Here is a 57,671-nt window from a genome sequence, read left to right as displayed (position 1 = left end):
AAATATCCTTGTTATACAGCTGCCAATAGGACTGGTTGGTGTAGGCAAAAAACAGGTGGCCATTATCGCCAAAGACATTATACCAAAGAGGAAATTTAAAGCTTATCTGGAACTTAGCTTCCATCTCATCCAGTGTGTAGTTGTTTTCGGCCGCATCTTGGGCGAAGGGCGCCATATTGGGATCGGGGTTATAGGTGGCGGGTAAAATGTAATTCACTTTATGTGGCGTGATCACAAAGGGACGTTCTGAGGTCGCAAGTTCGTCCTGAACGCGCCCTTTAACGAGGGATTCTTCCGCCTGTAGCCCAGTACAAGTTAACAGCCCAATTAATGCGATACCTTTATAAAATAGGGACATCCGCCCTCCTTGATGTGTCTATTTGCCTTACGCTTTCTCTTTATTTACCCAGCTTAACATTAGTTTGTGGATCTTTTGTTAGAAATCCTGCCTCTTGTATGACTTAGCTCGAGTTAGATTGCGTCCATTTTTATGTGTTAAAGAGACGCCTGAGTAGAATTTTTAGCAATAACATAGTGCTGTTATGTGAGATGACGCAAGTTTTGATTAGCGTTATATTCGCCTTTAATTCATGTTTTATCTAATTATTTCATATTGTTAAATGCTTTTCAGACTTATGGCGTTTTTGCCTCCCTCACTTATAGTTAATTGGTTTAATTCGAAGCTCTTTTGTTATTTCTTTTTGGTATAACAATTAATGATTTTATATTTATTAAGGAATATAACTAGGGCTATATTGCTACACATTGATCTCATATCGGGGAATGTGATGGAAATTTTATCTTTACCGGGCCAGAGGGCGAAGGGCAAAGTCTGGCTGGTTGGCGCGGGCCCCGGAGACGTTGAGCTATTAACCCTCAAGGCTTGGCGCATTCTAAAGTCCGCCGATGCAGTGTTATACGATGCGCTCGTCAGTCAAGATATCCTCGATCTTATTCCCAAAGATGCTGAAAAGATTGCCGTCGGTAAACGTGCGGGCAAGCATAGTGCGGCGCAAGATGAAATTAATCAGTTACTTGTGACTAAAGCCTATACTCGTAAAAACGTGGTACGCCTCAAGGGCGGCGATCCGTTTATTTTTGGCCGCGGTGGTGAAGAGTTACAAACCTTAGTTGAAGCAGGCGTCGAATTTGAAGTGGTTCCTGGCATTACCGCCGCCAGTGGCACTTCGGCCTATGCGGGCATTCCATTAACTCACAGGGATTATGCTCAAGGGGTGACCTTTATCACTGGCCATTGTCAGCTCGAAAGCCGCCCGATGGACTGGCAGGGTTACGCTAACCCAAACAATACCTTAGTTGTGTATATGGGGATTTTAAATGCAGGCATTATTCGTCAAGGATTAATCGATGCTGGCCGTAGCCCACAAACCCCAGTGGCGATTGTCTCTAAGGCGACCACTCAGTCGCAGCAACGCTTTATTGGTCAATTAGACTCACTCGAGCAGCTAGCGGCCGATCCGCAGTTACAGATGCCTGCTCTAATGATTATTGGTGAAGTGGTTGCGCTGGCGGACAGCTTAAATTGGTTCCAACCCAAGGGGGAAGGCGAGTCAGCATTCGATGCCGTTGAGGCCGCCAAGATTGTGGCAAAAATTTAGTTAAATCAGGTTTTTAGAATAGTTAAGTTAAATCCAGCTGCCTGTTGCAGCCCATTTTAGGTAAACGGAGAAGAGTATGGCCGGGCGTGAATTAAGCCACTTACAACAACTGGAAGCCGAAAGCATTCAGATCATTCGGGAAGTCGCAGCCGAATTCGATAATCCAGTCATGTTGTATTCCATCGGAAAAGATTCTTCGGTGATGTTACACCTTGCGCGTAAAGCCTTTTATCCCGGCAAGATCCCATTCCCTTTGCTGCACGTGGATACGGGCTGGAAATTCAAAGAGATGATTGCCTTTCGTGATGCGCAGGCCAAAAAGTTCGGCTTTGAATTATTAACTCACACTAACCCTGAGGGCGTAGCTCAAGGGATTAACCCCTTCGACCATGGCAGTGCGAAACACACTGACATCATGAAAACTCAGGGCTTAAAACAAGCCTTAAACCAATATGGTTTCGATGCCGCATTCGGTGGTGCGCGCCGCGATGAGGAAAAGTCCCGCGCGAAGGAGCGGGTGTATTCGTTCCGCGATCGTCACCACAGATGGGATCCCAAGAATCAGCGCCCCGAACTGTGGCGCACTTATAACGGCGCAGTGAATAAGGGCGAAAGTATTCGTGTCTTCCCTTTATCTAACTGGACCGAACTCGATATCTGGCAATATATCTACCAAGAAAACATTGAGTTAGTGCCACTGTATTTTGCAGCCGAGCGCCCTGTGGTTGAGCGTGGTGGTCAGTTGATCATGGCAGATGATGAGCGCATGAAACTCGAGGCTGGCGAAGAGATCAAGCATGAGGTGGTGCGTTTTAGAACCTTAGGTTGTTATCCATTGACGGCGGCGATGCATTCGCAGGCGGATAATCTCGAAAAAATCATCGAAGAAATGCTGTTAACTCGTTCGAGCGAACGCCAAGGGCGGTTGATTGACTCGGATCAGAGTGCATCGATGGAGCAGAAGAAGCGCCAAGGTTATTTCTAAACCGAGGCATTTCGAGCGTTGGTTCAGAGACGGATTAAACCGATTTCGTGAAAGTCCTTTTTAAGGCTTTTATATCAAGCAATGAAGTATCAGCCGACTTCACGAACAGTTGAGCAAGATAAGAGTGAGATAAAGATGGATAAAGCGGTCAATAAAACCAATCGTATGGCGGCAGAAATCAGCCAGCACGGGGTAAAAGAATATCTAGCACAGCAGCAACATAAAGGTTTGCTGCGCTTTTTAACCTGCGGCAGCGTAGACGATGGCAAGAGCACCTTAATTGGCCGTTTGCTGCATGACAGCGCGCAGATTTATGAAGATCAACTCGCCAGCTTAAAAAATGATAGCGCTAAGATGGGGACGACAGGCGAAGCCATTGACTTAGCCTTACTGGTGGATGGTTTGCAAGCCGAGCGTGAGCAGGGCATTACTATCGATGTAGCTTATCGTTATTTTTCAAGCGATAAGCGCAAGTTTATTATCGCAGACACCCCAGGCCATGAGCAGTACACCCGTAACATGGCGACCGGTGCCTCGACCTGTGACTTAGCGGTTATCTTAGTGGATGCGCGTTACGGCGTGCAGACCCAAACCAAGCGTCATGCTTTTATTGCCTCATTACTGGGCATTCGCCACTTTGTCGTTGCAGTCAATAAGATGGATTTGCTGGGGTTCGATGAACAAGTATTCAATCGTATCCGCAATGATTTCAGTGAGTTCGTAAAAGACTTTGGCGACTTAGATATCCACTTTGTGCCCTTATCAGCACTCAATGGCGATAACGTGGTAGAGCCGAGTCTGCATACGCCTTGGTATCAGGGTGGCACGCTGCTGGAGCTACTCGAAACCATTGATACCCAACGTGAACTCAGCGCCTTGCCTGTACGCTTCCCGGTGCAATATGTGTCGCGTCCAAATCTCGATTTTCGTGGTTTTGCCGGTACTTTAGCCTCTGGTGTTATCAAGGTGGGTGACGAAGTGGTTGCGCTGCCTTCGGGTAAGCGTAGCAAGGTGGAACGCATTGTGACCTTCGATGGTGATCTCGATGAAGCGACTGCAGGGCAAGCCGTGACTATCACCTTAGAAGATGAAATCGATATTTCCCGTGGTGACTTACTGGCACTGCCTGAGAGTGCCCCACAGGTTGCCAATCAAATCGTGGCTGACCTAGTGTGGATGGATGAAAAACCATTACAACTCGGCCAGTTATACGACATTAAAGTCGCGGGTAAAAAGACCCAAGCCTCTGTTACGGCCATAGACTATGTGGTTGATGTGAACACGCTTGCGCGCAGCAGCGCCGACACTTTAGCGCTCAATGCCATCGCCCGCGTGACCTTAGAGCTGACCGAAGATATCGTCTTCGATGCCTATTCTCTGGTACGTGATACTGGCGGCATGATCCTGATTGACCGTTTATCCAATGCTACTGTTGCGGCTGTGATGGTGGTATCGGGTCAGCATGTGAGTAAGCAAGTATCTTCACAATTTAGTGCCTTTGAAATCGAATTTAATGCGCTGGTGCGTAAGCACTTCCCGCATTGGCAAGCGATTGATATTTCAAAGCTTGGAGCTTAATACGTGAGTGACTTGTGGCTATTAGCTATTGTGTTGATGGGATTAGTGGCTGGCTTAATCGCCGGCCGCATTAATCCTGCCGTGTTGTTTTTATTTGCTTTTTTACTCTGTTACCTCCTAGGAATGGTATCACTCGACACGGCGCTCACTAGCTTTACCAACACAGGTTTAGTCACACTGGTGTTATTGGTGCTGGCGGCGACGGCGCTGGAGAAAACCTCACTGCTGGGTAAATTAAGCCAAGTGATTGGTAATAACTCCCTCGCGGTGACGATGGCAAAGCTGGGGTTTTCAACGGCGCTACTCTCATCCTTTACCAATAACACCGCCGTTGTCGCGTCTTTGATTGGGGTGGTGCGCCGTAATCAGGCCCATGCCCCCGCTAAGTTGTTATTACCACTTAACTATACAGCGATTCTGGGCGGCACGCTGACCCTTATCGGTACCTCCACCAACCTTATCGTTAACTCGTTTGTGGAGAATGCGGGTCTGCCCGCACTGGGATTCTTTGAGTTTACCCCGGTGGCGGCGCTGATTGTGCTCTTAGGCATAGTGCTGCTGATAGTGCTCGCCAATACCTTACCCGACAGACGGGAAGACACGACCGAAGAAACGCTGCCCTATCTGTTGGAAGCTCACGTGGCCAAAGGCTCGTCTTTAGTCGGTCGCAGCGTGGTGGATAACAAATTAAGGGCCCTGAAAAAGCTCTATTTAGTTGAGCTTGAGCGCAGTGGTATCTGTATTTGCCCTGTTCCACCCCAGTTAGTGTTACAGGCGGACGATGTGTTGCGTTTCAGTGGTGCGGTCGAGTCGGTGGAGCTGTTGCATCAATTCGATGGACTCGATTGGTTTGGTAAACACCAGGCTAAGGGACAAAACCTAGTCGAAGCCGTGTTAGCGCCTTCGTCGAGTCTGGTGGGCAGTACCTTAAAGGAATCACGCTTTCGCGAGCAGTTTGATGCGGCTGTAATGGCCATTCGCCGTGGTCATCATCCGTTAAAAGGTGGTTTGGGCGATATCGTATTACAACCGGGCGATGTGTTGCTGCTGACGCCAGGGGATGGTTTTAGCACTAATGCTAAGCTGAGTACTGAATTTGCCGCCGTCAGCGGGCTAGATTTAAATGTGCGCTTAGACAGTCGCCGTAGCCGTATTGTGCTTGCCGGGTTTGTGTTGACGATTGGCCTGAGTCTGGCGGGGATTTTACCCTTAGCCAAAGGTCTAGTGCTGTTATTACTCAGTTATTTTGCCATCGGCGCGGTGACCTTATCTGAACTTAAACGCCGTTTCCCGTTGGAATTAGTGGTGATTGTCGGAAGTGCCTTAGGGTTGGCAAACCTTATGATGAGCACAGGTCTTGCCGAAGGTTTAGCGCAAGGGCTTTTGGGCGCAATCAATGGTTATGGGGTGTTTGGCGCCTTTGTGGGGGTCTATTTAGTTACCTTGTTGCTAACTGAGCTTGTCACTAATAATGCCGCCGCAGCCTTAGCCTTTCCGATTGCCTATGCGGTGGCACTGAATTATGGCGTCGATCCTAGGCCATTTATTATGGCAGTGGTCTTTGGTGCCAGTGCAAGTTTTATTTCGCCCTACGGTTATCAAACCAACTTAATGGTGTTTAACGCGGGGAACTATCGTTTCAGTGACTTTTTACGCTTAGGGCTGCCCTTATCCCTGCTTTATTCCCTGATAGTGATTTTTATGGTGCCGGTTATCTTTCCGTTTTAATGATATTTATGCCTTGGGTCGTCTATGTATCTAAGGTTTGAGGAGTATTTATGAGCAATATTGTGTGGCACCAACATAGCGTTGACCAAGCAGACAGAGCCAAACTTAAAGGCCAAAATCCAGTGTTATTGTGGTTTACTGGACTGTCTGGCGCGGGTAAGTCGACCTTGGCGGGGGCGCTTGAGCGTGCACTGTTTGATGCGGGCTTTCACACTTATCTGCTTGATGGCGATAATGTGCGCCATGGTTTATGTAAGGATCTGGGCTTTAGTGTTGCCGATAGGGATGAAAACTTACGCCGTGTCGGCGAAGTGGCAAAGCTCATGGTGGATGCGGGCTTAGTCGTATTATCGGCCTTTATTTCGCCAACTCGTGAGGAGCGCGACAGCATACGTGCACGTTTTCCCGAAGGGCAATTTATTGAAGTGCATGTGTCGACGCCGCTCAGCATATGTGAACAGCGCGATCCTAAGGGCTTGTATGTTAAGGCTCGCCGCGGTGAAATCAGCAACTTTACCGGTATTTCATCACCCTATGAAGCGCCGCTCTCGGCGGAGTTGACGATTGACACTAGCAAAGGAGATTTAGCTTCCCAAGTTCGCGCCTTGATCGATTATTTAACTGCAATCGGTGTTATCAATTCCGATAAGGCTAAAGCGCTAGCCTAAGTTGATTTTATGGGACTCAGGGGCATTTGTCGGAATGGTTAATGTAAAACAAGTGCCTTTGCCCTGTTCACTCGTCACCTTGATATACCCGCCAAGTAACTGGGTAACCAGTTGATGTGCCAAATGTAATCCTAAGCCTGTCCCCCCTTTTCCGCGGCGAGTGGTAAAAAAGGGATCGAAGATCTGCTTTAAGGTCGCATCGTCCATGCCGCCGCCATTGTCTGTGACTGTGATGGCTACAAAGGCATCTTCGAGGCTATAGGCCGTAACATTGATTTGCCCACTACTAACATTATCAAACGCATGAGTCAGAGCATTCGAGACGAGATTTTCAAGAACTTGCCCAAGGGCGCCTGGGTAGCTGTTGAGTTCTATCTCGGGTGAAATATCGATATTGAGTTCATGAAACTGCTTCTTCATCCTTAACCATGAGGTATGCAGCATATCTTGCACTAAGCTGGTGAGTTTAAAGACGCGACGTTCTTCGCCTGTGCGATCAATCGCTAAGCGTTTAAAGCTTTTTACTAATGCGGCTGCGCGTTCTAGATTTGCTTGGACTATCTCGGCACCTTCATTAAAGTGCTCAAAGTAACTGTCGACATCTGAGCGTTTAAGGCCTGTCTCGAAGGCGGACTGCAATCGGCGAGACTCATTCTTCATGCTCGATAACGTCATCAAAGAAGCGCCAACAGGGGTGTTCAACTCATGGGCGACACCCGCCACCATCATTCCAAGGGAAGATAATTTGCCGGTTTCAATCAACTGTTGCTGAGTGTCGTGCAGATGTTGCAGCGATTGAGCTAGCGCTTTGTTGCTGCTTGCCAGCCGTCGCTGTTGCTCGGTTAAATCATCATGGAATTTATCCCGTTCACACATGGACTTTGCCGTGCGCCAGCAAACGGCGCTGCCTAATAACAACAGCAAAAAACCAATACTCAAAGATTCGATAGCGCACTGTTTAATGATGCTCGTCAATACGTTGTGAGAAATGTGAGTCACGAGTCGCCATTCCGGAAGGGCCGCATTACCTATGTCTTGCACATTTTCGTAGTTCCATAGTCCATTCGGGGTTGTAAAGGCCGCTGCGGTATTGTTGTGGATTTCTTGCCAGGCAGAGGGATTGAACTTGCTAAAGTTTAGCTCTTCCCGCCCATACATAAATCCCCATGCCATTTGGGGTTGTGGTGCCAAGAGCCAGTAACCGTCTGAGTTTAACATCGAAAGCTCAACCCCAGCTTTAGCGGTATTAGCGATAGCATCCAGCATGGCTTGCGCGAGAAAATTCAGGGCGATAAAACCCTGTCTCTCCCCAGAGGCTAAAAACACTGGGGTAGTGATGCGCAGCATAGGTTTGATTGGGGTCTCAATGACGTTGTTTTCGACATTTAAATCTAAGGGTGAGAAGTAAAAAGTATCGGGTTCAAGGGCTAGACTCGGCGCAACATAGTAGCGGCCTTGTTTCGATTGTAATTCTGCCGCAGGGACGATTTGCGCTTCATGGTTGATCAGATTAATTCGTACTTTTTCCATGGCGTCGTTATCAAGCCAGCGGACTTGGTCATACTGTAACGAGGCGTCGCTAAAGGCTTTGAAGAAGTTCTCGACAGCGCTGAGATCGGTATTTTGTCCCGAAGCGGTATCAATCAGGAGTTGGTATTTTGCGAGAAGCAGCGCGTCTCGTTTCAAACTGCCAAGATAGTAAGCTATGGTTTGATTGGCATCGGCAAGCACCGCATCGGCTTGTCGATATAAGGGCGTCATCGCATCTTCGTGACGCTTTTGATAGAGCACGAGACTCAGCAATGGCACTAATAACAGCCAAGGTAACATTAGCTTAAGCCAATATCGCCAAAATATCTTTTGGAGGGGCATCGCGGGTTTCAATCCCATTACAGCGTGCTTTTTTGATAATTGGCTAGCCATACCAATAACGCTTGGAGTGGCATAGGTTTAGCGTAAAAATACCCTTGAGCATCGTGACAGCCGCGATCTTTAAGCCAGCGAGCTTGCTCTCGGGTTTCTACACCTTCTGCAATCACATTCATCTTGAACCGTTCACCGAGCAGGATAATGCTGTCAACAATTGCGGCGGCACCATCGTCGGTGGTGACATTATCGATAAAGGATTTATCAATCTTTATCCTGTCAAAGGTCAACTTGCTAAGATAGGCAAGAGAAGAAAAGCCTGTTCCAAAGTCATCGATGGCGATCTTAATATTCATATTTCGAAGGGCTTTGAGCTGTTTGTTGATCACCTCAAAATTCTGCATGGCAGTAGACTCTGTGACTTCAATTTCAATCTGATCACTGGATATTTGCGCCGCTTGGATATGGGCATTGAGCTGATTCACAATTTGCTCTTGTTCAAACTGCATCGCGGAGAGGTTAACGCCGATACGCAGATTGGGATAACCCGCTTCGGTTAAGGCATGCATGGCTTGGCAAGATTGCATAAACAATTGTGTACCTAGTTGGGTAATCAATCCCGTTGCTTCGGCGATGGGAATAAAGCGCAGGGGCGGTACACTATCGCCATTTGGCAAGGTCCAACGCGCAAGTGCTTCGACGCCAACGACCTCACCAGTTTGTAACGAAACCTGTGGTTGCAGGGCGATGTGAATATTTCCTTGGGTTATCCCAAGTTGCAAGGCTTGCAGTAATTCAAAATGCGAAGCCACATCGTCGTTATTGGGCTGATAGGTCACATGTTGACGGATTCCTAAATGCTTGGCCTTTTTGAGCGCCATATTCATTTGAGTGATCGCGGCGACTGCATCCCCTTCTGCGAGTTCTAAAGGGAGAGTCACAGTGCTGATATTGACAGTAATACATGAGCTACCCTGTTGATAGGGGGCAACAAACAGCTGCTCAATCAGTGCTGCGGTCGCTAAAGGTTTAGGGCCTAAAATGGCAAACTTATCATCCTTTAATCGGCAGACGAGCACGCTGGCATCGAATTGGTCTCTTAGGCTATTTGCCACATGTTTGAGCATATTGTTGCCCTGCTCAGTTCCAAACACATGGTTAAAGTCTGAAAATTTATCTATGTCTATGAGTAATAGATTAAATTTATCTCGAACATCTTCCTTTAAAATACCATCGAGTGTGCGAATGAGTACGTTACGATTCGGGATTTTAAGCAAAGGATCTTCGAAGGCGATTTTATCCAACTGACTCATTAGGGAGACGCTGTGCAAACCGCCGCAAATGTTCATGCTAAAGACGCGGATAAGCTCGGTTTCGGTTGCATCTAAAAGTCGCCCTGTAGCGAGGTAAACCGCATAGTCATTCCCCGCAAGTTCTCCAGGGAAAAATAGGCAAGTGTATTGTGGCTCGATACGCGATTGTTTACTGCTTAGCGATAATTCTAACTGGATACGAATTTGTTGCTGTTCAAGTTGTTGTAAGGCTTTGCCATAGTAAGATTCAAACTCCCCTGTGGCTCCAATAATCTGATGCATATGGCCAAATTCATGCAGGTCATTGATGGCCTTGACGCACACTATTCCTCCCGAAGGTAAATTCAAAAGTATCGCCAGTTGTTGCAACATCTTGCTCGAGAGTTCTTTGATATTGCGTGAGGTATAGAGGGCACCGCTGGACTCGGCGATTAATTGCAGCCCGCGTTTTGCATTGGCAATGTTGCTGATCTGCTGATAGGAGCGCAGGTTAGTGGTCAATATGGTTTGCAGGCGGTCGGCGGAGAGCTCCGACTTAGTCCAATAATCGTTGATATCATAGTCACGCATCACATTGAAAACGGGTGCCATACCGGGCTGCCCTGTGAGCAGAATAATGCGAATTTTTTCGTTGCCGAGCACTTCTCGAATGCCACGAACTAACCTAAGCCCTGCATCCTCGGTCTCCATGACTACATCGACTAAGGCAATGGCAAAATCGTCCTCATTGGCGACGATTTGGCAGGCTTCGGCGTAACTAAATGCTTGGGTTAAATCTATTTTTGCACCAAGGATCGTGAGAGTGGACAAGGCAAAGGCGGTAGAACGTTGGAAGTTAATATCATCGTCTACAGTGAGTATTTTGACCGCTTTCGCAGCCTTTACTGTTGTGCTTGGTATGGGTTCATCTAAAAAGACAATTTCTTGCGATTGACTAACCATATTCTCTTTCCTTGAGATGTCGAAACATCCTTATCAACCCAGCCTAGATGTGAGCAATTTTTATACTCAAAGTATTTGCGACAGCTAGGCTTTATTCAAGAAAATATTTTTGTGGTCAGACATATAAGTCTTTTTAAGCCATTACTCGATTTTGAAATCCTTCGCGAATATCGCCTGCAGCGCCTTAAGGTATTCTTGGTCCTGTTTAGGTAACACAAGTTGCGCCAGCTCATCACCAATGGGTGTTAGTCGATAGTAACTAAAGAGTAAGTTGCCACTCTTAGGTGTGAGCTTCATTTGAATGCCGGGCATAGTGAGTTGGATGGGGGTTTTACTATTGAGTAAACCGGTTTCAAACTCACTGCTGTGGAGGATCCCCGCATCGACTAGGGTAAGAATGCTAGAGTAGGGCAGACCAAATTGGGATAAGCCCAAAGTAATACTGGTATTCTTACGAAAATATTGGCCGAGCCCGCCCGTGAGTCGATAGCCACTGATCAGTTTTTAGCGCTGCTCATTATTCACTTTGGCCGCCATACCTAGGGCCTTTTCGAGGATTTGTGCTTCTCTGTGGGTGAGTTGTTTGAGCAGCGCTAAGGTGCGCAGGCTAAAGTTACCCGGATTGATGATTTCACTGGAGAGGATGCGCGCCCACAGATCCTGCATTTTTCGGTTGTGGATTTGCTCTGCCATCAAGAAAAATTGATGACTCCAGTCAGGATCCAGATCGACGCCAGTGACATCCGATGGAGTGTAACTCAAAGCGAGGGCGAAAATGGTTTCGACATTGGACTGATATTGGCTGGCGAGTTTACGCTCTCTGTACTGAGCGCGTTCGGCAATTGAGGCGTTGGCGGGACGATATTCTTGCTCACTGGCTAGCCCAAGTTGGCGACCCAGTGACAGAGCCTTTTTACGGGCAGAGACCTCGGCAGCGGGAGTCGCTTCATCCGCAAGCATTAAAATATCTGAATCCTTCATACTTTAATCCTGTCTCACCTAGTTGTGTTGTTAGTATCGCGGGATTGAAAGTTAACTCCCGCGAAATGCTTCCAGCTTAGTCGATTGCAATCCTTAAGTCTCTGCAGGGATTGTTTTTATTGCGTAGCGTTTAGTTTTTTAACTGTCTAGGGTCGGTTTTTCTATGGGTTTAGCAGGCCAAGCCCAATACGTTTCATTACCGGGTGATGGATGGCGTGGAACATTGAGGGCTAACACCAAGGAACAGACCGCAAATCCGGCGCCAATATAGAAGACGAGTGCGGGATCGCTTAGCCACAATAGCCCTAGGAGTACGGGGATAATCACCGCCGCGATATGGTTAATGGTAAAGCTCACCGACATGGTTGCCGCAATATCTTTGCTGTCGGCAATCTTTTGAAAATAGGTCTTCATGGCAATCGCCATCGCAAACAGCAAATGGTCAATGACATAGAGCGCGGCAGCCATATGGGGTTGTTCGACAAGCGCATAACTGACAAACACAAAAAACAGTCCAATGTATTCCACTGTGAGGGCATTACGCTCGCCAATACGCCCGATAAAGCGGCCAATTGCAGGGGCGAATACTAGGTTAACCACATAGTTGATTAGGAACAGGGCGGTGATTTCACTGACACTGTAGCCGAATTTCTCGACCATCATAAAGCCGGCAAACACCATAAAAATCTGCCGGCGGGCGCCAGAGAAGAAAGTTAGCAGGTAATAGAGCCAATAGCGTTTTCGCAGGATCACCTTTTTATGTTGTACTTCATGGGTTTCAAACTGTGGGTAATACAGGCTCATACTGATCACCATCAGCAGGCCTAATACACCAATAATCAAATACATATGCCAATAATCTAGCTTTAGCCAAGTCATGACTATCCAAATACTGCCATAACCCACTAATGCCGCCGCTGAGCGCCATGCCAGCGCTTTACCCATAAATGCCGCAGTGTCTTGTTTATCGACCCATTGCAGGGTGAGGGATTGGTTAATGGTTTCAAAATAATGGAATCCAACCGACATCAGGACTGTGGTGAGGTATAAACCCAGCACCTGAGGGAAAAAGCCTGTAATTGCTACCCCAATGCATAACAAGGCTAGTGACAGCAGGGCGAACGCTTGTTCGCGCACTAACAGCAACACAAAAATGGCAGTAAAAGCCAAGAAACCGGGAATTTCCCTCAGGCTTTGCAGCATGCCGATTTCGGCGCCGGTGAATTGTGCTTTTTCAATCACAAAGTTATTGAGTAGGGCTTGCCAGACGGCGAAGACGAGCGACATAACAAAGGTCATCCACAGCAGTAGTGCTTTGGGATTGGCGGTTTGGGGTGTTTTCATGGGTGGATACTCAGGCGATAAGTGAACAAATGCTAATGCTTTTGCCTTTTATTCGCTAGCGATAAGAAATAACATCAATTGCTGATTTTGTAACATTTTGCTCCCAAGGTCGAAGATATTTATTTTTGTGAGCAAGCTAGAATTACCGTATATCCAGCGTACATTTGGCGCTAAGCCCGTGATCTATTTCATGTAAATAGGTGACTAAATCACCTAGTATGCAATATCGTAATAGGCAGTTTGCTTTTTGCGTGGTAAACCTAAACGGCCTCTATTTGACTCGTGCATCATAGAAGCGACTCTTCAGGTGTTTGATTATCGCAGTGGTTGAATGAGTCATAGGAGCTGAAAGTATTCGTTTGTTTAGGTCAACATAAAGCCGCCGTTCTTTGTTTTTCTTCTGGCCGCTTTTTCTTATTTTTGTTGAGATAATCGAGGCTTAAGTGAAAAAAATTCTGATCATCTTCTCTAGTGTTCATGGTCAAACTCGCAAAATTACCAACCAATTGGCGCAGCAACTCAAGGAGTTGGGTAACTCTGTGGTGATTGCGGATATTAAGGCTGTTCCTGCGATGGAATCCTTCGATAAGATCATTATTGGCGCCAGTATTCGTCATGGAAAACATAATCCTGCGTTGTACGAATTTATCCAAAAGCATCAAAAGATCCTCTCGCAAAAGGTGAGCGGCTTTTTCTCTGTGAGTCTCGTTGCCCGTAAACCCGAGAAAAACACCCCAGAAACCAATCCCTACATGCAGGCGTTTTTAAGCAAAACCACTTGGCGCCCAATGCTGTTACAAGTGTTTGGCGGCAATCTGAATTACCAAGGTTATAATGCGTTAGATAGAAATATTATCCGTTTTATCATGTGGTTAACTAAAGGTCCTACGGATCCTGTCACCAATGTGGAATACACCGATTGGCAAAAAGTGAATGAATTTGGCCTGCAGATCCACCAAGCCTGAGCGAGTCAGTCGCTAACAGCTTAGCTCTTAAGGGGAAACCCAATATGTCGGCAAAAGTAACCCAGATATTCGATTTTGTGTTGGCGCGTTTGCACCTTTGGATAGTGCTGTCTGCGAGCATACTCGTCTGCACCAGTCCATGGATTTTTATCGGTAGAAGCCTGCGCACCAATGCCAGCGCCTGGGATTATCTGCATGTTTACCTTGGGCTAATTGCTGCCGCATTGGGAATATTATTTGTACTGCGCAACAGTCTGCAAGGAAAATGGCATCAATACTTTGCTTGGCTGGTGGGGGATTGGGGGCAACTCACGCAGGACATTAAAGGACTGTTTAAGGGAAAATTGCCAGTCGCCGGTGGCAAAGGCTTGTTCAGTACGGTCGAAGGTATTGGCATGTTGCTGCTGGTCGCGACGGGCGTGACGGGCGCGATATGGTTTATCTATCAAGGCACCCCGCTGGCGATGACATGGCGTGGTTATCATCAAGTCTGTGCCGATTTTTTTATCGGTTTTTTAGTCGTTCATTTGGTACTTGCGGCAACACATATTATTGAATTTATTCGCCAATAGCGTTTTATCATGGCCAGTTCTTGTTAAGGATTTGGCCTCTTTCTGCGCCTTTATCGATAGGTTTTCTCACTCACGGATTTTCACCGTTCAGCGTACGTTCATCGACAAGCGGCACACTCAACCCTAGACTTATCTCTACATGCCTACTCAGCCCGTTTGAGCCGATTTTGTCACTCTGTGGCTTTATTGAGGTGTGCTCAAGGATTGAGGTATGACAATGTTGAGAATTTTTTGGAAAACTAATGAAGGTATCCTATGAATATTCAAAAAAGTGCTCTAGCGATAGCGTTGACGGGGTTGCTGTTTGGTTGCGGAGGCTCTGATTCTGACGAACCTGCCATTCAAATGGCGACCTTTAGCCTAGGTGTTTCAGACAATCCAGCCGATGCGAAATCGGTCACTATCGCATTTAGGCAAGTCGTGCTGAAGAACGATACGGGTAGCTATTCATTCAATGTTGCGCCAAATGGTGAACTCAAGTTTGTCGACTTATTGGAGTTTCAAGGCAGTGCGGTAGAGACGCTGGTAAGCGGCCAATCTATCCCCGTGGGTGAGTACCAAATGTGTCTCTATATGAAAAACAGTACAGTGGCGAATAGTGAAAGCTCCCACGTACAAACCTTTGATGACACTCTCTATGGCCTAACGACCAACAGCAATGGTTCATGCGGTGGTGTAGGTGCAGATGAAAGTGATACGGGCCGATTGTTTTTCAATAAAAAATTCACCATTGCGGCGGGTGTAAACAGCTTTGTCGCCGAGTTTGATTTAAGCCAAGGTCTACAGGATCCCCATGGCAACAAAGATTACTGGACGCTGAAACCGACTTCAGTGCAATTATTTAATCAGTCCGAAGTGGGCGCGATTAAAGGCACTGTGGGCGCGACCGTGATGGAAGGTTGTGAAGTCGCTGCGGGTGGCTCTGAATTTTCGCCAGCGGTTTATTTGTATCCTGCCAATACTACACTTGAGCAGATGAAGGATTTCAGAACCGAAGCCGACACGGCCACTGAAATTGCACCTATTGCTGCTGCTCGGGTGAATGATGTTACAGATACAAACGGCCAAGTCATCGGCCACGATTATGAATTTGGCTTTGTGGTCGCGGGGGATTACAACTTAGGTTATACCTGCTTAGCGCAAAATGATGATCCGGATGTCAGCAATAATCTCGATGATGTGGAAGCGCCTTTCTTTATTCACGCAGCAGAAACAGGGGTGACTGTTACGGCGAAAGGGGTTGCCGAGCGTAACTTCCCATAGTCGTTAATCTGGTAATCAACACACAATAAAAAACCAGCAAAAATGCTGGTTTTTTATTGGTTGCTCGTCAATCGAGTCTTAGCTCAAACGCTTTTGACGACCAAGGGCGATAGCTGCTGCAAAGGCTAAGAATAACCAGTTTAAGCTGCCGCCAGAACTCTTAGGTGCTTGGGCATCTTTTTCAACTGCTAGGTAGTTAATCAGGCCAATTAATTCATCCAAGGTTCTGATACTGCTTAAGTTAACCGCATATTTATCGTTAACGATAAAGGCTGGAACACTCTCTACGCGGTATTGGTTCTGCTGGGCACGCCATAGGGCCAGCTTTTCATCCGTGCTCTTACTGTCGGCCAGTTTGTCGTACTGGGCTGCATCGATACCAAACTTAGCGAAGACTTGTTTAATGTCGTCACGGCTGTTGATTTGTGGCTCATGCTTGTGGCCTGGCGCACTGTGGTCGTGGCCGTTAGCACCAGCTTCCCCTTGAATTGCGGTAAACATTGCATGGGTGATGGCGTCTTTATTATCTAACTCATGGATCACAGCCAGTGAGCGCATGACTTCAGTGCCAATGTCGCTGTTCATAAAGTCGACATGCTTAGTATCAAATGCGATGTCTTTGTTTAGATTAGCTTTGATATCGGGCAGATAGTTGGTTTCCATATTGAAGCAGTTATGGCAGTAGAAGGAGAAAAACTCGGTCAGTTTTGGCTCACTGCTCGGTGCTTTGTCTGAAATTTGAGTGTAGTGCGTGCCTTCAACATAGTTGGCGGCAAAGGTGCTAAATGGTGCAACGATTAAGGCGACAGCCAAGGCGATTGGTTTGATCATAGAACCCTCAAAGTCGGTTAGAGTGAATTCACCGCATCGATTGCATGTGCAGAGCCTACCTAAGTGGCTAAGGTGATTTCAGTCTAGAAGTTACGCTCGCGTTATACCAGCGTGTATATGGTTTTAGGTTAGTTTGGGATGCTTAATTATCGCTGAAATAGCCGGAAGATATTGGACTAAATCTGTGATCCCGCGGGAGTTTACGCCGAGAACTTTGCCAGAGTGCAAAGGGGATCACAGTTATAAAAGGGAAAACTTAAGCAATATCCCGCAATGATTGCCAAGCCTCACAGACTTCACGGAAACGCGCGGCATCGCCCTCTGGTCTATCTGGATGCCATTTAAGTGCTAATCGGCGCCATTGTTTGCGGATGTCCCTGGGTGTTGCGCTCTCGTCTAACTCAAATACCCTCAGCGCATGGCCCTTGTGCATCAAATTCACATTCAGACCAATATAGCTCTTATAACTGCTCCAGAAGGCCTCTAATAATTCGCGTACTACGTTTTCACTGGTGTCGTAGTTATTCCAATCAAGATAGTATTCCCTTAGAGAAGTATCCTCCATTATCAATAGGTTAACGTTAGATGGCACCAGACGGAAAATTTGGATCTCCATGGCTTTGACTTGCAGCCATTGCTTGGGCAGCAGAATCTCTTGCAGTTCGAACAGGGCGTTCATCAGTAAAAAATTACGCTTAAATAAATCATTACCTGGGTTTTCATCTAACGGATGGATTAGCCCGCGATTTTGCAGTTCGGTGGCGAGATGATGGATTTTCCAGCTTTGATTAGAGGCTTGTAACACGGATAACACGGGCCAGATTAACGGGTTATCGCCCTTAGTGGTCGAGAGCGTTGCCGATTGAGCTTCTGCACTGAGTGAAGGTTTAGCGAGTAGCATACTGACTGTCCCATCCTAAGTTGTTATCAAGCGAGTGTGATTAAAAGTAACCTTGCGCTATCTACAAGATTTTAAATGCTTTTATCTTATTTTGGCGACGAGTAATTACTGAGCTTGGAATACACTATGCCATAGAGGAAAAGTGTAGGCAAAGAAGGATTCTAGAGCAATTTACGCTCTGGTCACTCCGACTTTGGTTGGTTTTAGCTGTTGTTTATGTGTTGGAGTGGGGGAATAAAAATACCCTTGCTTACTTAGGTAAGGCAAGGGCATTTATCGTCTGTTGCTTAGATTGACTAAGGCCTAACGACTTAGATTTCGGTAAAGATAACTTCTTGTGCTAAACGCGACTTAGGTAACTTGGCATTAAAGTCTTCTTCGGAGCGGTAACCCAAAGCTACCACCACAGAGGCGCACAGGCCTTTTTCGCGCAGGCCTAAGACTTGGTTGAGTTTAGTCGCATCAAAACCTTCGATTGGACAAGCATCAATATCGAGTACGCTCGCACCTAACATCAGGGTACCCAGTGCTAAATACACTTGTTTTTCCATCCAGTGCTGCGCGTCTTTTAATTCAATCTTGTGCATATTGGCAAAGAAAGAACGGCCATTGTGCTGAGCTTGCTTGGCTTCTTCATTGGCAAAACGGCCATCTTTGGCTTCTTGCTCTAGCACTTGCAGCAAATGGGCTTCATCGAGTTGAGTGCGCGTACAGAGCACGACTACATGGGAAGCATTGAGAATTTTTTGGGTATTGAAGGCATAGTTCTCGGTCGCTTGTGCGATCAAGGCTTTACCTTCCGCCGTGCCAGCTAATACAAAGTGCCAAGGCTGCGAGTTGGTCGATGATGGGCTGAACTGCAGTAAGGTCTTGATCTCGGCAATCTTGTCGGCAGGAATCGTCTTTGTTGGATCAAAGGCCTTAGTGGTGTAACGCTTTTTAGCGAGAAAACTTAAATCACTCATGTAACGGCTCCAAATCATCTGGGAATACAAATTCAACCCCAGCATTTTAAGCAGGTTTAGGCAAAAAACAATGTGATCAAAACGGCTATCAGTTTCAAAATATTTTTGAAATTGAGTGCCTGTTAACGCTGAAAATTGTGCAGCCTAAAGCGGCTTTATTGAAGCGAAGCTTTTTTGCCTCAAAGCAAGGAAATTGAATTGTATATTGGGCTGGATACATTGCCATTGTTTCTCCAGTGACATGCTGTCGATTTAATCAACAAGAGATGTCCGTATAGGCTCGACGGCGGTATCTGCAACAAATGGAAGTGTAAATGCGGCGTTCACATGGCCAATGATGTTCCCAACATCATAGTGGCATTTCCCAAATCCCTATGGGTCATATGTGAAAGAGCGGCCATGCCGGCAACGGTCACAGTTGCAACAATGCCAATGTTAACGACTATTGAACTGTTCATCCGACTAAAAGCTTTTTGCCATAAAGCTTGCTAGCACTCGTTTGTTCATGTGGGAGCTTACTAACGAGTTACTCTACAAAATCTCATCTATTAGCCCTCACTTTTAGGGCTTCGCCATAACAGTCCAAATCTGGATAGGTATACAGTCATATCTTAAAACGCTTGTTTTTGAGAGCGTTCAGAACAATACCCGTACGCGATAGACCAAATACATAATTTAAAGTTATTTAAAATCAGCGAGGTATAAGTCGTAACGGTTAGATAATAGGTTTGAAAAACGCGCATGTGCGTTTTTCCAGATGGTGTATTTGATAGAAAGCTGATAAGTTTTGGGTGCAAATTAACAAGCAAGGCGTTATACGTTCAGGGAAGACCGAGCATGAATCACGTAAAGCTATTTTTATTCAGCCTTTGCATCGCTGCCAGTTATTATGCGTTGACAATCTCTGCAATAGGTATTGCAGCGGCGGGAAAAATATTTTGGTGGTTTTACCCTTCAGAAAACTTTCATCTCTACCACATATCACAAAATTTTGTTGGAATTGGCATCGCTGCTCTAATTCCTGCTTATCTTGTCTTCTGCTATGAACCTAGGAGGCTTTGGACAAGTGCTACTATTGTTATCTTAAGTTCAATACTATTCCAAGGTAATATCAATTACTTGCCATTCGACCCTATGGGGCTAGTGCGTTTTTTCACAAGTACATTCATATATGGAGATATTGGTTCAGTCGGTGTAGCACTGGAGATAGTATTAATGCCAATATTGTGGTTGCTGATTTTTAAACGCATAACAAGCCAATCAAGGGCAGACGCATAACACTTGGCTTGCGCTCGTACCTTGCTAATTTTAACCAAGAGTTATTTGCCGCTTACAGGGGCGTTAGGCGACACATTTTGGGAACTGCTACAGCACTCAGTAATGCCGTTAAGGTTAGGCTGTAGGAGGAAGGAGATCTTGTCATGAAAGACGCGATAAATATTGGCTGTACTTGCGGGCAAACACGGCTGGAACTACGAGGGGAGCCAATCCTCGTGTCGGAATGCTTATGCACCAGTTGCCGACTTGCCGCCGACCGGCTTGCTACGCTTCCCGGTGCAAGGAGCATTCTCACTACATACAGCGCAACGCCATGTGCTGAGTATCGTAAAGATCGTGTCCGAATCCTCTCCGGCGCGGAGTATTTTAGTGAATTCCGACTGTCGGCCGATGCGGGCACGCGCCGCTTCGTGGCGACATGCTGTAATACACCAATCTTCATGGAGTTGAAGGGAGCGCATTGGTTGAGCATCTATCTTCATCTCTGGCCCGAACAAGAACAACCAAAGGTCGCATTACGGACAATGACAGGCGATCTGCCCGATCGCTCAAGTCTGCCTGGTGACATTCCCAATCTGAAAACGCACAGCGTCATGTTTTACGCCAAGCTCTTGATGGCATGGTTCTGCATGGGTTTTAAGAACCCGAAAATTGACGCGTCAGGAAGGATTGATGTCTGATATCAGACGCAATTGGGTGCCGCCTAACAAACAATTTAAGAGTGATTCGGCACGCGTGGCATTTTTACTATGCGTTGGCTTTAGTGATTAAAGTGGCATGCGGTAGCATCTGTATTGCATGCCTCACACCTTATTGGGCGCTACTAAATCGAGATATATCATGAAGCTTGATGGCGGATGCTTGTGCGGAAAATTACGATATTCAATTGATGCAATTCCAATTGATGCTGGATTTTGTCATTGTAAAATTTGTCAGAAAGCCAATGGCGCTCCCATGGTTGCTTGGTTAACAATACCCTTTGCTAATTTTGTATACACAAGTGGTGATGCTGCTATACATGCTTCAAGTAAAAAATATCAGAGGGAGTTCTGTCGTTATTGCGGTTCACAGATAACTTTTAGGGCGACAGTTGAGCCAAAAACTATAGATATCACAATATGTACGCTAGACGATAGTTCAAAAGTCGAGCCTCAGTACCACATATGGTGTCAAAGCAAAGTTAACTGGTTACATTTAAATGATGAGCTCCCACAGTTTTTGGATGCAGGTCCAGACGACCTCTAAAAACTCACAAATGACTCTAGAGGGACTTTAGTACAGTGAATAAAACGCCCACTGTTAACATTAACAATGGGCGTGGAAGATAAAGCTTAATCAATATGCAAAACTTGCATTAACGCAGCACTTTGCTTAAAAAGCTTTGGGTTCTGGCTTCTTTTGGGTGGGTGAATAATTCCTCGGGGACATTGGATTCCACCACATAGCCGCCATCCATAAAGATGACCCGGTCGGAAACATCGCGCGCAAAGCCCATTTCATGGGTCACAATCACCATGGTCATGCCTTTTTGCGCTAAGTCCTTCATCACATCCAGTACATCGCCGACCATTTCGGGGTCGAGTGCCGAGGTGGGCTCATCGAATAGCATGAGATCTGGCTCCATCGCCAGCGCGCGGGCAATGGCAACCCTTTGCTTTTGCCCACCAGATAGACTAGAAGGATAGGCATTGGCTTTATCCTGTAATCCCACTTGAGTGAGCAGCGCCAGCGCCTTGTTATCGGCTTCGGCTTGGGTCATTAACTTTAGACTTACCGGTGCTAAAGTAATGTTTTGCAATACAGTTTTATGGGGGAATAGGTTGAAGTTTTGGAACACCATGCCCACTTTTTGCCGCAATTTATCGACACAAGCATCCTTGGCGGTAATGGATTGCCCTTCGATTTCAATATCCCCTTGGGTGGGTTTTTCTAACAGGTTGATGCAACGTAAAAAGGTGCTTTTACCGCTGCCGCTGGGGCCGATGACACTGACCACTTCGCCTTGGTGAATATGTTCGTTAATGCCCTTAAGAACTGCATTGTCGCCGTAACTTTTGTGTAGGTTGGTTATGTTAATCACTTTGCTTCAACCTCTTTTCAAATTTCGACAGCATAAATGTGAAGCTGTAGGTCAGGAACAGGTAAATCAGCGCACAGGTAAAGAGTGGGATACTGTCTTCAAAGGTTCGGCTACGGATAATCTCACCCGCACGCATCAAATCCACGCCGCCAATAAAGCCAATCACAGCGGTTTCTTTGAGTAGCACGATAAACTCATTGCCTAAAGCGGGCAGAATATTCTTAATCGCCTGCGGCAGAATAATCAGCTTCATGGTCATCGCTTGCGATAGACCGAGTGAGCGCGCAGCTTCGGTTTGACCTTTATCGACGGCTTGAATACCAGCGCGAATAATCTCAGAGATATAGGCGCCACTGTTTAAGCCAAAGGCGATAATGGCGGCGGTAATTTTATCGACATCGAGCGCTGCCAGCACGATAAAGTAAAGGATAACTAACTGCACCACTACAGGCGTGCCGCGGATAACGCCAACATAGAGTTCGGCGGGGAAGCGGATATACCACTTAGATGACATCTTCATCAATGTGGTGCCAATTCCTAATACCGCGCCTAATAACATGGCAAAGAATGTCACAATCAAGGTGACTTTTAAGCCATTTAAGATCAGCAGTATGCCTATCATGCCGTCGTCGCCAATCGGGCTAAACAGCGAAGTATTGATTGCTTCTAACATAGGGATCACTTGATATGGGCTGAAACGAGTGCCTGATATTGGCCGCTTGCTTTCAAGCTTTTCAGCGTGTTGTTAATGCTGGTGAGGAGTTCAGGCTGCTGCTTCGACACCGCAAAACCATAAAACTCAGGGGGGAAATCCAGCTTGATCAGTTTGAGATCTGGGTTTTTCGCCAGATAGTTCGCCGCAGGCTCGCTGTCGAATAACACTAAGTCGACTTTGCCATTCTTCAGCTCCATGATGGCTTCGAAGCCTGTGTTAAAAGCGGTGACATTTTGGGTGTATTTTTTAGACATCATATCGGCGGTTGAGCCGAGCTGCACCGCAAAGTGTTTGTCTTTAATATCATCAAGGGTATGAATTGTGTCGTTATCTTTATTGACGAGCAGCACTTGAGTGGCTTCGTAGTAAGGCTCTGAAAAGTTAACGCTGGCCTGCCGCTCTGGGGTGATAGTCATGCCTGAGGCGATAAAATCAATCTTGCCAGAGTTTAGTGCAACGATCAGTGAATCGAATTTCATGTTTTCGACTTTGAGCGTCTTGCCGGCATCTTTAGCGATTTGCTTGGCAAGCTCAATGTCGAAGCCTTTGATTTCGTCGCCACTTTGTCCACCTACGTATTCAAAGGGCGGAAAAGCCGCATTGGTTCCAACCACTAAAACATCGTTGTTCTTTCCACATCCAGCTAACAACAAGGTGGCAGTCAGGGCTAGGCCGCCTAATAACATGGTTTTTTTCATTTAAGACTCTCTTTTGAATGACTCACAATGTGACGACTATAGGGATTTGGCGCTGTTGTGTCAATAATTATGCTTTTAATGTGATTAAAAATTCATTACAGGTCGCGGGTGATTTATATCTAAATACATGTGGCGATTAGGCTAAGTGAGGTTGATATCAATACGTTTTTAAAGCGTTAGTGAATTGTTTAGGATGACCGTGAATAGCAATTTGGGGTTTTCACTTGTGCTGGATGTATCATTTTTTATTCATTTTTAAGGCTAAAATAGCCATCTACGAAGGATTTCCAACAAAAATTGTAAAAACTTCATTAAATTATGCACAGTTAATCTAATCTTAATGCAGGATCAAATAGCAATTTATGGAGCGAAACGTGAGATACCTAACTCTGGCACCAGCGGCACTGCTTTTAGGCTTAGTAACTTCAGTCAGTGCAGAAGAATCCACCCAATGGCATTACACCATGGGGATACACGATTTTATTGTGGAACAGGAGAGTTCACACACCTTTGGGTTTAACGGTAACATCATGATTGAACATACCACGGCATCGGATATTTACCTGTCTGCCATGCTGGATATGTTTATCGATATTGATACCGACGATCTGGACCCAGACCATATTCCCGTGTGGTTTAAGTCGGAATATGTGGCTTCGGGTGAGTTCTATCATATCGATCCTCGCTTCTTCTTCGGTTGGCAGGTGGACTTACAGGGTAAACGTAACACTGTGAGTTCCGTCGAAAAGCAAGCTAAGTTATTTCCTGGATTAACCGCCAATTATCGCGGCGAAGAAACTCAGGCGCAGTTAAAGGCGGGTGCTGGCTATTACTATTTAGAAATCGATGACGACGTACCCCGTACCCGTGGTTACGATAGGGGCGATTTTGGTAATGGCGATTTTGCTTATACCTTTATGGGCAGCTTTGGTTTTGATTTAACGCCCAAAATAAAAATGAATTTTGCCGCGCAAAATTGGAACGACGGTGATCAATGGCTTGAAAATCAATATCGCTTCAGCATGAGTTACGATACCGATTATTGGGAGAAGGGCAGCCAGTGGTTACTGTATGTGGAACATACTGAATATAACCTAGACCACTTTGCCAAGGAGAATGTGCACTCTCCCAACTACTTGCCGATCCTGCCTTGGGACAATGATACCTTAGTACGTTTTAGCTTGGTGGTGCCTTGGTAGCCATTACTTTTGCGTTAAGTGTTTCTCTACTAACGCAATCATCGCCTTTGCCGCAAAGGACAATACTTGTTCTTTGCGCCAAAACAGCGATAACTCCCAGCGCAGTTCATCGCTCGCCAATGGAATATTGACCACCCCCGCCACACTGTAACGCCGTGCGATAGATCGCGGCAGTATCATCACGCCCGTACCCGCCGCCACGAGAGCGATACCGAAGTCGGCTTGACTGACTCGGGTGATGTTTTTAGGGGTAAATCCCGCGTGTTGGCAAGCCGTTAATACCAGTTGATACAAGGTATATTCGGTCTCAAACATCACTTGTGGCTCATCAATTAAGTCGTGGATTGACAGGATTGGCCGCGAGGTGAGGGGATTTTCCTTGGGCAGTACCACCACCATAGGATCGTTAAACACCCGAATGCCGTGGTAGCCATCGTCGAGATTGATAATCCCAGTTGCCAGTTCAATTTCGCCCTTTTGAATGGCTAAGGTTTGCTCGACTCCGCCGCGCACGAGTAGGTGCATATCGATCTGCGGATATTGCTGGCGATATTTGGCAATAATCGGGGCAAAAATTTCAGCACTGCCGAGTGGCGCAAGACCAAGTTTTAATTCACCTGCGGTTAAACTGCGCTGGGCACTGAGTTCGGCCAACATGCGTTGGCGCCCGGCGAGTAGCTCTTTACCATGGCGATAGACCACTTCTCCCGCTTGTGTGAGTTTGACCTGAGTGCCACGTTTGCCGCGCTCGAGTAGCACGAGATCGAGTTCTTCCTCTAATTGGCGCAGCGCCTTGGAGAGTGCGGGTTGGGTGAGGTGAATCTTTTCGCTGGCCTTACCAAAACCGCCGGCATCGATGATCTCGATAAAATAACGCAGCACTTTTAGATCCATTCTCGCCCCTATAATACATTCTTAAAATTCATGGATTGCATTCTTAATATTCATTTTTTTTATAAAATAGGCAAGCCTAAAATATTCCTATAGCAACTTTAGTGTAAATCGAGAAACCGCATGTCTTTCCTACAAGCCGCAATACGTCGATGCCGTCATGGGGCTTTACTATTCATCCAAATAGGCCTCTTCTGTTTACTGTCTTTCGCCTGTCATTGGTTCGCCACTTGGGCGCATTTACCTGTACCTGGTAGTGTGTTGGGTTTAGGTATCCTATTGATTTTACTTGCGACTAAGTTAATCCCTGAAAACGCAGTACAGCTTGGTGCCGCTTGGCTTATCGGTGAGTTATTGCTGTTTTTTATTCCGCCAGTGATCTCTGTGATTAAGTACGAAGGCCTGTTTGAGCAATATGGGGTGAATATCCTCTTCACCTTAGTGATGGGTAGTGTGTGCGTGATGGTGGGCACGGGATTTGTGGTTGACCGAGTGTTTCGCTTCGAGCGTCAGCTCAATATCAAAAAGCATGCACGCCGTCATGCTAAGGCCGCCTAATGTCGAGCCTTAACTTAAGCCCTGCGGCTATTTCGGAGTTGCTGTTTTCGCAGACGGGATTGGCGCTGATCAGCTTGTTATTAACGCTGTTCTGTTACTTTGCGGCGAAAAGTTTATATAAACGCCATCGAGTATGGTGGTTGGCGCCGATCGTACTCGCGCCTGTGGTGATAACGCTCTTGGTGTTTAATCTCGATATTCCACTGCCCACTTATTTTGAATACACCCATTGGCTAATGGCGATGTTAGCTCCTGCGACGATTGCCTTTGCCTTGCCGATTTATCGGGAACGTAAACTCATTCGCCAATACCCGCTGACGATTGCCCTTGGCGTGATAGCGGGATTATTGCTCGGCATGATATCGAGCTGGCTATTAGTGAAATTTGTGCCGCTGCCAGCGGAGCTGTCGAAGAGTTTGTTGGTGCGCTCGGTATCCACCCCCTTTGCCATGGAGGCCACAAGCGCCTTTGGCGGTGTACCTGAACTCACCGCTATGATGGTGCTTATCACCGGAATTATCGGCATGTTAGTGTGCGAGCCGCTGTTCAAGCTGATGCATATTCGCACTTCCTTAGGTAAAGGCGTGGCATTGGGCGCATCGGCCCACGGTGCGGGCGCCGCCAAAGCCAGTGAGCTAGGTCAGCAAGAGGGCGTTATTGCCAGTTTAACTATGATTTTTATTGGGATTGTTATGGTGCTAGGCGCCCCCGTGTTTGCGGTGATCTTCAGTTAGTGTTCGAGAGTTATTAGTTGAATTTGTGTTAACCATCTACACCTTAATGTGATTTTGTCAGTTTTAATGATGTTGTTTTGCCTCTTAGGGCGCTAACCTTTGCTTGGGTTATGCGCCCATTTTTTTAGTCGGCGCGAGTGATGACGATATTGAATAGGGATTTTGGATGGATAAGCAAACACGCGTATCGAATGTGACATTGAGACCCATAGGACAAGACGATCTAGAGTTGATCTTCACCCAGCAACAGGATCCGATCGCATCTCAATTGGCACAGTTTCCCTCGCGGGATCGCGAGGCGTTTTACCTTCATTGGCAGCAAAATATCCTCGGGCAGGCATCGGTGCTGGCACGGGTGATAGAAGTTGATGGCTTGCTCGTTGGCAATATCGGCCATTGGCATATGGATGGGCAGGCGCTGATTGGCTACTGGATTGACCGCGCATTTTGGGGGCGTGGGGTAGCGACGTTAACTTTGAGCGCGTTTTTACCTTTAGTGACCTCAAGGCCGCTTTTTGCCCATGTTGCGAAGCATAACATCGCATCTCAGCGCGTGTTGCTGCGCCACGGATTTGTAAAGACAGATTGTTTAATTCAAGAGGAAGGTGACGTAGCGCCATTGTTCGAGTTTGTGCTGCGTTGATGCTTAAACAGACTATCTGGCCAATGGTTTAAACACTTTTCGAGAGGATTGGATTTATTTTAACAGACACATTATTTAAGAAATCTATTTAGATAAGTGAGTTTTATCGTAAATTTAGATATATCAACCCGACTTTAGTCTAGTATGCGATAGCTTGACCTCATTGGCTAACTCAATGAAACTCTCCATTGAATCACCTCCTACTAAAGTATGGATAATTAAATAATGTTAATTTTCTTCTTATGTCTTGCACTCTTAGTGCTGGCATACAAGTTTTATAGCCCGTTTGTTGAGCGTCAGGCGGGGATTGATCCTAAAGCGCAAACACCCCAAGCAAGATTTGAAGATGGTGTGGACTATGTGCCTGTTCACCCAGCTAAAGCGTTTTTGATCCAATTCTTAAACGTTGCCGGTGTTGGGCCGATTTTTGGTCCTATCCTAGGTGCTTTATATGGTCCAGTGGCCTTACTCTGGATTGTGTTAGGTAACATTATCGGCGGTGCGGTACACGACTATTTCTCTGGCGTGTTAAGCATCAAAGAAGATGGTAAGAGCCTGCCAGAAATCGCCGGTCACTACTTTAATGTGTATTTTAAAGGCGTAATGCTGCTGTTTACTGCGATGTTGCTGTTTTTCGTGGGCGTGGTGTTCATCATGAGCCCTGCGGGACTGTTAAGTAACCTCGACTATTTTAAAGATACGATTTTTGGCAATAACACCTTCTGGGTGTTGGTGATTTTGGCTTATTACTTCTTAGCCACTATGCTGCCAATCGATAAGATCATCACTAAGCTGTACCCAGCCTTTGGTCTGTTGATGATTGTAATGACCACGTCTATTGCGGTTGCTCTGCTTATCAGCGCACCACAGTTACCCGAAATGGGCGATGTGTTCGCTTACTTCAACCACAGCCATTACAACAATGAGTTGCTCGAGCCAAACCCAGACGGTTTACCGATTTGGCCATTGCTGTTTGTTACTATTACCTGTGGTGCTATTAGTGGTTTCCACTCGACTCAAGCACCTATCATGGCGCGCTGCCTGACCAACGAGAAATACGTTCGCCCAGTTTACTATGGCGCTATGGTTGCTGAAGGTGTTGTTGCTTGTGTGTGGGCGACTGCGGGTATTGCGGCCTTCCCTGGTGGTTATGTAGAGCTTAAGAGCTTACTCGACCAAGGTGGTCCAGGCCTAGTGGTTAACCAAGTGGCAACTAGCTATCTTGGTGTATTAGGCGGTGTGATGGCGATTATTGCGGTAGCCGTATTCCCTATTACCTCAGGTGATACTGCGTTCAGATCGCTGCGTTTAACCATTATCGACGCCTTTAACATCCCACAGAGCATGCGTAACCGTTTACTGGTGGCGGCGCCTATTCTGACCATCGCTTACTTTATGACTAAGATCGACTTCTCCTTGATCTGGCGTTATTTCGCTTTCTCAAACATGCTGTTATCAACAAGCGTGCTGTGGTTGGCGACTAAGTATCTGTTCGATAGAGGCAGCTTCCATTGGATTGTGAGTTTGCCAGCGATCGCCGGAACCTGTGTAACTATCTCTTACATCATGACTGCGGGCATTGGTTTAGGCTTGCCTCAATCTCTGAGCCAACCCGTAGGTATTGCAGTTGGTGTGGTGTGTTTAGTGGCCTTGATTATTGCCCATAACAAACGCAAAACAGTGCTAGATACAAACTCTTAACCTCATAGGTTTTGTGACTGCTAAGGGCTGCATTTTGCAGCCCTTTTTAATACTATTTTCATAAACCAGCGTCAGTATTGAATATTGTCACTGTGACATATTCCATTGCGTCGAAATTATGTTAGATTCTGGCGAACTGATGGAGATAGAGGTATGGTTATCACTGTCATCAACAGTTCTCCACAGGGCAGTCACTGCAATATTGCTTACTTTTGCAGAGAAGTGTCAGGAAGTTACACCAATTCAGAGTCTGCTTATGCAACCCAATTTATTTTCTGAACAAACAAATGTTAATCGTGGGCCGATGCTGATCTCGGCGGTCGATGCTCAATCTACCCGCAGCCGTTTACAGCGGATGGTGGGCAGTGTGCTACTCACTTGCAGTGTATTATTAAGCTTATCAGCTTGCGCCGCCGGTAAAGCGAGTGCACCTCAAGAGGAAGAGTTTAGCTACGCTTGGTTAAAAGGTTATGCCCACACTCTTGCGACCGAATCCTATGTGAGCCATAAGGGCGAATTGCCAAAAAGCCTACAGGGCATGAGCTGGGATGATTACCAACAATTCCACTTTAAGAAAAAAGCCGCCATGTGGCGTGAAGATGATTCGAAGTTTCGCGCCGAATTATTTCACCTAGGTTTGTATTTCGATACACCCGTCCATATGTTCGAATTGGAAAATGGTAAAGCGAAACCGATTGAGTACTCTCCTTCAATGTTCGATTACGGTAAGTCGAAGGTGAAGGGCAGTCAGTTACCGAAAGATTTAGGCTTTGCAGGGTTTAGAATGCAGTTCAACGCCGACTGGCAGCGTGACGTGGTCGCCTTTTTAGGTGCTAGCTATTTCCGCGCCGTAGGTCAGGAAATGCAATATGGTCTGTCTGCCCGTGGTCTGGCGGTGGATACTGCAATGCCAAAACCAGAAGAATTCCCGATGTTTACTAACTTCTGGTTAGAGAAGCCTAAACCAGGTTCAAATATTGCGACTGTGTATGCCTTGTTAGATTCACCAAGTGTAACAGGGGCATATCGTTTCGATATCGAGCCGGGTGAGCGTTTAAAAATGAAGGTCGATGCGGCGATTTACCCGCGTAAAGCCATCGAACGTTTAGGTGTTGCGCCACTCACCAGTATGTACATGGTGGGTGAGAACGACCGCCGTACTGGTTATGACTGGCGTCAAGAGATCCATGATTCAGACGGCCTCGCCATGCACACGGGTAACGGTGAATGGATTTGGCGTCCACTGGGTAACCCAAGCAACTTAAGATTCAATGCCTACAGCGATGAAAATCCAAAGGGCTTTGGTTTGATGCAGCGTGACCGTAATTTCGACCATTATCAAGATGATGGTGTGTTCTACGAGAAGCGTCCAAGCTTATGGATTGAGCCAACTGGTAACTGGGGTAAAGGTTCGGTGCAGCTAGTGGAAATCCCAACACTGGATGAAACATTCGACAATATCGTGGCCTTCTGGAACCCTGCAGAGCCAATTCAACCTGGTCAAGAGTTACTCTATAGCTACAACATGTACTGGGGCGGTATTCCGCCGGTGCAATCACCCCTTGCCCGTGTTGTGGATACCTTCACAGGTTTAGGCGGTGTAGTTGGTCAGAAACGTAAGTACTATAGCAAACGCTTTGTCATTGATTTTGCTGGTGGTCCTTTAGCTACGTTGAGCAAAGATGCGCAGGTTAAGGCGATAATCTCCACCTCTCAAGGTCGTGTGGAAATTGAATCGGCTCGTCCGCAACATGCGATCAATGGTTACCGCGCTATGTTTGACCTAGTGCCATCGAAAGATAGCCTTGAACCCATTAATTTGCGGGTTTATTTAGAGGCAGATGGTCAGCCATTGACTGAGACTTGGATGTACCAGTGGTCGCCACCGCCAATGAACGAGCGTGAGCTACATAACGCCGGTCATCTGCAGTAAGCCGTGACTCAGTTTTAAATCTTAAAACGCCAGCCCCGTGTGCTGGCGTTTTTGCATTAGCAGATTTGTTAAATGCAAGCCTGGCACAGAGTTATTGAGGACGGATTCACTTTTTGCAAATCTAAATAATTTTTCACTGTCAAAGAGGCCATCCTTAGGCGTAATCTGTGGCGTCCTTGTTATAGGTTAGCGATTCATGTTTGAGATATTGACTTCTATCGGCCTGGGTTGGTCGGTAGCTTTAGTGCTGGCAGTGTTATTTGTGCTGGCCTACGAATTTATCAATGGATTCCACGATACAGCCAATGCTGTTGCGACAGTGATCTACACCAAGGCGATGCCTGCCAACCTCGCGGTGATTTCTTCAGCCCTTTTCAATTTTGCCGGAGTGCTCCTCGGTGGACTTGGCGTAGCCTATGCCATAGTGCATCTCCTGCCCGTGGATTCGTTGTTGGGAATGGATTCAACCCAAGGGCTGATGATGGTGTTCTCGCTACTCTTCTCTGCCATTATCTGGAACTTAGGCACTTGGTATTTTGGTATTCCAGCCTCGAGTTCCCATACCCTGATTGGCTCGATTATGGGCGTTGGTGGCGCATTTGCTTGGATACATAATGAGCCCATATTGCATGGCATTAACCTCACCAAAGCCACGCAAATCATGTTATCCCTGATTATTTCGCCCACCCTTGGCTTTGTGCTGGCGGGATTGTTGTTATTGCTAATGAAGTTTGTGTGGCAAAAGCACAAGATCCACCGCACCCCCGATGAACAATTTCAGATTAATGGTAAACGACATCCGCCGTTCTGGGCGCGCGTTAGTTTGATTGCGTCGGCCATGGGGGTGAGTTTCGCCCATGGTTCAAACGATGGTCAGAAAGGGATTGGCTTAGTGATGCTGGTGCTGATTTGTATGGCTCCCGCGTATTTTGCCCTCGACATGAGTAGCCAATCCTATGATTTGGCGAGAACGCAAGATGCTAACCGCCGCATTATGGCTATCTATAGCCGTAACCAAGCGGTGATTAGCGATCTTGTGGATGTTAAGGCACAAGTAAATGTGAATGATAGTTTGCTGAGCCATTGCTCGACGCAAACCGTGCTACCGGCCATGTCGCTACTCGACCGCCGTTTAGATAAAGCCAGCAGTTTTCAGGAGATGAGCGTAGAGGAGCGACGTGAGGTACGTCGTTTGCTGCTCTGTATCGATGATACCGCGCGCAAGGTGGCAAAATTAGAGTTACCCGCCAATGAGTTAACGTCACTCAATAAGTGGCGTAAGGATTTAACCAAGTCGACCGAGTACGCGCCGCTGTGGGTGATAGTGGCGATTGCGACCGCCTTGGGCTGTGGCACCTTAGTGGGTTGGCGCCGCATTGTTTATACAGTCGGCGAGAAGATTGGCTCTTCGGGAATGACCTATAGCCAAGGTATTGCTGCGCAGGTGACGGCAGCAGCATCGATTGGAATTGCCAGCGTGACAGGTATGCCGGTTTCGACTACGCATATTCTGTCTTCGGCAGTGGCGGGGACTATGGTGGCCAATCGCTCAGGCTTACAAAGCCAAACCATTAAGCAGATTTTATTGGCCTGGGTGCTGACACTGCCCATTACCATGCTCTTGTCTGCATTGGTGTTTATTCTGGCTAACGCCCTCTGGGGCTAAGATAAATTCCTTTTACCAGGTCAGTTGCATCTGTGCGGTGGATTCTGCCAATGCCTTATGCAACTGAATCGTAGGTAAGCTGATTTCGTTGGCGAGTTGTTGCTGCAACTGCTGATACAGACGTACCGCTAATTCGGGCGCGGTTTGGTTATCGGGCGTATGGATAAACAGATAGGGCTCGCGACCTTCTTGTATCCACCGCGCTAATTGCCGTAACCAGTTCGTGAAAAAGCTATCGTTATTCTTCACCTGCAATCTATCGTTACTCGCCGCTAAGGCTTCAATCGTGCCGTCGGTTTGACCAATAAAGCGTACTACAGGCGTATTGGCCGTCGCGATAGCGTGTACGGGCACCTGTGGCTTTTTCTTATGGGCATCGATAATGGCCTCGTTAGCGGGTGGCAGGGCAAACAGTGGCCGACTATCCATAATGATGCGATTGGCTTGTCTGTCTATCAGCAAACGATTGAGTGCCCGCTCTGCGTCTCCCTTGGCAAAAAAGGTTAAATGGCGGACCTCTACGCCGTAGCTTAAACCTTGCGGCAACAGATCAAAAAATCGTGCTAACACGGGCAGTTGTTCTGGGCCGAAGGCGGCGGGAAGCTGAATTTTCCACAAACCCGTTTTTTCGACTAAAGGGGCCATCACTTGGAAGAAGGCTAGCAATTCCTGCTGACAATGCTGCAACTGCAGTTGATGGGTGATGGTTTGTGGCAGTTTAAAGGTAAAGCGAAAATCATCGGGTGTTGCGCTGTGCCAATTCATCACTGTTTGGGCATTTGGCGTAGCGTAAAAGCTGGTGTTACCTTCGACTGTATTAAAAATGCTGGCATAGCGCGCAAGTCTGTCGGTCTGTTTTGTGCCAGAACCATAAACACTTTCTTGCCAATGGTTATGTGACCACATGGCAAGCCCGAGACGTAGATGCTGTGCTTTATGGGAAGGGGATTTGAACGACGTCAAACATACTCCTAGTTAACTTGCTGATCTGTGAATCGATAACCCGTGTGCGACGTCCTTCGTCGCCCTTTGCTCTATTGTGCTTAAATCAGTTTGTGTCCGTCAAATCGGCATCTTTTCTTTGGTGTTTGAGGGTGTTCTTGTGCTGGATTTTGCATGGAACTGTCATAGTAATTAACCTACTCTAATAGTATGTTATTGTGTGTTGAAGACTGTAACTGGGCTTCCCTGTAGGTTAGGGCCTCTTGACGTAAATTCGCCGCAGGCATGATTGGAGAGCTGTGTGAAAAACGATGGTTATACTTCCCTTAGCCAATTTGTTGATCTGCTATTAGATGCCATATGCGTCGTCGATAAAACCGGACGCTTCGAGTTCGTCAGTGCGGGAGCCGAGCGTATTTTTGGCTATACCCCAGATGAAATGATTGGCATGCAGATGTTAGAACTCGTGTATCCAGAGGATAGAGAGCGCACCATTGCCGCAGCCAATGAAATTATGGCGGACAGCTTTAAGCTCGATTTTGAAAATCGCTATGTTCGTAAAGATGGCACCCTAGTCGATATACTCTGGTCTGCCCGTTGGTCTGAGGACCATCAGCAGCGGATTGCAGTGGCCCGCGATATCACAAAGAGCAAGGCCGCCGAGCGGCGTCAGGCTGCCCTTTATGAGATTTCTGAAGCCGTGCATGTAGCAGAAGATCTCCTTTCCCTGTATCGGCGCATTCATCAGATTATGGCCAAGCTGTTGCCGACGGATAATTTTGCCATTGCACTTTATGATCCCGCTCTTAACGAGTTAGATTTTCCCTATCGTGTCTTGGCTGGGGAGCAAAATCAGGCGCAATCCGCCAGTTTTGACCTTTTTACCGAGCAAGTGATCCAAAGCGAACAATCATTGCTGCTTTGCCCTGTGACCATGTCGGCTTCCCAAGTTGATAGTGAGCTTTCAGCTAACCAATCAATAAGTTGGCTTGGCGTGCCTCTGACATTACAGAAAGGTATTATCGGTGCCTTGATTATGCATAGCACCCCAGATTCTCGGGTTTATACTCCGCAGGATCACGAGCTGGTGGAATTTGTATCGACCCAAATTGCCTTTGCTATCGAGCGGCGGCAAATGTTGGCGCGCTTAGAACATATTGCGCTTTATGACCAACTTACCCATTTACCCAATCGTGAACTGTTTTATGACAGATTCCAGAAGGCGTTATCGCGCGCGAAGCGCGAGTCGAGCTATTTCTCCTTACTCTACTTGGATTTAGACAAGTTTAAATGGGTGAATGATACCTATGGTCATGACGTGGGTGATCTCCTGTTGCAAATCACCGCCCAGCGGATTTTAGGGTGCGTACGAAACTCAGATACGGTTGCACGCTTTGGTGGCGATGAGTTTGTTATCCTGCTCGAGCGTGTCGATTCGGCGCAAAATACCTTACTCGTTGCCCAAAAAATTCTGGAGATGCTCAATCAGCCCTTTGAGCTGGTTAATCAACAGATCCATATTTTGCCTAGCATTGGGATTGCCCTGTATCCCGAACATGGCAGCGATGAAAAACAACTGCTGTCGTGCGCCGATACGGCCATGTATAAGGCGAAGCGCAATGGTGGTAACCGGATTGAAATGGGTTATCATGGCCTAAAGACCAGCTATTTCGAGCCCTTGATCCAACCCCATTGATAAGCATTAAAGGGGGTCGTTTTACCTTAACAAAAATCCCCGATAAGACTCAGATTATCGGGGATTTTTTATGGGCTAATCTATTCGAAATAAACTAACAGGTTACGGCGAAAGCTGTTCGCTCGTCCTTATAGTTTAAAGCGACCGACTTCCTGCTGCAGTGAGGCTGCTAAGTGAGCCAACTCCTGCGCCTGTACCATAGAGCTTTGTGCCTCGATGGAGAGGTTTTCAGAAACTTCACGAATCGACTCAGTATTACGGTTAATTTCGCTGGTGACTGAGGTTTGCTCCTCTGCCGCAGTCGCAATTTGGCTCGCCATATCCGAGATCTCATTAATGGCTTTGCTGATCTGTAGCAGACTCTCGCTGGCCGAGTTGGCATCTGCGACACTGGTTTCAGCCATATCATGACTTTGAGCCATAGACTTAACCGCCTTACCCGCAGTTTGCTGTAAGGTTTCGATCATGGCTTGAATTTCTTGGGTCGATGAGTGTGTACGCTGCGACAATACGCGCACTTCGTCGGCCACCACGGCAAAGCCACGACCTTGTTCACCGGCGCGGGCAGCTTCAATCGCGGCGTTCAAGGCCAGTAAGTTGGTTTGTTCGGCAATGCCACTGATGGTGAGCAGGATGCTATTGATCTTCTGTGAGTGTTCATTCAATTCGCTGATAATACGGCCGGCGGTTTCGACCTCATTGGCTAAGTTGCGGATCGATTGTTGGCTCTGCATCACTTGTTTTTGGCCGTGGTTAGACAGACCAACCGCATCTTGCGCCGTTTGCGCCGTGTGCTCGGCGTTGCTGGCAATCTCTTCGGTGGCACTGGCCATTTCAGTGACAGCGGTGGCAACCATAGTCACTTCGTCCTGCTGCACGGCGATGCGCTGGCTATTATCTGTGGCCGAGGCGCTACTGCCTTGGGCTTGATATTCAAGCTGGCCTGCAATTTGGTGCATTCTGGAGATCATGCCATGCAGACGTTCGACGAAGCGGTTAAAGCCCGAGGCTAAAATACCAATCTCGTCGTGGCTATTGGCGGTGTGGATCCGCACTGTCAGGTCGCCATCACCTTCGGCAATATCATTGAGAGCCAAGGCAACACGTTCTAAGTCTTTAAATTGAATTTTGAAGATGGCCACTAAAACCAAGCCGAAAATAATCAGTAAGCCAGCACCGACGGCGGACATCCACCAGGCGAGTGTGGTGGCCTGCGACATGATCTCCTCTTTGTTCATGAAGAAAATCAGCTCCCAATCGGTGGATGGCACAGCTGCAACATAAATAAGTTGAGTTTCCCCATCGATTTCGCGCTCTTCTAAGGTATTAGCGTTGGCTCGTTGGGATAACCAGTTGGGGGTAAAATTGCTATCAATTTTATTTAATTGTTGATTATTAAGCTGATTATTGGGGTGGCTAATGATAAGTCCTGTCTTATCCACCATTAGGGTGTAGCCTTTACCTGGCACTTTAAGGCGCTGCACCGCATCGGTGAGTTGATCTATCGTGAGGTTTGCCGCGGCAACCCCGAACAAGCTACCCGATACCATGACGGGCTCGGCAATGGTCACCACTTGTTTCTTTAAGGTGGCGCTCACATAGGGCGCTGTCATCACCATGGCATTGGCTGCTTTGGCATCCATATACCAGGGACGGACTCTGGGATCATAGTTAGCGGTATTGAGTGCTGGATCTTGGCGGTACATGTTGCCTTGCTCATCACCAAAATAAGTCAGCGCAAACCCCATGCCATTGTGAGCTTGTAATAAATAGGGCGTGATTTGCACACTGGGATCTGCTTCTATGGTCTTTTTAAGACTGCTGATCGCCGTTTTGCGATCTTGCATCCACACGCCAATACCTTCGGCAAAGGTATTTGCCAGTTGATCAATTTCATGTTGGGTATTTTCTAAGGCATTATTGCGAATGAAATAGCTTGAAATGCTTACTAGCACTGCGACAGTAATGAGAACGGCGAAGAGACTACTAAAGAGCAGGCGAGTTTTGAGTGTTGATCTCATAATTAATTCCTTTAAATTCCGTTAGCTGTCTAACGTCAATAAAGTATAGCGGCTGAAAGTGTTAAAGCATTAATAGATAAATTATCAATCTTCAAATGTGGTTAAATTTGCAGAATCAATGGTTTGCTGCACAGCTTTTAGCGGTTATCAGGCATACTCTGACATAACAGTAAGTTAGTACAAAATTAGTACTAATGAATGCAAATGAGCGGAATCGTATGAAATGGAATTTTCCTCGTTGGTGCGTTAATCCTTGGTTACACACCTGCCTTATCTTTATTGTACCCATCCTGCTGGCAGTCTCTATACAGCCTTGGTTAACCCGTTACAGCATGGAGCAAAGATTCAGTGATGATATAGATAATATCGCCACTTCGTTTGCCAATGGGTTGGATGGATTTGAAGCCACTAATATCGAACAGGCATTTGCCGAATTATCTTTTACCTGTGATACGAATGATATTGCCCTATTAAATAGTCCGTCCTTAAGCCCTGCGATCGTCCGGTTTATTCAGTTAGAACTGGCAAACGGGACGCAATGCTCAAATATAGGGCCTCCAGTCAATTATCAATTCGACCGATCACGGAGTTTATATTTCGACTCTCAGCGGGTGGATATTGCAACTACCGTCGCTGCAAACGATCGAACTCGCAGTATTGGCTATGTTTTCCATTTAGGAGAACAGAAGTTAGTAGTGCTTGCCAATAGCTCTGTTTATAACGAAACCTTGTCTAATCTCTGCCACGGCTGTTATCAATTATTAATTGGTTATCAAGGTCTTTCTGCCATTGAGCGGGGCATCGAACGTCTGGAAACTCAGTACGCTTTTCTCGAGGACTCACGCTATATCAATGTATTAGACGTGCGTTTGACCTTGAGGGCGGGGGATGCGCTTTATTGGCGTGAGGCTTCTCGGGTTGGGATTGTATTGTTTATCTCTGCGCTTATTGTGGCTTTTTTAGCGGTGATTTTTTATTGGAATTGGCAATCGGCTCGGGTGTCGATGGGGATGCTGATTCAAAAGGGCATCAGCCGTAAAGAGTTTATTCCTTATTATCAACCGATTATTGATTGTCGCACCGGAGAAGTGGTCGGCCAGGAGATGTTAGTACGTTGGCGAAGGTTCGATGGTGTGCTTGTGCAGCCGAATCAGTTTATTCCCTATGCCGAAGATTCGGGCTTAATCCTGCCTATTACCGATCTTATTTTGGAGCAGGTATATCAAGATTTGCCTCAACTCAAGGGCTGGGTCAGCGTCAATATCGTCGCCCAGCATTTAGAGTCAGGCTTATTGAGCAAATGGTTCTCCACCCATAGGGATCCTATGGTTAAACGCATTGCCTTTGAGTTAACCGAGCGCAAACCTATCACTCAATTTGAGTTAGCTTTGGCCGAAATGAAAGCGGTGTTACCTCTGTGCCATGACTTTAAACTGGATGACTTTGGCACTGGTTTTGGTGGTTTTAGTTATTTGCAGCGCCTTGGAATTAACAGCATCAAAATCGACAAGATGTTTACCGATACCATAGGCACGCAGGACTTAAAGGGCGCGGTACTCGATGCCATTATCGCCTTTGGCCGTGAGTCGCAGATGGATATGGTGGCCGAAGGCGTCGAAACCCAAACGCAGGTGGAGTATTTAGCCGCTAAAGGGGTATATCAACATCAAGGGTATTTCTATTCGAAACCTTTGGCTTTTGAGGATTTGAAGACGTTTTACCAAAGCTAACCCTATGAAAATAAATACATATGAGCATAAAAAAGAGGCTCATATGAACCTCTTTTTAGTGGATGATGATCTAATTTATCAATGGGTCATTTTATTCTTGATCAATACGCAGCGCTGCTCGGCTTGGCGAGTTTCTAACAGGGTGCGGCGGGCAAGATTCGATAATCCAGTTTGGGTATCCAGCACTTTATCTAAGGCGGCAATACTGGTGTAGTTACAGTCGGTTGGGATAAGGTTGCGGCTGTAGCTACGCATAAAGACTGGGCCTTTTTTATCCATATCCCCTAAGTTGGCGAGGCGCTCTTCGGCGGTCGCGGCGCTTAAGAGTTTTTGCTCCGCAGGATAGAGGTTTTCCATAATGATGCGCTGTTTAGCAAACGGCAGGGCGTCGGCGTGGACTTTACTCAACCAGCGACGTTTTGCGGCAGCTTCAGGACGGATAACCTGTGCGGCCAATGCGGCTTTTTCACCCGAATCTGAGTTATCGCGGGCGGCTTCTTGAGTAATACGCTGCTGCGCATTCGGGAAGTCGTAGCGATTTAGCTGAGTGATGATGGCCCAGCGCAGATCTTGGTCTAAAGTTAAGCCCTTGATTTTGGTTGTGCCATCTAGCAATTGCGCTAAGTGACGTAAGCTATCGCGATCGCCAGCTAACTGGATATAGGCATTGAACCAGCGACGCTGGAAGTCATTGTCGCCTCGGCTCTCCATGGTTTTACGAAGGCTCATTTGCGCGAGGCCTTTAACCGCATTTTCAGCATAGTTTTGCTGAATAGGTGCGATTTGCGCTAAGTATTCTTTACTGCGTAGCAAGCTCGAAATAATCTGGCCGACCACAGTGTAGTCATTCTCCGCAGGGGCGTTGACGAACACTGTGCTTAAGTATTGATCTAGGCTCAGGTTACCCTCACGCACACTGTCCCACAGACTTTGCCATAGCATAGAGCGCAGCAGCGGATCTGTGACTCGGCTTAGCTGTTGCTTAGCGGTGTCGAAGGATTTGTCATCGAGTTGCACCTTCACAAAACCCCAGTCATCGTAGTTGGGGTAGACGAGATCCGGACAACGCTCACCGACTAATTGCTTCACCTCAGTGCGTTCGCCCTTGTAGGTTACTGGTACTGTGGTCTCATGTCTTAAATCGAAGCGTCCCTTAGTGAACAGGGCGATTTGGACTTTCTGCTCCCTGAGTGTCGGCAGCTCGCTGCTGGCAGGATACTGTAATAGGCTAAATTCGCTAATGCGGTTGCCGTCGCAGCGATATTCGGCCTTAATAGTGTTGACCCCTGCGCTGTAGAGCCAGTCTTTTGTCCACGCGCTTAAGTCACGGCCAGCGGCTTTGGCGAGGCTATTGATAAAGTCATCTAGCTCAGCATTTTGATAGCTGTATTGCTTTAAGTAGTTACTCACGCCGCGCTGGAACACCAGATCGCCGAGCAAATGGCGTAACTGCTTGAGGGTCGAGGCGCCTTTTTGATAGGTGATGGCATCGATATTATCGAAGGCATTTTGCGTGGTCGCCACGGGCACTTCGATAGGATGCGTGGTCACTAGGCTGTCTTGCTCATAGGCGCGCTGTTTGCCTTGGGCGTAAAAACTGCGCCAAGCGTTGGTAAATTCGGTGGCTTCTTGGGTGGCGAGTGTGCCCATAAAAGAAGCAAAACTTTCGTTTAACCATAGGCCATTCCACCATTTCATGGTGACTAGATCGCCAAACCATTGGTGCGCCATCTCATGCATGATAACGCCGGCTAAGCTTTGTTTTTGCTCGGCGGTCATAGCGGCTTTGTGGAGGAAACGATCCTCGGCGAAAGTGATGGCGCCAGCGTTTTCCATCGCGCCGTAGAGGAAATCAGGCACTAAGAGTTGATCGTACTTTTTAAAGGGATACGGGATACCAAAATAGGCATCAAAGAAGGTTAAGCCTTGTTTGGTATAGGTAAACCAGTCCTCTGGAGTGACTTGGTTAGCCACAGATTGGCGGGCGAATAAACGCATTGGATAGCGGCCAGAATTATCCTGCCACATATGGTATGGGCCGGCATGCATAGAGAAATTATATGGACTTAACTTAGGCGTCTCAGGGAATTCCCAACGATTAATAGTGCCCGCTGGAGTGACTGTAGTCTCGCGCATGGTGCTGATCACTTGCCAGTCCTTCGGCGCGGTCACGCTGATTTTATAGTTGGCCTTTAAGTCGGGTTGATCGAACACCGCAAACATCTGCTGGGCGGCGGCAGGCTCAAAGTGCGAGTACAGGTACACCTTGCCATCGACAGGGTCTTGGAAACGGTGCAAGCCTTCACCGTTGGTGCTGTGGGGACGAGTAAATTGCACTTCGACCGTGTTTTCACCCGAGGATAGTAAACGGGTATTTAGACTGATGTAGGAACCATTGTAATTGGGATAAACCGCGGTGCCGTTAATCAAAAAACGCTTAATTTGTGCCTTGTTTAAATCTAGGCTCAATTGCTTAGGCACCTCGCTGAGATTGAAATGTACCTTAGTCGTGGCACTAAACTCAGTGTCACCAGTCAGTTGAAAATCCAACTCATAATGCACATCGGAGATCACCTGTGAACGTAAGCTCGCCTGATATTGGCTGATATAGGGGCTGGCATCCCTTGGCCCTGTATTTAACGGGCTTTGAACGGCGCACGACATGAGTGCCGAGCAGGTGAGGGCGACTAGGCTGGCTTTGAACAAATTCACGACTTCAATCCTTCAACGATTTACTATATTTGTGGCTTAGATGCGGCGCTGGATGGCAAGTTTAGGTTCTCTGGCCGAACAAACTTATCCCCTTTCGGAAGCGGCATCCTCGCTGGGTATTTTGGGCGAGTACACTACCTTATTTAGCATGGATAACCAATGTTAAAAATGTAAAAAAAAGCCAGCAAAAATGCTGGCTTTTTTTGAGGCTTTCGGCTTTAGCCTATGGGGCTGTTCGAGATTACATACCTAAGAAAGACTTAGACTTTGTCTTACGGATTTCTTTTTCGTCAGACCATTCGATAAGGCCTGTTTCTAAGTCCATCAGACGCATAGTCATCTTGTAGTAAACGTCTTTAGTGCTGCCATCTTGCTTAACGATGCTAGACAGGTTGCCATATAGCATGTACTGGGCACCGATTTGACGACCAAACTTGATGGCGGTTGATGGGTCAACCATACCAGTATTGTTTTGGTAATCCAGTTGCTTACGAACTGAATCGACCTTAGTCATATCGATAAAACGGAACTTGCCTGAGCGCAGTAACTTGTTGCTGATAGAGTCGGTTACTGATTCAGTATCGATATGCTCAGAGGTTTTGTTTTTGATGCTATCGACAAACAAAATTGGGCGGTTGTTCGCCGTCATCGCCACGATAGGTGGGAAAGTCATCATGCTATCGACCATCTTAGCGGCGATGGCTTGCAGATCCGTTGAGCCAAAGTTTGCGTTAACGGTTTCCACTTCAGTGGCATCGCCATACTCGACCTTCGATTGACATGCAGCCAGACCCATTACGGCAGCCAGCACAAAAATCAGTTTAAATTGTTTCATAGTCAGTTCCATTTTGTGATTGTAAAAACTTAATGACACTCGTTTTATTCAAACATTCACCGCTAGGTTAAATGATTATTGAATAAATTCGGGTGTAATTACCAGTATCAATTGCCCAGACCAAGGTGGTCTTGCCTGCGGCAACTTCAATTTTGGCCGGTGGTGCCTTGTCCAACTGCAGCGTGTATTCTCCCGGATTGAGGTAACGTCTGCCAATTTGCGCCTGTTTGGGCAGGGTCAACCAACTGCGGCGGTCCGCCTGTTCGGTGACGACGTTAAAAATCTGCATCGCGATACTGCCAATATCGGCGGCATTGTTGCCAGGCTTACCGCTTTTTTCGACCTGATAGGCCATTTCCGATTTGGCATATACCCGCGCGACTTGGCGGACCAAGGTGCCAGGTAAATCTTCCTTCAGTGCGGTAATGGCTAAGGCATCGATATTGGCGATGGGCTCGGTCTTAAGCACAGTGCCTAAGCCTTGGACTTGGGTCTCGGGCACAAAATTATTGTTTGGGCCATAGGTTGCCAAAGACACGGTTTGCCAGTTGCCATGGATAGTGAAGGGCACTGTGAGCGCCTGTTTTTCGGGTACAAAGCCTTTTTCGACCATGAGAATGACTTGGCCTTCACCCGCCTTTGGAAGCTTGGCATCGCCCCAGCGCTTTTTAAACTCATCGTACTGTGGCATGCCAAGTTGCTTGGCAAGACGCACTAAATCCTGTTGCAGATAAGTGTTATCTGGGCTGATTTGCGCCGCTTTACGATAGTCGATAAAGGCATCGTTTGGCTCGCCTAATACCTCGTGAAGCAACCCCGTAGTGTAGTAGCTGTAGGCATTGAGGAAGGAGCTGGTCACTGTGCCTGCGGCTTGGCCGAGCTTATTCACTTCAGCATCGATGGTGCCATTGGCCATGGCTTGCACGGATTCTTGTGACTTCTGATAACGCTCCTGCTCAGAGCCTTGCAGCTCGTTACTGCGTCGAACTTCCACCAATGCGCCTTGATAGTCACCGCTGAACAGGTAATTCAAGGCTTGATATTGGTGCAGCATAATGCGCTCGTAGCCTGGGCCACGGTAGGGGATGGCATTATCGTTTAATACTAAGCTTGTGGCGGTTGCGCCTATGTCGCTGGCGCTAATCTTGGCTTTATCATCGAAGGCAGTATAGGCCTCGACCGCCTGCTGGTAGTACTTACGACTGCTGGCAAAATCTCCGGCAACCTGCGCCACGCGTCCCGCTTCTTGGGCGTAGAGTAGGCCATCGTTACCTTGGATATTGCTGGCTAATTTCTCGATATCCGCCATGGGCGTTGCGGTATTGAGTTCTTGTTTTATCGGTGCAATTTGCGCCGGATAATTGATAAAAATACTGTTATAGGCACAGCCGCTCGAGCCTAAGATCGCGGTGAGCATCAGTGTACTGATAGTGGGTCTGATTAAAGAGTGAATGAAGGTGCTGTTCATGCCTGTGGTTTACCTTCTAGCGCCATTTGTTTTTGTTCTGGCATTTGTGAACGCTCAAGCAAAGTGATCCCCTGAAGATGATCAAACTCATGTTGAAAAATACGAGCAATAAAACCTGTTAACTCAGTCTGTTGCCAGTGCCCTGCAAGATCTTGATAGCGCACTACAATAGTCTGGTGGCGCCAAATGCTAAACCTTTTGCCGGGAACCGATAAACAGCCTTCCTCACCGCTGACCATGTTTGCGGAGGTGGATAAAATCTGCGGATTGACCACCACTTCGGGGTTCATCAGCGGTGCATCGGGGTAACGCTCGTTCGGCCGAGATGCCATGATAAAGAGGGCGAGTGGACTGTGCACTTGCGGTGCGGCGATGCCAACACCCTTTGCGGCCACCATGCTTATCGCCATCTGCTCTGCTAATTGACGTAACGCATTATCGAAATCGCGTACTTCAATTGCCTGCTGCCTTAAAATGGCTTCACCCACCACGGCTATCGGCAGTGGCTGATTGGTCGAGGGTAATATCTCATCTTTAAACATCACATTCCTTGGATATTTATGGGCCATTGTGTCGTTAACGGGTTCAGTTATCCCTAGTAATGGGGGGGAGGCGTTTCTTCTGCTTGGGTCGCAATATTGCTTGGTTCCATCGCTTTTAACTTACCAATCAGTAACTGGATTTGCTGTTGCTGGTGGCCGATGAGTTGATTTAGCTTAATCACCTCTTGGTTTAACTCTTCGACCGTGAGCTCTTGAAAAGCCAATTTAGTTTGCAACTCTTCAATTTGTTCTTGTACGCCTTGCATGACTAACCTCTACTCCTGCCAAGTCTCAACTAGGCCTTGGCTACTGATACTAACCACTTTATTGGTATCGCGAATTGCCACAGAGTATACAACGGCTCCTCGGTTTTGGCTGTTTTTAGTCAGCGCAATTTGCCACTTAGCAATAGGTTTACCTGTTTCGCGTTGCCAGAGTATGACTTCGCGGGCGGGCGTGCCTGTGAGCAACTGAGTGTCTTGCTTGGCGAAACGCACCGCAGAGAATGTCATTTGCCGACGTTTAATCTCTAATTGATTTAACAGCTTACCATTAGTGTTGTCCCAAATGTTCGCTTTATTGGTACTGCCATTGGTAAAGCTTAAAGTGCCGCTGTCGTTGAGTGCCACTTTAGTCACCCTACTACCTATATCCCAAGTGTGGATAGGTTGCCCAGTTTGCGCCTGCCACAAGATAGCCTGCATATCATTGGAACCAGAGAGGGCAACGCGCCCATCGGCAGAAAGCGCGACCGTATTGACGCGCTCCTTATGACCTAAAAATTTAATCAGTGCCGTTTTGGCCGCATTGAGGGACATCACGCTGCCATCGTTTAAGCCGATGAGTAAGGCGCCATTATTGGCCACCGCCACACTCTGCCCTGATGCGGGTAGTGACCACCATCCACGGGATTTGCCGTCGGCTATTGTCCATAGGGCAACTGAATCGCGGCTTAACGAGGCGGCGAACTCGCCATTAGGCGAAATGGCGGTTGCAGTGACACCAGTGTTGAGGTCGCCATGCACCCATTGGTATCTGATAGTGTGAGTGGTTAAGTCCCAACATTGCACCCCTTGGCTTTGGGTGGCCACAATGGCAATATTGCCGTCGCTTGAGAGGCTGGCGCTGTATGATGGCTCCTGTGAAAGTACACGAATATCATCGGCTTTTGGCTGACATGCCGTTAAAAATATTGTGCAAAATACCAGCAGTAGGGTTTTCTTCATGAACTTGCTCCTAAAGTTGGTGTCTTTAGTCCGGTAGAGTGAGATTAATCACAGTTAACACATAACAGAATCTAGTTGGTATAACCCAGATAACTAGTATACAGTTGTCGCGCTTAGGTTATTGTAACCGCTTGAGGATGCTGAGGAAGCTTTAATGAAATCGATTTATAAATTATCGTTAGTTGCATTGGCTGTTATTGGCCTATCTGCTTGTAATCAAGAAGAAAAAGCAACAAATGCAAGCACAAATGTTGAATTAACGACTGAAGCCCAAAAAGAAGCCTACAGTGTTGGTGCTTCAATCGGTCGTTATATGTCTGGCCATATCAAAGAGCAAGAAGAATTAGGCCTGCCAGTTGACCGTACGCTGATCGTGACTGGTTTTACTAACGGTCTGAATGATCAACTGAAATTAACCGAAGAAGAAATGCAAACCATTCTTCAAGGTTTAGACAAAAAGTTAAACGACAAACGTCAAGAACAAGCGACAGCCATTGCTGCCAAAAACATCGAGGACGGTAAAAAGTTCCTCGAGGAAAACAAAGCTAAGCCTGGCGTAGTGACCACTGAATCGGGCCTGCAATACGAAGTGTTAACGCCAGGTTCTGGTGACAAGCCAGCGGCTGAAGACACTGTCGAAGTGGATTACGTCGGTACTCTACTTGACGGTACTGAGTTTGATAGCTCTTACAAGCGTGGTCAAACTGCTAAGTTCCCATTAAACCGCGTTATTCCTGGTTGGACCGAAGGCGTTCAGTTAATGCCTGTTGGTGCTAAGTACAAGTTTGTTATTCCTTCAAACTTAGCTTACGGTGAGCGCGATACTGGCACAATTCCACCAAACTCAACCCTGATTTTTGAAGTTGAACTGAAATCAATTGAGAAAGCGCAAGCGGCTCCTGCTGCAGCTGAGCCTGCTAAAAAGTAATTTTTAGTGATGGCGGTTTGACCAGCGCTAAGTTTTACATTCATAAAATACCGCCTGTTTAGGGCGGTATTTTTTTGCACTAAAAATGACTGAACAGTGCAGTGACCGACACAAATAAGCCGACGGGAAACTTGTTAAACTGTTTTACACCATCTAGCAAACGACCAACTGATAGGCATTTTAAATCGAGCTAGCGTTTAAATGATGGATAAGGAGTATTCTTTTTGCAACGAATAATATTTCATAATAATGATCGAATAATTAAGTTTTAAATAAATTCCCATGGTTTAATTTACTGGAAATCAATATATTATTCAGAATGCCATGCCTAAAAATGTCATCAAAATATCATATTTATTTTTTGATTGTTATTTGCTCGTTTTTAATGTGATATGTGGTTTTGATGTCTTTATCTTACTTATTGTTTTCTTACTGCTTAATACTTTTGTGTTATACCACTGTTCTGAATACAAGACAGTTGAGTTTGTAAAATTTCATTTTCATCAATATCTTATGCATGCATAGTGAGATCTTCCCCTCTTTTTTTAGCTATTCAACTCTGGAATAATCCGCCCGCACGTTAATAAAAATTAGCGGCGATATTATAATAATGGGGTTGATAATATGGATAATGTTAATAAGTTAACGGCTATATCTTTAGCTGTAGCGGCAGCTTTGCCAATGATGGCAAACGCAGATGTGATGCTCACTGAATATGTTGAAGGTAGCTCAAACAACAAAGCTATCGAGTTATATAACAGCGGTGATACGGCAATTGATTTAGCGGGTTATAAACTCGTTCGTTATAAAGATGGCGCCACTGATGCCTTGGATATGCAGGTATTAGATGGACAAAGTATTGCGCCAAAATCCACAAAAGTAATTTTAAACTCAAGCGCAATCATTACCCTTCCTCAAGGTGTCGACAGTTTTTCGGGTTCTTTAAGTTTTAACGGTGGCGATGCGGTTGCCTTAGTTAAAGATGGCGCCGTTGTCGATATTATCGGCGATGTGCCCACGCCGACAGGATGGGGGCTCGATGTCACCCTTAAGCGTAAACTCGATTCATTAGTTGCCAACACTGTTTTTAATCCTGCCCAGTGGGAACAATTACCTAAGGACACTTTCACCGGTTTAGGTTCGTTAGAAGCTGCGACTGAGCCTGAAACGCCCGTCTTTAGCTGCAGCGGCGCGAAAATCGTCCCTATTTATCAAGTCCAAGGCGCGGGTGAATCTAGCCCTTATGTACCTGAAGGCGCATTCGAGTCTGAAGCCGAAGTGACGGTTCGCGGCGTGGTCACCGCCCGTGGCGAGAGCTTATTTAAAGGCTTCTACCTCCAAGAAGTGAAGGGCGATAACTCGCCATACACCTCCGACGGTGTGTTCGTGTTTTTAGGTGAGAATCCACCAGAAGCGATTCAACCTGGGGTTGAAGTCTGCGTTCAGGGTAAGGTGAAGGAATACTTCGGCCTAACCCAAATCGATATCAAAGCCGATAAGAAATTTGAAGTCGGTACTAAGGGCGAAGTCCCTGCTGCTGCGCCATTCTATGTGGCTGACGGCGAAATTTTAGCGCAGGCATTAGAGCGTTATGAAGGCATGAACGTGAAATTGGATGCGGGCAGCGATCTGAAAATCAGCCGCACCTTCAGCTACGACTATGCGGGCCGTCGCAATAACATGTTGGTGTCTTACAAGGCGCCATTGATGAAGCCGACTCAGCTCTATCCTGCACTGTCACCAGAAGCGACGGCATTAGCGAAAGCTAACCTTGAGAATCAACTGTTTATCGAATCGGATTACAAGCCTGCCGATGGTGTTATTCCTTACTTCCCAGACTTTAACGTCGAAACCGGTTATATCCGTGTGGGCGATCAGTTGACCAACCTCGAAGGTGTCATCGGTTACAGCTATGGTGCTTACCGTTTAGTGGCGACTAACACTATTACCGCTGGCGACTTTATCCGTGGTGACGATAGAACCGACGCGCCAAGCGTGGCGACTAAAGGTGATATCCGTGTTGCCAGCTTTAACGTGCTGAACTTCTTTAACGATGTCGTTGGTGGTGATACTAACCCATCGGGCAGTAACCGCGGCGCATTAACCGAAGAAGAAATGTTACTGCAACGTGCGAAAATCGTTAGCGCCATCACCGCCATGAACGCCGATATCGTGGGCTTAATGGAAATCGCTAACAATGGTTTTGGTGAAAAGAGTGCGATTAAGAACTTAGTCGATGCCTTAAACGAGAAGCAAACCGCTGACAATGCTTACAGCTTTGTTGAAATCACCGATGAAGATAAATACGACGGTAAGTACTTCGGTAGCGATGCCATTACTGTGGGTATGCTTTACCGCGCGGGTAAAGTGAGCCTAGCGGGTGCGGCTCGTGCGATTGATACCCCTGAGCAACATGTGACAGCTGGCAGTGTGACTCGCACTAAAGATGGCAAGACTGAGACTAATCCAGGTAACGATGCTTACCAACGTCACAGCTTAGCGCAAACCTTTAAGATCCATGATGAGAACTTAACCGTTGTTGTTAACCATCTGAAATCAAAAGGTTCAGGCTGTTTAGAAGATTGGGTTAACTTCGAAGAGTCAGTGGATCCTGCAGATCAACAGGGCAAGTGTAATGCTTTCCGTGTATCGGCAGCAAAAGTGCTCGGCGAAGCCTTAAAAGATGTTAAGGGCGATCTGCTGGTGATTGGTGATATGAATGCCTACGGCATGGAAGATCCTATCCGCGTATTGACCGATTACGATGCGAGCATATCTGAGCGCGACATCATGACCGCCTCATGGACCACCTTAGATGGCAAAGTGTTTGAGCGTCAAGGCAGCAAGATTGAGAAGGGCTATGGCCTAATCAACCTTAATACCAAGGCCCATGGCGCTGGTACTTATTCATACAGCTACAACGGTGAGTTAGGTAACCTAGACCATGCCTTAGCAAACACTAGCCTTGCCAAGCGTTTAGTGGATATCGAAGATTGGCATATCAACTCGGTTGAATCTAACCTGTTCGAGTACGGCAAAAAATTCTCTGGCGAACTGGCCAAATCTGAGAATGCTTTCTCAGCTTCTGACCATGATCCTGTGATTGTTGCTCTTAGCTATCCAGCGCCTGTTGAGCCGCCAAAACCTGAGCCAAAGCCGAAGGATGATGGTGGTGCGCTAGGTTACTTAGGCCTGGCCTTGCTATCCCTATTCGGTTTACAACGCCGTCGCCGTTAATCGAGTGATTGAATGCTCACGGCTAATTTTGTGAGCTAAACTCAGAGCTAAGGGATGGTTTTACCATCCCTTTTTTATGGCTTGAATCGGGTGAAATACCGAAAACGTTCGTCAAACGGAGAATAGAAGATGGCAGCGACTGGCTCCTACCATTCAGCCTTAGTGGCGAAAGTGCCATTGTGGTTTTATTTTGTCGCACTCGTGAGTTTGTTATGGAACATCATGGGCTTATTGGCATTTATTATTCAAATGACCATGACGCCTGAGGCCATGGCGCAGATGAGCCCAGATCAGATAAAACTCTATGAATCTACACCCGCTTGGATTGATTTTATCTTTGGATTTGCGGTGGTTTCTGGAGTAATAGGTTGTCTGTTGTTACTTATTAAAAAAGCCTTTTCCTATAAAGTGTTAGTTGCATCGTTAGTCGCGGTATTGCTGCAAATGGGCTATGTATTTGGTATTCAACAGGCGGCTGCGGTATTGGGCAGCGATGCTCTTATTATGCCGAGCGTAGTGATCCTGTGGGGGATTATCTTAGTTTGGTTTAGTCGTTTTGCGGTAACAAAGCACTGGTTAACTTAGGCGTAGCGTCTCCTTGCCGTCTCGTACAGATTTAGCCAATGCTTGGGTGTTGAACTTCAGTCACTTCTTAGTAAACTGCAAGCTGGTTTTCTTTACTAGGATGTTGAAATGAGTATTTGGTTTAGACCGGTAACCTTAGAAGATTGTGCACGTTTAGATGCTGGCATGGGCGGTAAAGGCACGCTGATGCAGACCCTAGGGATTGAGATCAGCGAGATTGGCGATGACTACATGAAGGCGACTATGCCAGCCACGCCCGCAGTACATAATCCCTTAGGCATTGTCCATGGCGGCGCGAACGTCGCTCTGGCCGAAACAGTGGCCAGTTATGCCGCAAACTTTGCGGTGGATTTCGAGCAATATTATTGTGTTGGACAAGAGATTAACGCCAATCATTTACGCGCTTCGCGTAATGGCGTACTGACCGCAACGGCAAAACCCGTTCATTTGGGTAAACGCAGTTCGGTGTGGGAAATCTTAATCCATAATAGTGCAGGGGAGTTGACCTGTATTTCAAGGATGACGGCGGCGGTAGTAAAACGCTAAGAAGGCTCAACCAACCTGTTTTAGTTGTATCAATCGATAAATAAGGACGTGATATGGATAGTGCAATGATGTGGGAATGGGTTGGTTATTTAGCGTCTGTGGTGGTGGCTATCTCTTTGATGATGTCTAACATCAAAAAGTTACGCTGGTGGAATTTGCTGGGGTCTGCATTATTCGTTGCCTATGGGGTGGCGATACAAGCTTATCCGGTGGCGGCGGTTAACTTTTTTATCGTGATAATCGATGCCTATTATTTGGTCGTCATCTATCGCGGACAGGCGGCCTCTGTCAATGAGTAATATGTAGCACTTTGAATCAATTGAAGTATTTTTTAAGTTTGTCTTAAGCTCGAGTTCTCATTTTTTGCTAAGTCGGTTTGCGTTACGGCTGGCATACTCTTTATTCTGTTGCTGGCTATTTCATCGCATTCAGGGAGTTAACTTTACTCCCTGAATGATCTAAACACTCTTCGTTAATCTGAAATGTAGATTGTTTGAATCTATGTTAATCGTTTTATTGAATGTGTATCTTTGTCTATTCTAACTCCATCGACAAAACGTCGCCCCGCCAAGGAGATAAGCCATGGCCACCATTTACGATTTAATTGAATCTTGGGTTAACACCAATCAAGAATGAGGAGCAAGGTATGAGTCAACAGTATTTAACAAGCCAAAGCGGTTCTCCAATTGCTGACGATCAAAACTCATTGTCAGCGGGCGAGCGTGGCCCTTTACTACTGCAAGATTGGCATTTAATTGAAAAGCTTGCCCACTTTAACCGTGAGCGTATTCCTGAGCGTGTTGTGCATGCCAAAGGCACTGGCGTATACGGTACTTTCACCCTTACCAAAGACTTAAGCGAATACACCATTGCTGACCATTTTAATGGTGTTGGTAAGCAAACTGAAACCTTCGTGCGCTTCTCTACCGTAGGTGGTGAAATGGGCTCTGCCGATGCCGAGCGCGACCCCCGTGGTTTTGGTCTGCGCTTTTATACCGTTCGCGGTAATCACGACATCGTGGGTAACAACACGCCGACCTTCTTCCTGCGTGATGGGATTAAGTTTCCAGACTTTATCCATACCCAAAAGCGTAACCCATTGACGAATTTGAAAGATCCACAAGCCATGTGGGACTTCTGGTCATTAAACCCTGAAGCCATGCACCAAGTGACGATTCTGATGTCTGACCGTGGTATTCCGGCAAACTACCGCCAAATGCATGGTTATGGTTCGCATACTTTCTCGTTCTGGAATGCTAAAGGTGAGCGTTTCTGGGTGAAGTTCCACTTCAAATCGCAGCAAGGCGTGGTGAACTTAACGAACGAGCAAGCCGATAAGTTAAAGGGTATCGACCCTGACTCATCCCAGCGCGATATGGTGGTGGCAGTGACCGACGGTAACTTCCCACGCTGGACTGTGAACGTACAGGTTATGCCTGAGAGCGACGCTAACACTTACCATATCAACCCATTCGATTTAACTAAGGTGTGGCCACATGGCGATTACCCGTTAATTGAGATTGGTGTGTTAGAGCTGAATCGTTTACCGCAAAACTACTTTGCTGAAGTCGAGCAAGTGGCATTAGCACCGAGCAACTTAGTACCAGGTGTAGGCGCATCGCCCGATAAGATGTTACAGGCACGTTTATTCGCCTATGCCGATGCGCAGCGTTACCGTATTGGAGCGAACTACAACCAGTTACCAGTAAACTGCCCACATGCGACTAAAGCCAATCATCATCAACGTGCGGGGGCCATGGCGGGAACGCAATGCCCGTACCACGGTAGCCAAACCGGTGGCGATGCCGCGGCCAACTATGGCCCAAACAGCACTGCGGGGGCTTTAGTAGAACCGGCAAATTTTGCCGAGCCACCACTGCGTTTAGATGGCGAAGCGGCGCGTTACAGCCGTTACAATCAGGATGATTACACGCAAGCGGGTAATCTGTATCGCATCTTAAGCGAAGCAGAGAAAGCGCGCTTAGTGGAAACGATTTCTGGCTCACTGCGTCAGGCAAGTTTGGATGTACAGCAACGTATGCTGGCACACTTCCACAAGGCCGATGCGGATTACGGTCAACGGATCCAAACTGCACTCGGGTTATAAGCTTAATTAACCCATGAAAAAGGCCAGTGTTATCACTGGCCTTTTTGTTTATCTAAATTTAATCAATTGGTTAAAGCACTAGCGTTGCGACACCTAACAGGGCGAATAAAATCGCGCAGCCCCTGTGGATCCACTTCATTGGTAGTTTTTCGGCACTAAAATGCCCTGCAATCACCACTGGGACGTTCGCCAACAACATACCCAAAGTGGTACCTGCCACCACCATGGCTAATGCATCGTATTTGGCCGACAACACTACTGTTGCGATTTGGGTTTTGTCGCCCATTTCGGCAATAAAGAACAGAATAAAGGTCGCGATAAAAGGCCCCATCTTATAGAAACGGCTTTCTTCGGCGTCTACTTTATCGGGGATTAACACCCATAGCGCAATCGCAAAGAAGGAGGCGGCAACCAAGTAGCGTGCTACATCCGGGCTTACCCAGTTAATCGCCCATTGGCCAAGCCAAGCGGCGGCAAAATGGTTAAATAGGGTTGAGAGTAAAATACCCAAGATAATCGCGGTTTTATTTTTAAATCTTGCAGCGAGCAATAAGGCAAGCAGTTGAGTTTTATCGCCAATCTCGGCGATGGCAACCGTAAAGGTTGAGGCGAGTAACGCTTCCAAGTGTGATCCTTTTAGGGGTGGTTTTTGACATAAGCACAATAGACCGTCCACCCCTAGGTGCGGTTATTGTGCTCAGGTCTTGCAGGACAAATCGATGATTTGCTGTGAACACCATGGCATGCGGCCAAGTATGTTGATGTTCACCCTGAATATCGACGGCTCGAAATCCAGTTAGCTACTCCCCCGAAGCGAGGAGGGCATTATACCCAAGTGAAAGCCTGTTTCAAGGGTAAAGTCATTAAGCTTAAGCGCAAATAATATGACAGGTGCCAATAAAATACCGCTCATCGTTTTGTAATGCATTGAATTGTAACATTTTAATTTTTGACAACGTTGTCTTTTATTGTTAGGTTAGCCCTGTCTCAATTTAAGTTACATATTGTTAACTTGAATGGAGATCCATCGTATTTGGCAAACTAATTGAAAAATTAGGACGCAAAGCCTCCGGTCTAAGGTTGTAAAAGGATGTTGTAACTAAGATAGCGGGGTTGCCTCAGAATTGAGCTAATGCTTTAAATTCTTTGAAAAATAAACGGCTTTGCTTAATGCTGTTTTGCCTAAATACCACTTTTATACCTATGCCAATCTCGTCGAGAAAGGCACCCTACGGAGTACATTAAAGTGGAACATCTAACTGCTTTTTCACCATTCACAAACGCTAAACTCAAACAATCACAGCTGACTCGCTTAAGTCTTATAGCCTTGGCCTTAAGCGTGACGAGCGGGCTCATAAGCCAAACGGCGTCGGCCCACGGTTATGTGGTGGCGCCAGAGTCACGTTCGTTTGCCTGTAAAACCGGCAGCAATTTAAACTGCGGCGCCGTTCAGTGGGAGCCGCAAAGTGTTGAAGGTCCGTCAGGTTTTCCTGAGTTAGGCCCTGCAGACGGTAAAATTGCCAGCGCAGCCAACGGAGCGTTTTCTCCCTTGGATGAACAGAGCCCAAGCCGCTGGTCTAAGCACGACATTAAGTCGGGTTGGAATGCCTTTAGCTGGCAGTTCACCGCCAACCATGTGACCCGCAATTGGCGTTATTATTTAACTCGCCAAGGTTGGGACCAAAACCAAGCACTGAGCCGAGCAAGTTTTGACTTGGCGCCCTTCTGTGTGGTCGACGGTGGCATGGTGCAGCCGCCTAAGTTAGTGACACATAACTGTTATGTGCCTGAAGACAGAACCGGTTATCACGTGATTTTGGCCGTGTGGGAAGTCGGTGATACCACCAACAGTTTCTATAATGCTATCGATGTGAACTTTAGTTCAGGTGTTGTAGTGCCGGGCGAGTGGACCGATATTGGCGATATCAATCCGTCACTCGATCTTAAGGCGGGTGATAAGGTGATGACGCGGGTGTTTGATGCTAATGGCGAGCAAACAGCCAAGCAAACTCAGATAACCATTGCCGACACTACTCAAGGCACCAGACAAAATTGGCCTTTCCTGTTAGCCAGCGCCATTAATGCCCAGCAGCCACAACTTAAGGCGGGGCAGAAGAATGCCTATGGGGTGATCTCGCCCGTTTACGGGAAGAATGAAATCTATGCCGCACCTAATTCGGGCTTAGAGCGAGTGGAAGTCAGCTTTGATATTGCGCCTGCGCCGGGCAATCGGCTCGATGTAACGTCACTCGCCGATGACTACACTATTGTCGATGGTGCCGCTCAGGTGAGCTTAGATGTGAGCACTAATACGGACATGCAGGTATCAGCTTATCTGTTTAGCCACGATGGCACGGCAGCCGGTTATGTGACACAAGCGGTTAATAATACCAGCGCGAGTCTGGTACTGGATGTGGTTGCACCAAAGGCTGGTCATTATCACTTACAGGTGAAGGGCGAGCCTAAGCAAGGTGAGGTTATCCAGCAAAACTTCGATCTGTTCTTAAAAGATCAAGCCACAGCGCCCGATGCCGATTTTGTCTTCCCCGAGGGCATTAAAAACTATGTCGCGGGTACTAAGGTGCTGCAACCTAAAACCGGCAAAGTCTATCAATGTAAACCATGGCCCTACAGCGGTTATTGCATTCAATGGTCGCCAACTGCAACCGGATTCGAACCGGGTGTCGGTGGCTCTTGGGCTATGGCGTGGACAGAGCTGTAATTCATTGATGTGAAGACGTTGTCAGGCGCTTTACAACACGCCAAAGCATAACTTTGTTATGCCGCCACTTGGATCAGATAAGCGAATTGATAAATCCTGCAATGCCACAGGTGTTGCAGGGTTTATTGTTTTGATAACAGCTCCGCCTCGATTTTTTATCTTTTACTCACATTTCCCCATCGGATAGCCAAGGCGGCGTCATCTTTGTCTATAACTGGCTTGCCCGCTGGGATAGGCTCTGTTAATGTCCCTAGCTATCTTCTATTACGCGCGATGTCGCTGCTTTGCTAAGGCAATCACGGTTGAAATTAATGTCACTTTTCTGCAAACGATTTAGTTAGCCTCAATGGCTACTGGGTTGAAATATTCAAAAGCTATTGGGGCCAATTGATCTGCTCTTTGAGATCGGATTGGATGCTTTAAGTTTAGTGACGCTTTTCGTTTGAGATTGCTGTTGGCTTAATCACAGAGTGCGCAAGGCTTTATCCTTCAAATCTACTCAAAAAACCTTAAAAAATAATAATTAATACATGAACAGGATAATTGTGTGAATTCAAAAATGTTAGGCTCGATAGCCATTGTCGCGGGGACCGCCATTGGCGCGGGAATGTTAGCCTTACCCTTAGCCACGGCCGCCTTAGGCATGGTGCCAGCCATTTTGCTAATGGTGGTGATTTGGGGCTTGTCAGCCTATACCTCATTGTTAATGCTTGAGATTAACCTGCGCTCAGGCGTCGGTGATAACGTCCACGCCATCACGGGCAAACTCCTCGGCAAGAAAGGCCAGATGGTGCAAGGCGCCTCTTTTCTCAGCTTACTCTTTGCTTTAACAGCAGCCTATTTGACGGGCGGATCATCGCTGTTAGTACTTAAAGCCAAAAATATGTTCGACCTAGTGTTAGATAACCAACTCGCGGTCGTGCTGTTTACCTTAGTGCTGGGTGGATTTGCGGCCTTAGGCGTGGCTTGGGTCGATAAAGCTTCGCGCTTCTTGTTTTCGCTGATGATTTTATTGCTGATTGTTGTCGTGCTGTTTCTATTACCCGAAGTCAGTATCTCGAGTATGGCAACCAGTGCGGTGGCCGAGTCCATGACCAGCAGTTGGATGGCGGCGATTCCCGTGGTGTTTACTTCTTTTGGCTTTCACGTGTGTATCGCGACCTTAGTACGTTATTTGGATGGTGATGCTGTTTCGCTGCGCAAGGTATTATTAATCGGCTCAACCATTCCACTCGCTTGTTATATCTTCTGGTTATTGGTGACCTTAGGCACAGTTGGTGGCACCGAAATCAGCAGCTTTAATGGCTCTTTACCTGCGCTTATCAGTGCATTACAAGAGATTGCCCATACGCCTTGGATCAGCAAATGTATTTCGCTGTTTGCGGATTTAGCCTTAATCACCTCTTTCCTCGGGGTAACCTTAAGCCTGTATGATTTTGTGGCCGAACTGACCCGCGCGAAGAAGACCTTCCTCGGCCGCGCCCAAACTTGGTTATTAACCTTTGTGCCACCGCTGTTATGTGCGCTCTATGTCCCCGAAGGTTTTGTTGCCGTATTAGGGTTTGCAGCCGTGCCGCTGGTGGTGATGATTATCTTCCTGCCGATTGTGATGGCACTGCGTCAGCGCCAAGCCGCGCCGCAGGGATACCAAGTGTCTGGTGGGGCATTTGCTCTCGGTCTTGCGGGACTGCTAGGCGCGGTGATTATCGGCGCTCAGTTATTTGTCGCGCTGTAAGCTAAGGTCATTTAGCGTACTT

General features: G+C 47.0%; 48 protein-coding genes, 1 pseudogene and 1 riboswitch (1 of these 50 cut by a window edge). Of the genes and pseudogenes, 28 read left to right on the top strand and 21 right to left on the bottom strand.

All coding sequences use genetic code 11. The features are described from left to right. A protein-coding gene (locus ACK5NH_RS06000) for a phospholipase A (RefSeq protein ID WP_416918319.1) crosses the window boundary here: on the bottom strand, positions 1 to 358 show its beginning. It extends 527 nt beyond the left edge of the window; the window shows 358 of its 885 coding nt (coding positions 1–358); the start codon lies at positions 356 to 358; its stop codon lies beyond the left edge, outside the window. A gap of 430 nt (positions 359 to 788) precedes the next feature. On the opposite strand from ACK5NH_RS06000, the gene cobA reads away from it, so the two are divergent. From cobA to cysC, 5 genes are all read left to right on the top strand, one after another. Then, positions 789 to 1,619: a uroporphyrinogen-III C-methyltransferase gene (cobA, locus tag ACK5NH_RS05995; RefSeq protein WP_416918317.1), complete on the top strand. Its 831-nt coding sequence runs from the start codon at positions 789 to 791 to the stop codon at positions 1,617 to 1,619. Between the two features lie 76 nt (positions 1,620 to 1,695). Beyond that, complete coding sequence (gene cysD / locus ACK5NH_RS05990) at positions 1,696 to 2,604, top strand: sulfate adenylyltransferase subunit CysD (protein ID WP_416918315.1); 909 nt, start codon at positions 1,696 to 1,698, stop codon at positions 2,602 to 2,604. Between the two features lie 135 nt (positions 2,605 to 2,739). Continuing rightward, the gene (gene cysN / locus ACK5NH_RS05985; protein ID WP_416918313.1) at positions 2,740 to 4,182 is read left to right on the top strand and encodes a sulfate adenylyltransferase subunit CysN; all 1,443 of its coding nucleotides are present in this window, start codon (positions 2,740 to 2,742) and stop codon (positions 4,180 to 4,182) included. A 3-nt stretch (positions 4,183 to 4,185) separates the two neighbouring features. Beyond that, the gene (locus ACK5NH_RS05980) at positions 4,186 to 5,910 is read left to right on the top strand and encodes an SLC13 family permease (RefSeq protein WP_416918311.1); all 1,725 of its coding nucleotides are present in this window, start codon (positions 4,186 to 4,188) and stop codon (positions 5,908 to 5,910) included. Between the two features lie 50 nt (positions 5,911 to 5,960). Next, the gene (gene cysC / locus ACK5NH_RS05975; protein WP_416918309.1) at positions 5,961 to 6,578 is read left to right on the top strand and encodes an adenylyl-sulfate kinase; all 618 of its coding nucleotides are present in this window, start codon (positions 5,961 to 5,963) and stop codon (positions 6,576 to 6,578) included. Here the strand turns inward: cysC and ACK5NH_RS05970 are convergent. The 4 genes and pseudogenes from ACK5NH_RS05970 to ACK5NH_RS05955 form a co-directional block, all read right to left on the bottom strand. Next, positions 6,570 to 8,408: an ATP-binding protein gene (locus ACK5NH_RS05970; RefSeq protein WP_416918307.1), complete on the bottom strand. Its 1,839-nt coding sequence runs from the start codon at positions 8,406 to 8,408 to the stop codon at positions 6,570 to 6,572. The genes cysC and ACK5NH_RS05970 overlap by 9 nt on opposite strands. Before the next feature lie 59 nt (positions 8,409 to 8,467). Further along, a complete protein-coding gene (locus ACK5NH_RS05965) occupies positions 8,468 to 10,699 on the bottom strand; it encodes an EAL domain-containing protein (RefSeq protein ID WP_416918305.1) in 2,232 nt (743 codons plus the stop codon). A 141-nt stretch (positions 10,700 to 10,840) separates the two neighbouring features. Further along, positions 10,841 to 11,680, bottom strand: a pseudogene (locus tag ACK5NH_RS05960) (TIGR03899 family protein). A 138-nt stretch (positions 11,681 to 11,818) separates the two neighbouring features. Beyond that, positions 11,819 to 13,024, bottom strand: a complete 1,206-nt coding sequence (locus ACK5NH_RS05955; RefSeq protein ID WP_416918303.1) for an MFS transporter — start codon at positions 13,022 to 13,024, stop codon at positions 11,819 to 11,821. Positions 13,025 to 13,467: 443 nt separating this feature from the next. Here ACK5NH_RS05955 and hemG point away from each other — a divergent pair, with 443 nt between their 5' ends. From hemG to ACK5NH_RS05940, 3 genes are all read left to right on the top strand, one after another. Then, complete coding sequence (gene hemG, locus ACK5NH_RS05950) at positions 13,468 to 13,989, top strand: menaquinone-dependent protoporphyrinogen IX dehydrogenase (protein ID WP_416918301.1); 522 nt, start codon at positions 13,468 to 13,470, stop codon at positions 13,987 to 13,989. Positions 13,990 to 14,033: 44 nt separating this feature from the next. Further along, the gene (locus ACK5NH_RS05945; protein WP_416918299.1) at positions 14,034 to 14,561 is read left to right on the top strand and encodes a cytochrome b/b6 domain-containing protein; all 528 of its coding nucleotides are present in this window, start codon (positions 14,034 to 14,036) and stop codon (positions 14,559 to 14,561) included. Positions 14,562 to 14,816: 255 nt separating this feature from the next. Beyond that, positions 14,817 to 15,824 (top strand): DUF4382 domain-containing protein, encoded by a 1,008-nt coding sequence (locus tag ACK5NH_RS05940; protein ID WP_416918297.1) that lies wholly within the window; start codon positions 14,817 to 14,819, stop codon positions 15,822 to 15,824. Positions 15,825 to 15,902: 78 nt separating this feature from the next. Here the strand turns inward: ACK5NH_RS05940 and ACK5NH_RS05935 are convergent, their stop codons facing one another. The 3 genes from ACK5NH_RS05935 to nfsB all read right to left on the bottom strand — a co-directional run bounded on the left by ACK5NH_RS05935 (position 15,903) and on the right by nfsB (position 18,521). Continuing rightward, entirely contained in the window at positions 15,903 to 16,655 is a 753-nt protein-coding gene (locus tag ACK5NH_RS05935; RefSeq protein ID WP_416918295.1) for a thiol:disulfide interchange protein DsbA/DsbL, read from the bottom strand. A gap of 256 nt (positions 16,656 to 16,911) precedes the next feature. Then, complete coding sequence (locus ACK5NH_RS05930) at positions 16,912 to 17,556, bottom strand: DNA-J related domain-containing protein (RefSeq protein ID WP_416918293.1); 645 nt, start codon at positions 17,554 to 17,556, stop codon at positions 16,912 to 16,914. Positions 17,557 to 17,867: 311 nt separating this feature from the next. After that, positions 17,868 to 18,521, bottom strand: coding sequence for an oxygen-insensitive NAD(P)H nitroreductase (nfsB, locus tag ACK5NH_RS05925; RefSeq protein WP_416918291.1), 654 nt, complete (start codon positions 18,519 to 18,521; stop codon positions 17,868 to 17,870). An 837-nt stretch (positions 18,522 to 19,358) separates the two neighbouring features. On the opposite strand from nfsB, the gene ACK5NH_RS05920 reads away from it, so the two are divergent. The 3 genes from ACK5NH_RS05920 (at position 19,359) to ACK5NH_RS05910 (ending at position 21,044) form a co-directional block, all read left to right on the top strand. After that, positions 19,359 to 19,799 (top strand): hypothetical protein, encoded by a 441-nt coding sequence (locus tag ACK5NH_RS05920; protein WP_416918289.1) that lies wholly within the window; start codon positions 19,359 to 19,361, stop codon positions 19,797 to 19,799. A gap of 143 nt (positions 19,800 to 19,942) precedes the next feature. After that, positions 19,943 to 20,479: a GFA family protein gene (locus ACK5NH_RS05915; RefSeq protein ID WP_416918287.1), complete on the top strand. Its 537-nt coding sequence runs from the start codon at positions 19,943 to 19,945 to the stop codon at positions 20,477 to 20,479. A gap of 118 nt (positions 20,480 to 20,597) precedes the next feature. After that, a complete protein-coding gene (locus ACK5NH_RS05910) occupies positions 20,598 to 21,044 on the top strand; it encodes a GFA family protein (protein WP_416918285.1) in 447 nt (148 codons plus the stop codon). Positions 21,045 to 21,153: 109 nt separating this feature from the next. Here the strand turns inward: ACK5NH_RS05910 and ACK5NH_RS05905 are convergent, their stop codons facing one another. Genes ACK5NH_RS05905 through ACK5NH_RS05895 form a run of 3 tightly spaced genes read right to left on the bottom strand, consistent with a single transcriptional unit; the run spans position 21,154 to position 23,292 of the window. After that, positions 21,154 to 21,879, bottom strand: a complete 726-nt coding sequence (locus ACK5NH_RS05905; RefSeq protein WP_416918283.1) for an amino acid ABC transporter ATP-binding protein — start codon at positions 21,877 to 21,879, stop codon at positions 21,154 to 21,156. Next, complete coding sequence (locus tag ACK5NH_RS05900) at positions 21,872 to 22,552, bottom strand: amino acid ABC transporter permease (protein ID WP_416918281.1); 681 nt, start codon at positions 22,550 to 22,552, stop codon at positions 21,872 to 21,874. The genes ACK5NH_RS05905 and ACK5NH_RS05900 overlap by 8 nt, the downstream gene beginning before the upstream one ends. Positions 22,553 to 22,557: 5 nt before the next feature. Further along, positions 22,558 to 23,292: a basic amino acid ABC transporter substrate-binding protein gene (locus ACK5NH_RS05895; RefSeq protein ID WP_416918279.1), complete on the bottom strand. Its 735-nt coding sequence runs from the start codon at positions 23,290 to 23,292 to the stop codon at positions 22,558 to 22,560. Between the two features lie 374 nt (positions 23,293 to 23,666). Here ACK5NH_RS05895 and ACK5NH_RS05890 point away from each other — a divergent pair, with 374 nt between their 5' ends. Then, positions 23,667 to 24,491 (top strand): hypothetical protein, encoded by an 825-nt coding sequence (locus tag ACK5NH_RS05890; RefSeq protein WP_416918277.1) that lies wholly within the window; start codon positions 23,667 to 23,669, stop codon positions 24,489 to 24,491. 3 nt (positions 24,492 to 24,494) lie between these two features. Here ACK5NH_RS05890 and ACK5NH_RS05885 read toward each other — a convergent pair whose 3' ends face one another. Next, on the bottom strand, positions 24,495 to 25,385 hold the full coding sequence (locus tag ACK5NH_RS05885) for a LysR substrate-binding domain-containing protein (protein WP_416918275.1): 891 nt from the start codon (positions 25,383 to 25,385) through the stop codon (positions 24,495 to 24,497). A 120-nt stretch (positions 25,386 to 25,505) separates the two neighbouring features. Between ACK5NH_RS05885 and ACK5NH_RS05880 the strand changes: the two genes are divergently transcribed. From ACK5NH_RS05880 to ACK5NH_RS05855, 6 genes are all read left to right on the top strand, one after another. Next, positions 25,506 to 25,940 (top strand): CidA/LrgA family protein, encoded by a 435-nt coding sequence (locus ACK5NH_RS05880; RefSeq protein WP_416918273.1) that lies wholly within the window; start codon positions 25,506 to 25,508, stop codon positions 25,938 to 25,940. After that, positions 25,940 to 26,674: an LrgB family protein gene (locus tag ACK5NH_RS05875; RefSeq protein ID WP_416918271.1), complete on the top strand. Its 735-nt coding sequence runs from the start codon at positions 25,940 to 25,942 to the stop codon at positions 26,672 to 26,674. The genes ACK5NH_RS05880 and ACK5NH_RS05875 overlap by 1 nt, the downstream gene beginning before the upstream one ends. 166 nt (positions 26,675 to 26,840) lie before the next feature. Next, a complete protein-coding gene (locus ACK5NH_RS05870; RefSeq protein WP_416918269.1) occupies positions 26,841 to 27,317 on the top strand; it encodes a GNAT family N-acetyltransferase in 477 nt (158 codons plus the stop codon). 225 nt (positions 27,318 to 27,542) lie between these two features. After that, positions 27,543 to 29,018 carry a carbon starvation protein A gene (locus tag ACK5NH_RS05865; protein ID WP_416918267.1) on the top strand — a complete coding sequence of 492 codons (1,476 nt, stop codon included), beginning with the start codon at positions 27,543 to 27,545 and terminating at the stop codon, positions 29,016 to 29,018. 256 nt (positions 29,019 to 29,274) lie between these two features. Continuing rightward, complete coding sequence (locus ACK5NH_RS05860; RefSeq protein WP_416918265.1) at positions 29,275 to 30,951, top strand: glucan biosynthesis protein; 1,677 nt, start codon at positions 29,275 to 29,277, stop codon at positions 30,949 to 30,951. A 196-nt stretch (positions 30,952 to 31,147) separates the two neighbouring features. After that, positions 31,148 to 32,617: an inorganic phosphate transporter gene (locus ACK5NH_RS05855; protein ID WP_416918263.1), complete on the top strand. Its 1,470-nt coding sequence runs from the start codon at positions 31,148 to 31,150 to the stop codon at positions 32,615 to 32,617. A 12-nt stretch (positions 32,618 to 32,629) separates the two neighbouring features. On the opposite strand, the gene ACK5NH_RS05850 is transcribed toward ACK5NH_RS05855, so the two are convergent. Next, on the bottom strand, positions 32,630 to 33,580 hold the full coding sequence (locus ACK5NH_RS05850) for a DUF72 domain-containing protein (protein WP_416918261.1): 951 nt from the start codon (positions 33,578 to 33,580) through the stop codon (positions 32,630 to 32,632). Between the two features lie 280 nt (positions 33,581 to 33,860). Between ACK5NH_RS05850 and ACK5NH_RS05845 the strand changes: the two genes are divergently transcribed. Continuing rightward, on the top strand, positions 33,861 to 35,255 hold the full coding sequence (locus ACK5NH_RS05845; RefSeq protein WP_416918259.1) for a diguanylate cyclase domain-containing protein: 1,395 nt from the start codon (positions 33,861 to 33,863) through the stop codon (positions 35,253 to 35,255). Between the two features lie 128 nt (positions 35,256 to 35,383). On the opposite strand, the gene ACK5NH_RS05840 is transcribed toward ACK5NH_RS05845, so the two are convergent. Beyond that, the gene (locus ACK5NH_RS05840) at positions 35,384 to 37,276 is read right to left on the bottom strand and encodes a methyl-accepting chemotaxis protein (RefSeq protein ID WP_416918257.1); all 1,893 of its coding nucleotides are present in this window, start codon (positions 37,274 to 37,276) and stop codon (positions 35,384 to 35,386) included. A 218-nt stretch (positions 37,277 to 37,494) separates the two neighbouring features. On the opposite strand from ACK5NH_RS05840, the gene ACK5NH_RS05835 reads away from it, so the two are divergent. Then, entirely contained in the window at positions 37,495 to 39,006 is a 1,512-nt protein-coding gene (locus tag ACK5NH_RS05835) for an EAL domain-containing protein (protein ID WP_416918255.1), read from the top strand. A gap of 78 nt (positions 39,007 to 39,084) precedes the next feature. Here ACK5NH_RS05835 and pepN read toward each other — a convergent pair whose 3' ends face one another. The 6 genes from pepN to ACK5NH_RS05805 all read right to left on the bottom strand — a co-directional run bounded on the left by pepN (position 39,085) and on the right by ACK5NH_RS05805 (position 45,789). Next, a complete protein-coding gene (gene pepN, locus ACK5NH_RS05830; RefSeq protein ID WP_416918253.1) occupies positions 39,085 to 41,718 on the bottom strand; it encodes an aminopeptidase N in 2,634 nt (877 codons plus the stop codon). A 241-nt stretch (positions 41,719 to 41,959) separates the two neighbouring features. After that, complete coding sequence (gene lpoB, locus ACK5NH_RS05825; RefSeq protein ID WP_200862652.1) at positions 41,960 to 42,553, bottom strand: penicillin-binding protein activator LpoB; 594 nt, start codon at positions 42,551 to 42,553, stop codon at positions 41,960 to 41,962. A 67-nt stretch (positions 42,554 to 42,620) separates the two neighbouring features. Beyond that, positions 42,621 to 44,021, bottom strand: a complete 1,401-nt coding sequence (locus tag ACK5NH_RS05820) for a COG3014 family protein (RefSeq protein WP_416918251.1) — start codon at positions 44,019 to 44,021, stop codon at positions 42,621 to 42,623. Beyond that, on the bottom strand, positions 44,018 to 44,563 hold the full coding sequence (gene def / locus ACK5NH_RS05815; RefSeq protein ID WP_416918249.1) for a peptide deformylase: 546 nt from the start codon (positions 44,561 to 44,563) through the stop codon (positions 44,018 to 44,020). Before def ends, ACK5NH_RS05820 begins: the two co-directional genes overlap by 4 nt. 53 nt (positions 44,564 to 44,616) lie before the next feature. Further along, a complete protein-coding gene (locus ACK5NH_RS05810; RefSeq protein WP_416918247.1) occupies positions 44,617 to 44,829 on the bottom strand; it encodes a SlyX family protein in 213 nt (70 codons plus the stop codon). A 9-nt stretch (positions 44,830 to 44,838) separates the two neighbouring features. Next, entirely contained in the window at positions 44,839 to 45,789 is a 951-nt protein-coding gene (locus ACK5NH_RS05805; RefSeq protein ID WP_416918245.1) for a WD40 repeat domain-containing protein, read from the bottom strand. Positions 45,790 to 45,943: 154 nt separating this feature from the next. On the opposite strand from ACK5NH_RS05805, the gene fkpA reads away from it, so the two are divergent. The 6 genes from fkpA (at position 45,944) to katB (ending at position 53,192) form a co-directional block, all read left to right on the top strand. Then, on the top strand, positions 45,944 to 46,717 hold the full coding sequence (gene fkpA, locus ACK5NH_RS05800) for an FKBP-type peptidyl-prolyl cis-trans isomerase (protein WP_416918243.1): 774 nt from the start codon (positions 45,944 to 45,946) through the stop codon (positions 46,715 to 46,717). A gap of 624 nt (positions 46,718 to 47,341) precedes the next feature. Next, positions 47,342 to 49,954 (top strand): extracellular exonuclease ExeM, encoded by a 2,613-nt coding sequence (gene exeM, locus ACK5NH_RS05795; RefSeq protein WP_416918241.1) that lies wholly within the window; start codon positions 47,342 to 47,344, stop codon positions 49,952 to 49,954. Between the two features lie 129 nt (positions 49,955 to 50,083). Continuing rightward, positions 50,084 to 50,539, top strand: coding sequence for a hypothetical protein (locus ACK5NH_RS05790; RefSeq protein WP_416918239.1), 456 nt, complete (start codon positions 50,084 to 50,086; stop codon positions 50,537 to 50,539). Between the two features lie 108 nt (positions 50,540 to 50,647). Further along, entirely contained in the window at positions 50,648 to 51,085 is a 438-nt protein-coding gene (locus ACK5NH_RS05785; RefSeq protein WP_011716039.1) for a PaaI family thioesterase, read from the top strand. 53 nt (positions 51,086 to 51,138) lie between these two features. Continuing rightward, entirely contained in the window at positions 51,139 to 51,384 is a 246-nt protein-coding gene (locus tag ACK5NH_RS05780; protein WP_416918237.1) for a hypothetical protein, read from the top strand. 347 nt (positions 51,385 to 51,731) lie between these two features. Beyond that, the gene (gene katB, locus ACK5NH_RS05775) at positions 51,732 to 53,192 is read left to right on the top strand and encodes a catalase KatB (RefSeq protein ID WP_416918235.1); all 1,461 of its coding nucleotides are present in this window, start codon (positions 51,732 to 51,734) and stop codon (positions 53,190 to 53,192) included. A 70-nt stretch (positions 53,193 to 53,262) separates the two neighbouring features. Here the strand turns inward: katB and ACK5NH_RS05770 are convergent, their stop codons facing one another. Further along, positions 53,263 to 53,817: a TMEM165/GDT1 family protein gene (locus tag ACK5NH_RS05770; protein ID WP_416918233.1), complete on the bottom strand. Its 555-nt coding sequence runs from the start codon at positions 53,815 to 53,817 to the stop codon at positions 53,263 to 53,265. Between the two features lie 400 nt (positions 53,818 to 54,217). Beyond that, positions 54,218 to 54,313: riboswitch (cyclic di-GMP riboswitch) on the top strand. Positions 54,314 to 54,438: 125 nt separating this feature from the next. Between ACK5NH_RS05770 and gbpA the strand changes: the two genes are divergently transcribed. Together gbpA and ACK5NH_RS05760 are read left to right on the top strand one after the other, a co-directional pair. Beyond that, a complete protein-coding gene (gbpA, locus tag ACK5NH_RS05765; RefSeq protein ID WP_416918231.1) occupies positions 54,439 to 55,914 on the top strand; it encodes an N-acetylglucosamine-binding protein GbpA in 1,476 nt (491 codons plus the stop codon). Positions 55,915 to 56,473: 559 nt separating this feature from the next. Then, positions 56,474 to 57,649, top strand: a complete 1,176-nt coding sequence (locus ACK5NH_RS05760; RefSeq protein ID WP_416918398.1) for an aromatic amino acid transport family protein — start codon at positions 56,474 to 56,476, stop codon at positions 57,647 to 57,649. The last annotated feature ends 22 nt before the right edge of the window (positions 57,650 to 57,671 follow it).

Source organism: Shewanella sp., from assembly GCF_047975355.1.
Classification (GTDB): Bacteria; Pseudomonadota; Gammaproteobacteria; order Enterobacterales; family Shewanellaceae; genus Shewanella.
The sequence above is the reverse complement of the archived record's forward strand: the minus strand, read 5'-3'. Positions and strand labels throughout refer to the sequence as shown.

Coding starts and splice junctions, on each gene's coding strand:
- cobA (WP_416918317.1), top strand. CDS start 789: ATGGAAATTTTATCTTTACCGGGCCAGAGGGCGAAGGGCAAAGTCTGG.
- cysD (WP_416918315.1), top strand. CDS start 1,696: ATGGCCGGGCGTGAATTAAGCCACTTACAACAACTGGAAGCCGAAAGC.
- cysN (WP_416918313.1), top strand. CDS start 2,740: ATGGATAAAGCGGTCAATAAAACCAATCGTATGGCGGCAGAAATCAGC.
- cysC (WP_416918309.1), top strand. CDS start 5,961: ATGAGCAATATTGTGTGGCACCAACATAGCGTTGACCAAGCAGACAGA.
- ACK5NH_RS05970 (WP_416918307.1), bottom strand. CDS start 8,408: ATGTTACCTTGGCTGTTATTAGTGCCATTGCTGAGTCTCGTGCTCTAT.
- ACK5NH_RS05965 (WP_416918305.1), bottom strand. CDS start 10,699: ATGGTTAGTCAATCGCAAGAAATTGTCTTTTTAGATGAACCCATACCA.
- ACK5NH_RS05955 (WP_416918303.1), bottom strand. CDS start 13,024: ATGAAAACACCCCAAACCGCCAATCCCAAAGCACTACTGCTGTGGATG.
- ACK5NH_RS05945 (WP_416918299.1), top strand. CDS start 14,034: ATGTCGGCAAAAGTAACCCAGATATTCGATTTTGTGTTGGCGCGTTTG.
- ACK5NH_RS05940 (WP_416918297.1), top strand. CDS start 14,817: ATGAATATTCAAAAAAGTGCTCTAGCGATAGCGTTGACGGGGTTGCTG.
- ACK5NH_RS05935 (WP_416918295.1), bottom strand. CDS start 16,655: ATGATCAAACCAATCGCCTTGGCTGTCGCCTTAATCGTTGCACCATTT.
- ACK5NH_RS05930 (WP_416918293.1), bottom strand. CDS start 17,556: ATGCTACTCGCTAAACCTTCACTCAGTGCAGAAGCTCAATCGGCAACG.
- nfsB (WP_416918291.1), bottom strand. CDS start 18,521: ATGAGTGATTTAAGTTTTCTCGCTAAAAAGCGTTACACCACTAAGGCC.
- ACK5NH_RS05920 (WP_416918289.1), top strand. CDS start 19,359: ATGAATCACGTAAAGCTATTTTTATTCAGCCTTTGCATCGCTGCCAGT.
- ACK5NH_RS05915 (WP_416918287.1), top strand. CDS start 19,943: ATGAAAGACGCGATAAATATTGGCTGTACTTGCGGGCAAACACGGCTG.
- ACK5NH_RS05910 (WP_416918285.1), top strand. CDS start 20,598: ATGCCTCACACCTTATTGGGCGCTACTAAATCGAGATATATCATGAAG.
- ACK5NH_RS05900 (WP_416918281.1), bottom strand. CDS start 22,552: ATGTTAGAAGCAATCAATACTTCGCTGTTTAGCCCGATTGGCGACGAC.
- ACK5NH_RS05895 (WP_416918279.1), bottom strand. CDS start 23,292: ATGAAAAAAACCATGTTATTAGGCGGCCTAGCCCTGACTGCCACCTTG.
- ACK5NH_RS05885 (WP_416918275.1), bottom strand. CDS start 25,385: ATGGATCTAAAAGTGCTGCGTTATTTTATCGAGATCATCGATGCCGGC.
- ACK5NH_RS05880 (WP_416918273.1), top strand. CDS start 25,506: ATGTCTTTCCTACAAGCCGCAATACGTCGATGCCGTCATGGGGCTTTA.
- ACK5NH_RS05875 (WP_416918271.1), top strand. CDS start 25,940: ATGTCGAGCCTTAACTTAAGCCCTGCGGCTATTTCGGAGTTGCTGTTT.
- ACK5NH_RS05870 (WP_416918269.1), top strand. CDS start 26,841: ATGGATAAGCAAACACGCGTATCGAATGTGACATTGAGACCCATAGGA.
- ACK5NH_RS05865 (WP_416918267.1), top strand. CDS start 27,543: ATGTTAATTTTCTTCTTATGTCTTGCACTCTTAGTGCTGGCATACAAG.
- ACK5NH_RS05860 (WP_416918265.1), top strand. CDS start 29,275: ATGCAACCCAATTTATTTTCTGAACAAACAAATGTTAATCGTGGGCCG.
- ACK5NH_RS05855 (WP_416918263.1), top strand. CDS start 31,148: ATGTTTGAGATATTGACTTCTATCGGCCTGGGTTGGTCGGTAGCTTTA.
- ACK5NH_RS05840 (WP_416918257.1), bottom strand. CDS start 37,276: ATGAGATCAACACTCAAAACTCGCCTGCTCTTTAGTAGTCTCTTCGCC.
- ACK5NH_RS05835 (WP_416918255.1), top strand. CDS start 37,495: ATGAAATGGAATTTTCCTCGTTGGTGCGTTAATCCTTGGTTACACACC.
- lpoB (WP_200862652.1), bottom strand. CDS start 42,553: ATGAAACAATTTAAACTGATTTTTGTGCTGGCTGCCGTAATGGGTCTG.
- ACK5NH_RS05820 (WP_416918251.1), bottom strand. CDS start 44,021: ATGAACAGCACCTTCATTCACTCTTTAATCAGACCCACTATCAGTACA.
- def (WP_416918249.1), bottom strand. CDS start 44,563: ATGTTTAAAGATGAGATATTACCCTCGACCAATCAGCCACTGCCGATA.
- ACK5NH_RS05810 (WP_416918247.1), bottom strand. CDS start 44,829: ATGCAAGGCGTACAAGAACAAATTGAAGAGTTGCAAACTAAATTGGCT.
- ACK5NH_RS05805 (WP_416918245.1), bottom strand. CDS start 45,789: ATGAAGAAAACCCTACTGCTGGTATTTTGCACAATATTTTTAACGGCA.
- fkpA (WP_416918243.1), top strand. CDS start 45,944: ATGAAATCGATTTATAAATTATCGTTAGTTGCATTGGCTGTTATTGGC.
- exeM (WP_416918241.1), top strand. CDS start 47,342: ATGGATAATGTTAATAAGTTAACGGCTATATCTTTAGCTGTAGCGGCA.
- ACK5NH_RS05790 (WP_416918239.1), top strand. CDS start 50,084: ATGGCAGCGACTGGCTCCTACCATTCAGCCTTAGTGGCGAAAGTGCCA.
- ACK5NH_RS05785 (WP_011716039.1), top strand. CDS start 50,648: ATGAGTATTTGGTTTAGACCGGTAACCTTAGAAGATTGTGCACGTTTA.
- ACK5NH_RS05780 (WP_416918237.1), top strand. CDS start 51,139: ATGGATAGTGCAATGATGTGGGAATGGGTTGGTTATTTAGCGTCTGTG.
- katB (WP_416918235.1), top strand. CDS start 51,732: ATGAGTCAACAGTATTTAACAAGCCAAAGCGGTTCTCCAATTGCTGAC.
- ACK5NH_RS05760 (WP_416918398.1), top strand. CDS start 56,474: ATGTTAGGCTCGATAGCCATTGTCGCGGGGACCGCCATTGGCGCGGGA.